The 57671-nt window shown below is 64.0% G+C and carries 50 protein-coding genes (2 of these 50 cut by a window edge); 23 read left to right on the forward strand and 27 right to left on the reverse strand.

Annotated elements, in window-relative coordinates; all coding sequences use genetic code 11:
- From AOG28_RS11805 to AOG28_RS11830, 6 genes are all read left to right on the forward strand, one after another.
- On the forward strand, positions 1-1188 hold the 3' end of the coding sequence (locus tag AOG28_RS11805) for a [protein-PII] uridylyltransferase (protein ID WP_054556565.1). 1524 nt of this gene lie to the left of the window's left edge; the window shows 1188 of its 2712 coding nt (coding positions 1525-2712); its start codon lies beyond the left edge, outside the window; its stop codon occupies positions 1186-1188.
- 175 nt (positions 1189-1363) lie between these two features.
- Positions 1364-2563, forward strand: coding sequence for a succinyldiaminopimelate transaminase (gene dapC / locus AOG28_RS11810; RefSeq protein WP_054556525.1), 1200 nt, complete (start codon positions 1364-1366; stop codon positions 2561-2563).
- Between the two features lie 18 nt (positions 2564-2581).
- Positions 2582-3004 carry an ArsC family reductase gene (locus AOG28_RS11815; RefSeq protein ID WP_326998968.1) on the forward strand — a complete coding sequence of 141 codons (423 nt, stop codon included), beginning with the start codon at positions 2582-2584 and terminating at the stop codon, positions 3002-3004.
- 40 nt (positions 3005-3044) lie between these two features.
- Entirely contained in the window at positions 3045-4070 is a 1026-nt protein-coding gene (dapD, locus tag AOG28_RS11820) for a 2,3,4,5-tetrahydropyridine-2,6-dicarboxylate N-succinyltransferase (protein WP_054556527.1), read from the forward strand.
- Positions 4071-4231: 161 nt separating this feature from the next.
- A complete protein-coding gene (gene dapE / locus AOG28_RS11825; RefSeq protein WP_054556566.1) occupies positions 4232-5428 on the forward strand; it encodes a succinyl-diaminopimelate desuccinylase in 1197 nt (398 codons plus the stop codon).
- Complete coding sequence (locus AOG28_RS11830) at positions 5425-5838, forward strand: hypothetical protein (protein ID WP_054556528.1); 414 nt, start codon at positions 5425-5427, stop codon at positions 5836-5838. The genes dapE and AOG28_RS11830 overlap by 4 nt, the downstream gene beginning before the upstream one ends.
- A gap of 96 nt (positions 5839-5934) precedes the next feature.
- On the opposite strand, the gene AOG28_RS18885 is transcribed toward AOG28_RS11830, so the two are convergent.
- Positions 5935-6399, reverse strand: a complete 465-nt coding sequence (locus tag AOG28_RS18885) for a cold-shock protein (protein ID WP_043333039.1) — start codon at positions 6397-6399, stop codon at positions 5935-5937.
- A 585-nt stretch (positions 6400-6984) separates the two neighbouring features.
- Here AOG28_RS18885 and AOG28_RS11840 point away from each other — a divergent pair.
- Entirely contained in the window at positions 6985-7236 is a 252-nt protein-coding gene (locus AOG28_RS11840) for a SlyX family protein (protein ID WP_054556529.1), read from the forward strand.
- A 175-nt stretch (positions 7237-7411) separates the two neighbouring features.
- Here AOG28_RS11840 and trxB read toward each other — a convergent pair whose 3' ends face one another.
- From trxB to AOG28_RS17805, 3 genes are all read right to left on the reverse strand, one after another.
- A complete protein-coding gene (gene trxB / locus AOG28_RS11845; protein ID WP_043333042.1) occupies positions 7412-8368 on the reverse strand; it encodes a thioredoxin-disulfide reductase in 957 nt (318 codons plus the stop codon).
- 470 nt (positions 8369-8838) lie between these two features.
- The gene (locus tag AOG28_RS11850; RefSeq protein ID WP_043333044.1) at positions 8839-9441 is read right to left on the reverse strand and encodes a peroxiredoxin; all 603 of its coding nucleotides are present in this window, start codon (positions 9439-9441) and stop codon (positions 8839-8841) included.
- Between the two features lie 285 nt (positions 9442-9726).
- Complete coding sequence (locus AOG28_RS17805) at positions 9727-10092, reverse strand: CPXCG motif-containing cysteine-rich protein (RefSeq protein WP_082388731.1); 366 nt, start codon at positions 10090-10092, stop codon at positions 9727-9729.
- 347 nt (positions 10093-10439) lie between these two features.
- Here AOG28_RS17805 and acnA point away from each other — a divergent pair, with 347 nt between their 5' ends.
- On the forward strand, positions 10440-13199 hold the full coding sequence (gene acnA / locus AOG28_RS11860; RefSeq protein WP_054556530.1) for an aconitate hydratase AcnA: 2760 nt from the start codon (positions 10440-10442) through the stop codon (positions 13197-13199).
- A 152-nt stretch (positions 13200-13351) separates the two neighbouring features.
- Here the strand turns inward: acnA and AOG28_RS11865 are convergent, their stop codons facing one another.
- The 11 genes from AOG28_RS11865 to radC form a co-directional block, all read right to left on the reverse strand.
- The gene (locus AOG28_RS11865; RefSeq protein WP_054556531.1) at positions 13352-15031 is read right to left on the reverse strand and encodes an NAD-dependent malic enzyme; all 1680 of its coding nucleotides are present in this window, start codon (positions 15029-15031) and stop codon (positions 13352-13354) included.
- 311 nt (positions 15032-15342) lie between these two features.
- The gene (locus AOG28_RS11870; RefSeq protein ID WP_235507019.1) at positions 15343-16587 is read right to left on the reverse strand and encodes a YeeE/YedE family protein; all 1245 of its coding nucleotides are present in this window, start codon (positions 16585-16587) and stop codon (positions 15343-15345) included.
- A gap of 250 nt (positions 16588-16837) precedes the next feature.
- Positions 16838-17851, reverse strand: a complete 1014-nt coding sequence (locus AOG28_RS11875; RefSeq protein ID WP_054556532.1) for a tryptophan--tRNA ligase — start codon at positions 17849-17851, stop codon at positions 16838-16840.
- Between the two features lie 217 nt (positions 17852-18068).
- Positions 18069-19190, reverse strand: a complete 1122-nt coding sequence (ald, locus tag AOG28_RS11880; RefSeq protein WP_054556533.1) for an alanine dehydrogenase — start codon at positions 19188-19190, stop codon at positions 18069-18071.
- 143 nt (positions 19191-19333) lie between these two features.
- Positions 19334-19840 carry an acyl-CoA thioesterase gene (locus AOG28_RS11885; protein ID WP_054556534.1) on the reverse strand — a complete coding sequence of 169 codons (507 nt, stop codon included), beginning with the start codon at positions 19838-19840 and terminating at the stop codon, positions 19334-19336.
- Positions 19837-20193 carry a putative signal transducing protein gene (locus AOG28_RS11890; RefSeq protein WP_054556535.1) on the reverse strand — a complete coding sequence of 119 codons (357 nt, stop codon included), beginning with the start codon at positions 20191-20193 and terminating at the stop codon, positions 19837-19839. Before AOG28_RS11890 ends, AOG28_RS11885 begins: the two co-directional genes overlap by 4 nt.
- Before the next feature lie 174 nt (positions 20194-20367).
- A complete protein-coding gene (locus AOG28_RS11895) occupies positions 20368-21558 on the reverse strand; it encodes a class I SAM-dependent rRNA methyltransferase (RefSeq protein ID WP_054556536.1) in 1191 nt (396 codons plus the stop codon).
- Positions 21559-21717: 159 nt separating this feature from the next.
- The gene (gene mutM / locus AOG28_RS11900; protein WP_054556537.1) at positions 21718-22533 is read right to left on the reverse strand and encodes a bifunctional DNA-formamidopyrimidine glycosylase/DNA-(apurinic or apyrimidinic site) lyase; all 816 of its coding nucleotides are present in this window, start codon (positions 22531-22533) and stop codon (positions 21718-21720) included.
- Positions 22534-22688: 155 nt separating this feature from the next.
- Positions 22689-22844 (reverse strand): 50S ribosomal protein L33, encoded by a 156-nt coding sequence (gene rpmG / locus AOG28_RS11905; protein WP_016417370.1) that lies wholly within the window; start codon positions 22842-22844, stop codon positions 22689-22691.
- Between the two features lie 92 nt (positions 22845-22936).
- Positions 22937-23173: a 50S ribosomal protein L28 gene (gene rpmB, locus AOG28_RS11910; RefSeq protein WP_043336270.1), complete on the reverse strand. Its 237-nt coding sequence runs from the start codon at positions 23171-23173 to the stop codon at positions 22937-22939.
- A 442-nt stretch (positions 23174-23615) separates the two neighbouring features.
- A complete protein-coding gene (gene radC / locus AOG28_RS11915) occupies positions 23616-24290 on the reverse strand; it encodes a RadC family protein (protein ID WP_043336272.1) in 675 nt (224 codons plus the stop codon).
- Between the two features lie 300 nt (positions 24291-24590).
- On the opposite strand from radC, the gene coaBC reads away from it, so the two are divergent.
- From coaBC to slmA, 5 genes are all read left to right on the forward strand, one after another.
- Positions 24591-25940 (forward strand): bifunctional phosphopantothenoylcysteine decarboxylase/phosphopantothenate--cysteine ligase CoaBC, encoded by a 1350-nt coding sequence (gene coaBC, locus AOG28_RS11920; RefSeq protein ID WP_054556538.1) that lies wholly within the window; start codon positions 24591-24593, stop codon positions 25938-25940.
- A complete protein-coding gene (gene dut, locus AOG28_RS11925) occupies positions 25941-26399 on the forward strand; it encodes a dUTP diphosphatase (protein WP_043336274.1) in 459 nt (152 codons plus the stop codon).
- A 170-nt stretch (positions 26400-26569) separates the two neighbouring features.
- On the forward strand, positions 26570-27952 hold the full coding sequence (locus AOG28_RS11930; protein WP_054556539.1) for a phosphomannomutase/phosphoglucomutase: 1383 nt from the start codon (positions 26570-26572) through the stop codon (positions 27950-27952).
- Between the two features lie 232 nt (positions 27953-28184).
- Positions 28185-29102, forward strand: a complete 918-nt coding sequence (gene argB / locus AOG28_RS11935) for an acetylglutamate kinase (RefSeq protein ID WP_043336279.1) — start codon at positions 28185-28187, stop codon at positions 29100-29102.
- A 112-nt stretch (positions 29103-29214) separates the two neighbouring features.
- The gene (gene slmA / locus AOG28_RS11940) at positions 29215-29832 is read left to right on the forward strand and encodes a nucleoid occlusion factor SlmA (RefSeq protein ID WP_043336281.1); all 618 of its coding nucleotides are present in this window, start codon (positions 29215-29217) and stop codon (positions 29830-29832) included.
- A gap of 147 nt (positions 29833-29979) precedes the next feature.
- Here slmA and AOG28_RS11945 read toward each other — a convergent pair whose 3' ends face one another.
- From AOG28_RS11945 to ftsY, 5 genes are all read right to left on the reverse strand, one after another.
- The gene (locus AOG28_RS11945) at positions 29980-32610 is read right to left on the reverse strand and encodes a putative bifunctional diguanylate cyclase/phosphodiesterase (protein ID WP_054556540.1); all 2631 of its coding nucleotides are present in this window, start codon (positions 32608-32610) and stop codon (positions 29980-29982) included.
- 195 nt (positions 32611-32805) lie between these two features.
- Positions 32806-33681: an RNA polymerase sigma factor RpoH gene (gene rpoH, locus AOG28_RS11950; protein WP_043336284.1), complete on the reverse strand. Its 876-nt coding sequence runs from the start codon at positions 33679-33681 to the stop codon at positions 32806-32808.
- 258 nt (positions 33682-33939) lie between these two features.
- Positions 33940-35022 carry a permease-like cell division protein FtsX gene (gene ftsX, locus AOG28_RS11955; RefSeq protein ID WP_054556541.1) on the reverse strand — a complete coding sequence of 361 codons (1083 nt, stop codon included), beginning with the start codon at positions 35020-35022 and terminating at the stop codon, positions 33940-33942.
- Entirely contained in the window at positions 35019-35687 is a 669-nt protein-coding gene (gene ftsE, locus AOG28_RS11960) for a cell division ATP-binding protein FtsE (RefSeq protein ID WP_043336289.1), read from the reverse strand. Before ftsE ends, ftsX begins: the two co-directional genes overlap by 4 nt.
- On the reverse strand, positions 35684-37099 hold the full coding sequence (gene ftsY / locus AOG28_RS11965; RefSeq protein WP_200906783.1) for a signal recognition particle-docking protein FtsY: 1416 nt from the start codon (positions 37097-37099) through the stop codon (positions 35684-35686). The genes ftsE and ftsY overlap by 4 nt, the downstream gene beginning before the upstream one ends.
- Before the next feature lie 451 nt (positions 37100-37550).
- Here ftsY and rsmD point away from each other — a divergent pair, with 451 nt between their 5' ends.
- Both rsmD and zapB read left to right on the forward strand, forming a co-directional pair.
- On the forward strand, positions 37551-38228 hold the full coding sequence (rsmD, locus tag AOG28_RS11970; protein ID WP_054556543.1) for a 16S rRNA (guanine(966)-N(2))-methyltransferase RsmD: 678 nt from the start codon (positions 37551-37553) through the stop codon (positions 38226-38228).
- A gap of 182 nt (positions 38229-38410) precedes the next feature.
- Positions 38411-38671 carry a cell division protein ZapB gene (gene zapB / locus AOG28_RS11975; protein WP_054556544.1) on the forward strand — a complete coding sequence of 87 codons (261 nt, stop codon included), beginning with the start codon at positions 38411-38413 and terminating at the stop codon, positions 38669-38671.
- 194 nt (positions 38672-38865) lie between these two features.
- On the opposite strand, the gene AOG28_RS11980 is transcribed toward zapB, so the two are convergent.
- The 6 genes from AOG28_RS11980 to prfB all read right to left on the reverse strand — a co-directional run bounded on the left by AOG28_RS11980 (position 38866) and on the right by prfB (position 44424).
- Entirely contained in the window at positions 38866-39384 is a 519-nt protein-coding gene (locus tag AOG28_RS11980) for a GNAT family N-acetyltransferase (RefSeq protein ID WP_054556545.1), read from the reverse strand.
- Positions 39381-40352, reverse strand: coding sequence for a hypothetical protein (locus tag AOG28_RS11985; RefSeq protein ID WP_054556546.1), 972 nt, complete (start codon positions 40350-40352; stop codon positions 39381-39383). The genes AOG28_RS11980 and AOG28_RS11985 overlap by 4 nt, the downstream gene beginning before the upstream one ends.
- A gap of 2 nt (positions 40353-40354) precedes the next feature.
- Positions 40355-40666, reverse strand: a complete 312-nt coding sequence (locus tag AOG28_RS11990; protein WP_054556547.1) for a BolA family protein — start codon at positions 40664-40666, stop codon at positions 40355-40357.
- A gap of 205 nt (positions 40667-40871) precedes the next feature.
- Positions 40872-41255, reverse strand: coding sequence for a hypothetical protein (locus tag AOG28_RS11995; RefSeq protein ID WP_043336300.1), 384 nt, complete (start codon positions 41253-41255; stop codon positions 40872-40874).
- Positions 41256-41622: 367 nt separating this feature from the next.
- Positions 41623-43161, reverse strand: a complete 1539-nt coding sequence (gene lysS, locus AOG28_RS12000) for a lysine--tRNA ligase (protein WP_054556548.1) — start codon at positions 43159-43161, stop codon at positions 41623-41625.
- 164 nt (positions 43162-43325) lie between these two features.
- Positions 43326-44424, reverse strand: a protein-coding gene (gene prfB, locus AOG28_RS12005) for a peptide chain release factor 2 (protein WP_107335890.1) whose coding sequence is annotated in 2 segments (ribosomal slippage) — positions 43326-44348 and positions 44350-44424 — 1098 coding nt in all. Because the reading frame shifts where the segments join, the coding sequence is not laid out codon by codon here.
- A gap of 417 nt (positions 44425-44841) precedes the next feature.
- On the opposite strand from prfB, the gene AOG28_RS12010 reads away from it, so the two are divergent.
- The 6 genes from AOG28_RS12010 to AOG28_RS12035 all read left to right on the forward strand — a co-directional run bounded on the left by AOG28_RS12010 (position 44842) and on the right by AOG28_RS12035 (position 53358).
- Complete coding sequence (locus tag AOG28_RS12010) at positions 44842-46467, forward strand: peptide ABC transporter substrate-binding protein (protein ID WP_054556549.1); 1626 nt, start codon at positions 44842-44844, stop codon at positions 46465-46467.
- 150 nt (positions 46468-46617) lie between these two features.
- Positions 46618-48255 (forward strand): peptide ABC transporter substrate-binding protein, encoded by a 1638-nt coding sequence (locus AOG28_RS12015; RefSeq protein WP_160317876.1) that lies wholly within the window; start codon positions 46618-46620, stop codon positions 48253-48255.
- Positions 48256-48314: 59 nt separating this feature from the next.
- Positions 48315-49241 carry an oligopeptide ABC transporter permease OppB gene (gene oppB, locus AOG28_RS12020; protein WP_043337152.1) on the forward strand — a complete coding sequence of 309 codons (927 nt, stop codon included), beginning with the start codon at positions 48315-48317 and terminating at the stop codon, positions 49239-49241.
- A 14-nt stretch (positions 49242-49255) separates the two neighbouring features.
- The gene (locus AOG28_RS12025; RefSeq protein WP_054556550.1) at positions 49256-50179 is read left to right on the forward strand and encodes an ABC transporter permease; all 924 of its coding nucleotides are present in this window, start codon (positions 49256-49258) and stop codon (positions 50177-50179) included.
- A gap of 147 nt (positions 50180-50326) precedes the next feature.
- Positions 50327-51922 (forward strand): ABC transporter ATP-binding protein, encoded by a 1596-nt coding sequence (locus tag AOG28_RS12030; protein ID WP_054556570.1) that lies wholly within the window; start codon positions 50327-50329, stop codon positions 51920-51922.
- Positions 51923-52275: 353 nt separating this feature from the next.
- Positions 52276-53358, forward strand: coding sequence for a porin (locus AOG28_RS12035; RefSeq protein ID WP_160317877.1), 1083 nt, complete (start codon positions 52276-52278; stop codon positions 53356-53358).
- A gap of 184 nt (positions 53359-53542) precedes the next feature.
- Here AOG28_RS12035 and AOG28_RS12040 read toward each other — a convergent pair whose 3' ends face one another.
- Positions 53543-54796 carry an OmpP1/FadL family transporter gene (locus AOG28_RS12040; RefSeq protein ID WP_234368086.1) on the reverse strand — a complete coding sequence of 418 codons (1254 nt, stop codon included), beginning with the start codon at positions 54794-54796 and terminating at the stop codon, positions 53543-53545.
- A 443-nt stretch (positions 54797-55239) separates the two neighbouring features.
- Between AOG28_RS12040 and AOG28_RS12045 the strand changes: the two genes are divergently transcribed.
- On the forward strand, positions 55240-55695 hold the full coding sequence (locus tag AOG28_RS12045) for a MerR family DNA-binding protein (protein ID WP_054556553.1): 456 nt from the start codon (positions 55240-55242) through the stop codon (positions 55693-55695).
- A 257-nt stretch (positions 55696-55952) separates the two neighbouring features.
- Positions 55953-57671 carry the 5' portion of a heavy metal translocating P-type ATPase gene (locus AOG28_RS12050; protein ID WP_054556571.1) on the forward strand. Its footprint extends 867 nt past the window's final position, so the window shows 1719 of its 2586 coding nt (coding positions 1-1719); the start codon lies at positions 55953-55955; its stop codon lies beyond the right edge, outside the window.

Raw genomic sequence — 57671 nt, forward strand, 5'->3', positions numbered from 1 at the left:
GGGCTCTATCACGACATCGGCAAGGGCCGTGGCGGCGACCACTCCGAGATCGGTGCCGAGGAAGTCGAGGACTTCGCGCGCCGTCATGACCTCAGTCCGCGCGACACCCGCACCCTGAGCTGGCTGGTGCGCCATCACCTGCTGATGTCGATGACCGCCCAGAAGCAGGACATCGCCGACCCCGAGATCATCACCCGCTTCGCCGAGATCGTCGGCGACGAGACGCACCTCGATTATCTCTACGTGCTGACGGTGGCCGACATCAACGCCACCAACCCGTCACTGTGGAACGGCTGGCGTGCGGCATTGCTGCGCCAGCTGCACATGGAGACGCGCCGGGCGCTGCGCCGTGGCCTCGAACATCCGCCGGAGCGCCACGAGTGGATCACCGAGACCCGTGAGGAAGCACTGTCCCTGCTGGCCGGCATGGGCACCACTCGCACTGACGCCGAGGCGCTGTGGGCCAGCCTCGGCGACGACTACTTCGTGCGCTACGCGCCCAGCGAGGTGGCCTGGCACACCCAGGGGATCCTCGCGCGCCAGGCAGCTCCGCAGCTCGACGAGCAGGGCGAGCCGCTGCCGCTGGTACTGACCAGCGCACCCACCGAGGAGATGACCGAAGGCGGCACCAAGGTCTTCATCCACACTCGCTCGGTGGACAACCTGTTCGCGGCCACTGCCGCGGCGCTGGAGCAGCTGGGGCTCTCGATCCACGATGCGCGCATCGCCACCTCCAGTCACAACTGGACGCTCAACACCTTCATCCTGCTCGACGATGACGGTGAGCCGATCCGCGACGCCGCACGTCTGGCCGATATCCGCACCCACCTGGTCGAAGAGCTGGATGACCCGGATGACTACTCGGTGATCGTCAATCGCCATACGCCGCGCCAGCTCAAGCATTTCCGCATCGCGCCGCGCATCACGCTGAGCCAGGACTACACCAACGGCCGCAGCGTACTGGAAGTGATCGCCTCGGACCGCCCGGGCCTGCTGGCGCGCATCGGCCGCGTGTTCATGGAGCACGAGATCGCCATCGATGCCGCCAAGATCGCCACCCTCGGCGAGCGCGTCGAGGATATCTTCTTCATCACCGACCGCGCCGGCGAACCCATCACCGACCCCGAGCGCCAGACACGCCTGCGTGACGCCCTCACCGAAGTCCTCGAGGTCGGCGAGCGCGGCTGAGACGCGTGACGAGAGTACAGAGGGAAAGCGCCGGCCGGCACCCCGCGATTGAGGGGACCGGCCGGCTTCCCTATAATCGCGAGTCGACCTGCATGGCAGTCCGGTGACTCGCGGACGCCTTCCTCCCTGCTCGGCCGGCAGCCTGGCTGCCACGGCCATCACCCATGGAACGTGCATGAACCCGGATCTCGACCAGCTCAAGCCCTACCCGTTTGAAACCCTGGCCAAGCTGCGCGAGGGCGTCGTGCCCAATCCCGCCCTGGACCCGATTGCACTGACCATCGGCGAACCGCGTCACGCGCCGCCCGAGTTCGTGCTCGACACCCTGCGCGAGCACATCATGGGCGTGGCCAAATACCCCGCCACCGGCGGTCTGCCGGAATTGCGCCAGGCAATCGCCGACTGGCTCGCGAAGCGCTTCTCGCTCAATGCCACGCCGGATATCGACCAGCAGGTCCTGCCGGTCACCGGCACCCGCGAGGCACTGTTCGCCTTCATCCAGGCCTCGCTGGACAGCACGCGTCCGGCGCGCGTACTGGTGCCGAACCCCTTCTATCAGATCTACGAAGGCGCGACGCTGCTGGCGGGCGGTGAGGTCACCTACCTGCCCTGCCCCGCCGAGAATGGCTTCCGCCCCGACTACGCAGCGGTGCCGGCCGAGGTGTGGCGTGACACCCAGATCGTCTTCGTCTGCTCGCCGGGCAATCCCACCGGCGCCGTAACACCGCTGGAGGACTTCCAGCAGCTGATTCGCCTCGCCGACGAGCACGATTTCCTGATCGCCTCCGATGAGTGCTACTCGGAGCTCTATCTCGATGAGTCCATGCCGCCGCCGGGCCTGCTGCAAGCTTGTGCCGCCATGGGCCGCGATGACTACGCGCGCTGTGTGGTCTTCCACTCGCTGTCCAAGCGCTCCAACCTGCCGGGCCTGCGCTCCGGCTTCGTGGCCGGCGATGGCGAGGTGATCCGTCGCTTCCGTCACTACCGCACCTATCACGGCTGCGCGATGCCGCTGCATCACCAACACGCCTCCATCGCCGCCTGGAATGATGAAGCCCACGTGCTGGCCAATCGCGATGCCTACCGCGAGAAGTTTGCCGCCGTGACCGAAATCCTCGCACCGGTGATGGACTTCCCGACTCCGGATGCCAGCTTCTACCTGTATCCCGCCGTGCCCGGCGGTGACGACGCCGCCTTCACCCGCGAACTGCTGCGCGAAGAGGCGGTCGGCGTGCTGCCGGCAAGCTACATGGCGCGCGAGGTGGACGGCGTGAATCCGGGCGCCGGACGCATTCGTCTGGCGCTGGTGGCCGAACTGGAACAGACCGTCGAAGCCGCCCAGCGCCTGCGTCGCTTCGTTGAACGCCTGCGCTGAGCGCCAGGCCTGCACGGGATGACAGCAGCCCAACACTGGATGACAGCCTCGCCCGGCGGGGCGGATTGGCTCAAGGAGACCGCCATGCACGTGCTCTACGGCATCAAGACCTGTGATACCTGCCGCAAGGCGCGCCGCGCCTTCGACGACCGGGGCGTGCCCTATCGCTGGCATGACCTGCGCGAGGATGGTCTCTCCGCCAGCCTGCTGGAATCCTGGCTGGAGCAGACCGCCTGGAGCAGCCTGCTCAACAAGCGCAGCACCAGCTGGCGCAACCTGAGCGATGAACAACGTGACAGCCTCGATGCCAATTCAGCACGCGCATTGATGCTGGAGCACCCGACCCTGATTAAGCGTCCCATTCTCGAGCGTCATCCCGCCGACAATGAGATGGATCTGGTGATCGGCTATGACAAGGCGGTCTACGAACCGCAGGACTGAGTTACCCCTTACACCACTGGACACCCCGGAGATTGACACGATGTTGAGCCTTGCCCTCGGAATCGGCACCCAGAACACCACCGGCGACTGGCTGGAAGTCTACTATCCTGCCCCGCTGTTCAAGCCGACCGCTGCCGTTGCTGACGCCGCTCGCAAGGCACTGGACGCACCGGCTGGCACCACCGCCACCAGCTTCCTGCCGGAGCACTGCGCTGCCCTGGCCAGCGCCCTGCGCGACGCCGGTGACAGCGCCCAGGCCGAACTGGCCGAGAGCCTGGCCGCCAGCCAGCGCCCGCTGGTCGCCATGTTCATCGAGGAAGACGCCGCCCCGCAGAGCGTGCCGGAGGTCTACCTCAAGCTGCACCTGCTGTCTCACCGCATGGTGCGTCCGCACGGCATCGACCTGACCGGCATGTTCGGTCTGCTCAAGAATGTCGCCTGGACCAGCGAAGGCGCCATCGACATCGAAGAGCTGCCGGCGCGTCGCCTCAAGGCCCGCCTGGAAGGTCGCACCCTGTCCGTGGACTGCGTCGACAAGTTCCCGAAGATGACCGACTACGTGGTGCCGACCGGCATTCGTATCGCCGACACCGCGCGTGTGCGTCTGGGCGCCTACCTGGGCGAAGGCACCACCGTGATGCACGAAGGCTTCTGCAACTTCAATGCCGGCACCGAAGGCCCGGGCATGATCGAAGGCCGCATCTCCGCGGGCGTCTTCGTCGGCAAGGGCTCTGATCTGGGCGGCGGTTGCTCCACCATGGGCACCCTGTCCGGTGGCGGCAACATCGTCATCAAGGTCGGCGAAGGCTGCCTGATCGGCGCCAATGCCGGTATCGGCATCCCGCTGGGCGATCGCTGCACCGTGGAAGCTGGCCTCTACATCACCGCCGGCACCAAGGTCATGGTCTTCAACAACGAAGGCCAGGAAGTCGAGACGGTCGCGGCCCGTGAGCTGGCCAGCCAGGACGACCTGCTGCTGCGTCGCAACTCCGTCACCGGCCGTGTCGAGTGCCGCACCAACAAGAGCGCCATCGCGCTCAACGATGCCCTGCACGCCCACAACTGAGGCGCGTGACGACGGCCTGTCAGGGGCTGCACCTCTGGCAGGCCGTCGTGGCATTTCCCGGCTCGGGCAGCAGTGCCCGAGCCGGCGTGAAGACACTTCGTCTCTCCCCCCGAATTTCGCGCTGTCGCTCCTCGCGATGACGCCTGCAGCGATGGCCCATGATGACTGATTCAAACGCACCGCTTCCGCCACGCCCCGCCGATCTGTCTCCGACGCTGGAGCTGGCCTTCGATCTCATCTCACGCCCCTCGGTCACGCCGGACGACCTGGACTGCCAGACCCTGATGATCGAACGCCTCGAGGCGCTGGGCTTCACCATCACGCGGCTACCCTTCGGCGATGTCGACAACTTCTGGGCGGTGCGCGGCCATCATGGTCCGGTGCTGGCCTTCGCCGGCCACACCGATGTCGTGCCGACGGGCCCGGAAGCCAACTGGCAGTATCCGCCGTTCTCGCCGTGCATCGATGATGCCGGCTTCCTGTGTGGCCGCGGCGCCGCCGACATGAAGGGTTCGCTGGCCGCGATGCTGACCGCCACCGAGCGCTTCGTGACCGCCAACCCCGACCACGAAGGCCGCATCGCCTTCTTGATCACCTCCGATGAGGAAGGCCCGGCGGTTCACGGCACCCGTGCGGTGGTCGAGTATCTGCGCGAGCATCACGAGCGCCTCGACTACTGCATCGTCGGCGAGCCGTCCTCCACCGATTACGCCGGTGACGTGATCAAGAATGGCCGTCGCGGCTCGCTGGGTGCGGTCATGCACGTCAAGGGTGTTCAAGGCCATGTGGCCTATCCGCACCTGGCGCGCAACCCGATCCACGAAGCCGCCCCGGCGCTGGCCGCCCTGGCCGCCGAGCATTGGGACAACGGCAACGACTTCTTCCCGGCGACCAGCTTCCAGATCTCCAACATCCGTGGCGGTACCGGCGCGACCAACGTCATCCCCGGCGAGCTGGAAGTGGTCTTCAACTTCCGCTATTCCACCGAGCTGACCGCCGATGACCTCAAGCGTCGCACCTATGAGATCCTCGAGAAGCACGGTCTGGACGTCGAGATCGAGTGGAACCTGAGCGGCGAGCCCTTCCTGACGCCGGAAGGCGCGCTGGTCGATGCCGCCGTCCATGGCGTGGAACGCGCGCTGGGGCGCAAGCCGGTGCTGTCCACCTCCGGCGGCACCTCCGATGGTCGCTTCATCGCCACACTCGGCACTCAGGTCGTCGAGCTGGGGCCGGTCAACGCGACCATCCACAAGATCGATGAACGTGTCATGGCCAGCGATCTGGACCGACTCTCCAGCGCCTACGAGCACATCCTGGAATACCTGTTTGTCCCCGCGACCCAAGAGACCACGGCATGAGCGACACCCCGCACAATGACGCCGATGAGCAGTACCCGGACATCGAGATCTATCTCAAGCCCTTGAGCCTGGAGGCGCTGGGTGCCTGGCTGGGCGAGCAGTTCGGTCAGGTCGTCGTCTTCCAGCCGGCCGGCAAGCTGCAGCACCGTACGCGCCTCACGCGTGATGGCGCCGAGATCTCGGTACTGGTGGTCGAGAAGGTCGCCGATGGCTTCGCCAGCCTGTGGTTCGACAGCGCCAGTACCCCCTGGGCGCGCGATGTCGACTGCGCACGCGCCGCCGCCAGGGCCCTGCAGGTCGAGACGCGCTGCTCGCTGGGCAGCTGGCAGCCCGGTGATGAGCCGGACCGCTTCTTCCGTGTCATGGCCGATGGCAGCGAGGAGGCTTTCACCTGGCCGGACAAGGGCTGAGTGACCCGCCTCTTCTGGTGCGACAGACCATGAAACGACAACGCCCCGCAGGCTAGCCTGCGGGGCGTTGTCGTCTTTCACTGAGCGAGTCAGCGATCAGGTGATGACCGTCACGTCATCCGCCTGCAGGCCACGCTCATTGCTGATGACGTGGTAACGCACTTTCTGACCTTCGGCCAAGGTACGGTGGCCCTTGCCACGAATGGCACGGAAGTGAACGAAGACATCTTCACCACTTTCACGGGTCACGAAACCGTAGCCCTTGTTGACGTTGAACCACTTGACCTCGCCGATCTCACGATCGTCGTCCTCGACTTCAGCCAGTACTGCAGAGCGCGGAGACAGCACCGGAATGGCAAGCGTCGCGATCAACAGCAGGATGAACACGGCCGCGACGGCAGCCGCGTACGCCAGCTCGAAGCCCTCGACGCTAAGCGCCTGGCTCAGGGTGTCGGCCAGCTGGCCGCCGGTCAGGGTGATGAAGACAGCAATCAGCAACGGTGCCGGCAGTGCCAGCAGCAGGCTGATGATGAAACAACGGAAGAACGTCTTGGAACTCATCAAGATAAACTCTCTAGGTAATGGGTGGAGGTGTAACGCGAGGGCAGAAATGAGTGCTTCGGATGATCCCTATCAGAATGTTCTGCCCTTGATCGCAATGGACAGCGCCTGACCGCACGACAGGGTTACAGCAGCTATCGTCAGTCGGGAAACTGCCTGAATGCAGCGCCTCACGGCGGTGCCCGTCACCATCACTGATACACGCGAAGATGCCTGTGCATCGCTCTGGTGACGTCGTGGCTCGTGATGCAGGTAACTCCACATCAGTCGATGGAACCGGCCCTGTCAATGACGCGCGAAGCGCAGGCAATCGAAGGCCGTCAATGGGTGCGATATACGAAAAATAAGTCAATCGCACTGTCAACAGTCTATCACGCCTCTTCCTGATGCGTCTGAGGCAACTCAGTGACAATCCTTCAACACTTTGCGGTAATTCGACAACGATCCAGGCAACGACCGCAGCAACGATTCGGCGTGCCATCGCTTAAGAATCGTGGCATGAGTCGTCATCCAACGGCGGCCGCCTCACCCTCTTCCCCTCACTGCACACGTGGACCATTCCCTCACCCTCTGGAGCCCAGATGCATGACAACCTCGACTGATCCCAGCCTGGAAGCCCGACTGGAAGCACTGGAATCGCGCCTCGCGCATCAGGATGACTGGCTCGAGACCCTCGATCGCACCGTCATCACCCAGCAGCGTCAGATAGAGACACTCGAGCGCCTGACCGCGCTGATGGCCAGCCAGCTACGCACCCTGCGCGACCAGCAAGGCGATGCAGACTCGACAGCACCTTTCAGTGCGCAGCCACACGACGAGCTGCCGCCCCATTACTGAGCTGTCAGCAGCACTCAGCTCTCCCGGCGCAGACCAGGCAGGGCCCTGAACGCAAACCGGCCCCGCAGCGAGGCTGCGGGGCCGGTCGGGCAGTGCTGAATCAGACTTTCTCGAATCAGACACTCTCTACACAGGTCGTGTCGACATGGATCGTGTCGAAATGGACAGGGCGATCTCAGGCGATGAGGCCGTCCAGATAACGCTCGGCATCCAGCGCCGCCATGCAGCCGGTACCGGCAGAGGTGATCGCCTGACGGTAGACGTGATCCATTACATCGCCACAGGCATAGACGCCGGGGATGCTGGTCTGGGTGGCATTGCCTTCCAGGCCCGATTGGACCTTGAGATAGCCGCCCTGCATGTCGAGCTGGCCTTCGAACAGGCTGGTATTCGGACGGTGGCCGATGGCGATGAACACGCCCATCGAGCTCAACTCCTTGGTGGCGCCGCTTTCGACATGACGCAGACGCACGCCGGTGACACCGGAGTTGTCGCCCAGCACTTCGTCGAGGGTGTGGTGCCATTCGACCGCCATGTTGCCGTTCTCGACCTTGTCGAACAGCTTGTCCTGCAGGATCTTCTCGGCACGCAGGCTGTCACGGCGATGCACCAGCGTGACCTTGGAGGCGATGTTGGACAGGTACAGCGCTTCCTCGACAGCGGTGTTGCCGCCACCGACTACCACGACTTCCTGATTGCGATAGAAGAAGCCATCGCAGGTCGCACAGGCCGAGACGCCCTGGCCCATGAACTGCTGCTCACTCGGCAGGCCCAGATACTGCGCGCTGGCGCCGGTGGCGATGATCAGGGCGTCACAGCTGTAGCTGCCGTTGTCACCCTTGAGCAGGAACGGACGCTCGCCGAGGGTCACTTCGTTGATGTGGTCGAACAGGACTTCGGTCTCGAAGCGTTCGGCGTGACGGCGCATGCGCTCCATCAGCTCCGGCCCCTGCACACCAGCATCGTCGCCGGGCCAGTTGTCGACGTCGGTGGTAGTGGTCAGCTGACCACCCATCTGCATGCCGGTGATCAGGAGCGGCTTGAGATTGGCACGTGCAGCGTAGACGGCAGCGGTGTAACCCGCCGGACCGGAACCGAGAATGATCAGACGTTCGTGACGGACATTGCTCATGGATGACCTCAGTGACAGATGAAGGCGGAGGATTTCACCAGCAGCAATGGCGGCTGCTGGCGATCAATGTACTGAACGATACCGACAGCGCTGCAGACGGCGCATGCGATCGGCATGGTTCAGGACACGGCGTGATGATCCGGGCCGGCTGGCGCCCGTGCAGGCTTCCCGCTGGAAGCACTTTTACTCGCTGTACTCGCTGGCTCGCCGCGCTGGTTGAGGCGAACAAGGACTGCGCAGAGTAGCGCAGACGCCGCCAGCTTTCAGCACCGGACTCAGACCGGCATCGCAGAAGCTTATGCACAAGCACGAGCCCGCAGGATGGCATTGCCCAGATGCGCGGAAGCCGCCGCCAGGGGCGACGGCTTCCGGTTCGCCTACCTCTCGAGACACTCATTACCGAAGGTTCGAAAGGCAGTCGCGGGATCAGTCAGCGCGAACGCGTGAGCTGATCTCGTCCAGGCAGCGACTTACAGACTGCTGGAGTGGCCTGCCAGGTACTTGGCAACACCTTCAGCGGTGTCCTTCATACCTTCCTGACCTTCTTCCCAGCCTGCCGGGCAGACTTCGCCGTTGGTCTGGTGGAACTGCAGGGCCTTGACCATGCGGACCATCTCGTCGACGTTACGGCCCAGCGGCAGGTTGTTGACGACCTGGTGCTGAACGACACCGTCTTCGTCGATCAGGAAGGAAGCGCGCAGAGCGACGCCAGCTTCCGGATGCTCGATGCCGTATGCCTGGGTGACTTCGTGCTTGACGTCAGCCACGATCGGGAAGCCGACTTCACCGATGCCGCCAGCGTCCGGAGAGGTCTTGCGCCATGCGTGGTGAGTGAACTGGGAATCGATGGACACACCGATGACTTCGACGCCGAGTTCCTTGAACTTCGCCAGACGGTTGTCGTGGGCGATGATTTCAGACGGGCAAACGAAGGTGAAGTCCAGCGGCCAGAAGAACAGCACGCGCAGCTTGCCGTTGGAATCAGACAGCTTGTAGTTGTCGACGATGGTACCGTCGCCCAGCACTGCTGCGGCTTCGAAATCCGGGGCCTGACGTCCGACCAATACGCTCATGGTGATCTCCTGAGGAATAATGATGATAAAGGCAGCGGACCGCCTTTGTGATGAATCGCCACACAGACTAATCGCCACGTGTGGCAGATGCCAAATGTTTGCTGCAATCACCACCATAGAGATTGCCTATGGCAGCTCGATGACGCCAACAACGGGTGTCGGGATCATAAGTGACCTTGGCTGCAGAATACAGCATCTGCCGCGCCCTGCCCCTGCAAGCCTGTCACTTTGCGTCACTGACGCCTGCCGGCGCCGGTGCCAGCGTGCCGCGCAGGTGAGATGCCGTCACAGCACGTCGTCATCCTGGCCGATATCCAGCCCTTCGAGCTCACCGCTGACCGGGTCGACCTGCTGGCGCACCTGGATCGGCTGACAGCAACGCTCGCAGTCGATGATGTTGGTCAGACTGCCCTCGTCCAGATCCAGGAACACCGTGAAGGGTGTGTCGCAGTAGGGGCAGTTGATTTCCGCCTCATGCAGCGCCTCATTGACCGCTCTTTCCTGCTTGTCTTCCAGCAACTCATGGCCCGGCCATTCATCGGACTGCCCCGAGGAATGCTCCGCCAGCCACTGCTCGACCGCCGCATCCAGAACCTCATCATCTTCCGGCAGCTCGCCGGATTCGCTCGGCCTGCGCCCTTGCTCATTCATGACAGCCTCCGTTGTGCCTGATGGTGAACGCGACGGACGTTGCGGGTGGCACCGTCTGGAGTGCCATTGCATTGGATACCTTAGGGGCCGCATTCACGCCGCGCGAGAGTCATGGCGGCAAACTCTATGGCAGCGAACGCGACGCAGGGTTCCTTGCTTCACACTATCCTCGATGATGGTGTGCGCTTGAATTCCTGTCACATGATGACCATAGCCTTATGTAGGCAACCATCCGCGACCTGGCAGTCGCTCTCGCGACGCGTCGCATCCGGCCGAGGCACCTGACGCGCCTGTTGAACGACACTTCAGCAGTCTGGCCGGTGAAGACAACGACAAGGAGGAGAATCATGGGTTCCCAGCGCTCTCAGTCACTGGATTCGCTTGACACCCTCTCCGAGCTGGAAGTCGGAGACAAGCGCTATCACTACTACTCGCTCAAGAAGGCGGCCGACACGCTTGGCGACCTGACGCGACTGCCCTTCACGCTCAAGGTGCTGCTGGAGAATCAGCTGCGCTTCGAGGACGGTGAAACCGCGACCAAGGAAGACATCAAGGCGCTGGCCGACTGGCAGAAGACCGCCTCCAGCACCCACGAGATCGGCTATCGTCCGGCGCGCGTGCTGATGCAGGATTTCACCGGTGTGCCCGGTGTGGTCGACCTGGCCTCCATGCGTGACGCCGTCAAGAAGCTCGGCGCCGACCCCGAGAAGGTCAATCCGCTGACTCCGGTGGACCTGGTCATCGACCACTCGGTGATGGTGGACCACTACGGCGATCCGAGCGCCTTCAAGGACAACGTGCGCATCGAGATGGAGCGTAACCGCGAACGTTACGAATTCCTGCGCTGGGGCCAGCAGGCCTTCGACAACTTCTCCGTCGTCCCGCCGGGCACCGGTATCTGCCACCAGGTGAACCTGGAATATCTCGGCCGCGCCGTCTTCACCCGCGAGGAAGATGGCAAGACCTTCGCCTACCCGGACACCCTGGTCGGCACCGACTCCCACACCACCATGATCAACGGCCTCGGCGTCCTCGGCTGGGGTGTCGGCGGTATCGAGGCGGAAGCCGCGATGCTCGGCCAGCCGGTCTCGATGCTGATTCCGGAAGTGGTCGGCTTCAAGCTGACCGGCAAGCTCAACGAAGGCATCACCGCGACTGACCTGGTGCTGACCGTCACCCAGATGCTGAGAAGCCGTGGCGTGGTCGGCAAGTTCGTCGAGTTCTACGGTGATGGCCTGGATGACCTGCCGCTGGCCGACCGCGCGACCATCGCCAACATGGCGCCGGAGTATGGCGCTACCTGCGGTTTCTTCCCGCTGGATGACGAGACGCTCAACTACATGCGTCTGTCCGGTCGCTCCGATGAGCAGGTCGCGCTGGTCGAGGCCTATGCCAAGGAGCAGGGCCTGTGGCGCGAGCCGGGCCACGAGCCGGTCTTCTCCGATACGCTCGAGCTGGACATGACCGAGGTCGTCGCCTCCCTCGCCGGCCCTAAACGCCCGCAGGACCGCGTCGCCCTCACCGACATCAAGCAGACCTTCGAGAAGATCCTCGGCGATCAGCTGGGTGAAGTGCCGGACATCGAGGACGGCAAGTGGCTGTCCGAAGGTGGCCAGACCGCCGTCGATGTCGAGCAGAGCTACGACAAGCAGAGCGAGGTGAAGAACGGCGATTACAGCGAGCTGAATGGCGAGACCTTCCGCCTCGATCACGGTGATGTCGTCATCGCCGCCATCACCTCCTGTACCAACACCTCCAACCCCAGCGTGATGCTGGCGGCTGGCCTGGTGGCGCGCAAGGCACGCGAGAAAGGCCTGAGCAGCAAGCCGTGGGTCAAGACCTCACTGGCGCCGGGCTCCAAGGTCGTCACCGACTACCTGGCGACTGCCGGCGTGCAGGATGACCTCAACGAGCTGGGCTTCAACCTGGTCGGCTATGGCTGCACCACCTGTATCGGCAACTCCGGCCCGCTGCCGGAACCGGTCGAGGACGCCATCAATACGCGCGACCTGACGGTCGCCTCGGTACTGTCGGGCAACCGCAACTTCGAGGGTCGCGTGCATCCCAACGTGCGTACCAACTGGCTGGCGTCGCCGCCCCTGGTGGTCGCCTATGCCCTCGCCGGCACCGTGCGGGTCGATCTTTCCAAGGAGCCGCTGGGCAAGGACACCGACGGCAATGATGTCTTCCTCAAGGACATCTGGCCGAGTCAGGCCGAGATCGCCGAGGCCGTCGAGCAGGTACGTACCGAGATGTATCGCAAGGAGTACGCCGAGGTCTTCGACGGTGACGAGACCTGGCAGGCCATCGACGTGCCGCAAGCCGAAGTGTATGAGTGGAAGGATTCCACCTACATCCAGCATCCGCCGTTCTTCGAAGGCATGCAGCGTGAACCGGAAGCCGTTCAGGATGTCGAGAATGCCCGCGTGCTGGCGATGCTCGGCGACTCGGTGACCACCGACCACATCTCTCCGGCCGGTGCCATCAAGCCGGACAGCCCGGCGGGTCGCTACCTCAAGGAGAACGGCGTCGAGGTCAAGGACTTCAACTCCTATGGCTCACGTCGCGGCAACCATGAGGTGATGATGCGCGGCACCTTCGCCAACGTGCGCATCCGCAACGAGATGCTCGATGGCGTCGAGGGCGGCGAGACACGCCACGTGCCCTCCGGCGAGCAGATGGCCATCTACGATGCCGCCATGAAGTATGCCGAGGAAGGCACGCCACTGGTGGTGGTCGCGGGCAAGGAGTACGGCACCGGCTCCTCACGTGACTGGGCCGCCAAGGGCACCCTGCTGCTAGGCGTACGTGCGGTGATTGCCGAGTCCTATGAGCGTATCCACCGTTCCAACCTGATCGGCATGGGCGTGGTGCCGCTGCAGTTCCCCGAAGGCGAAAGCCGCCAGTCTCTCGGCCTGACCGGTGATGAGGAAATCAGCATCAGCGGTCTGAATGACCTGACGGCCGGCGGCAAGGTCCAGGTCACCTTCAAGAGCGACAAGGGTGAGCAGAAGATCGAGGCGCTGTGCCGCATCGATACCGACAACGAGCTGGAGTACTACCGCCACGGCGGCATCCTCCACTACGTGCTGCGCGGCATGCTGTAACCCGCCAGCCGCTGACCACAGCGCTGACTGCAATACAAAAGCCCCCGCAGGCATGGCCTGCGGGGGCTTCTTCATTTGCACACTCTGTTTCAGGCAACCTGTTTCAGGCAATCTGCTTCATGCGCTCACTGACGGGTCAGACGCAGGCGCGATCAGAACGCCTTGCGACGGTAGGCGCGGTAACGCGGCTGCCAGAAGTTCTTCTCGATGTTGGCCTGGATGATCTCGTCGCTGGAGGTCAGCGCCACGCCGTCGGCCTGAGCCTGACGTGCTACATCGAAGGCGATCTGACGGCTGATGTCCTGGATGTCGCCCAGTGACGGCAGCAGCGCGCCCTCGCCCTTCAGGACGATCGGGGCGTTGTTGGCCAGCGCATTGGCCGCGGCCATCAGCATGTTGTCGGTGATGCGTGAGGCGCTGGATGCCAGCACACCCAGACCGATGCCCGGGAAGATGTAGGCATTGTTGCACTGGGCAATCGCGTGGGTGTGGCCGTTGTGCTCGACCGGCGCGAACGGGCTGCCGGTGGCGACCAGTGCCTTGCCGTCGGTCCACTCGATGACTTCCGCCGGTGTCGCTTCGACGCGTGAGGTCGGGTTGGACAGCGGCATCACCAGCGGGCTCTCGCAACCGGCCTGCACGGCACGGATCACGTCTTCGCTGAACAGGCCACGCTGGCCGGATACACCGATCAGCACGCTCGGCCTGGCGGCCTTGACCACATCCAGCAGGCCACGGTCACCGAAGTCGGCCACGCTGTCGATATCGTGGGCCAGACGGCTCTGGAAGTCGTAGAGGCCTTCCATGTCGCTGGTCAGCAGACCGAAGCGATCGACCATGAAGACGCGCTTGCGGGCCTCGGCCTCTTCCATGCCTTCCTTGACCATCGCCACCACGATCATCTCGGCGATACCGCAACCGGCGCTACCCGCACCCAGGAAGGTGACGCGCTGGTCGGAGAGCTTCTCGCCCTTGGCCTTGCAGGCCGCCATCAGGGTCGCGACCACCACGGAGGCAGTGCCCTGGATGTCGTCGTTGAAGCAGCAGACTTCATCGCGGTAACGCTCGAGCAGCGGCATGGCGTTGGCCTGCGCGAAGTCCTCGAACTGGATCATGGCCTTCGGCCAGCGACGCTTCACGGCAGTGATGAACTCGGCCACGAAGGCGTTGTAGTCATCACCGGTGACGCGCTCGTGACGCCAGCCCATGTAGCGCGGGTCGTCAAGCAGCTTCTGGTTGTTGGTGCCAAGATCCAGCGAGATCGGCAGGGTGTAGGCCGGGCTGATGCCGCCACAGGCGGTGTACAGCGACAGCTTGCCGATGGGGATGCCCATGCCACCGATGCCCTGATCGCCCAGCCCCAGGATACGCTCGCCATCGGTGACGACGATGACCTTGACGTTGTCCTTGGTCGCGGAGCGCAGGATGTCATCCATGTGCTCGCGGTCCGGGTAGGAGATGAACAGGCCGCGGTGGTTGCGGTAGATGTTGGAGAACTCCTCGCACGCCTGACCGACGGTCGGGGTGTAGATGATCGGCATCATCTCCTCGAGGTGTTCCTCGATCACGCGGAAGAACAGGGTCTCGTTGTCGTCCTGCACCGAGCGCAACAGGATGTGCTTGTCGAGGTCGGTGGCGCACTGCTGATACTGGCTGTAGACGCGCGCGACCTGCTCTTCGATGCTCTCGACATTCTGCGGCAGCAAGCCCATCAGATTGAAGCTGACACGCTCCTCGAGGCTGAAGGCGCTGCCCTTGTTGAGCAGCGGCATCTCGAGCAGGCTCGGGCCGGCGTAAGGAACGTACAGGGCGCGCTTGGAAGTATCCGTCATGGCGAGACTCTTGAATCAGTGGGGACGACCTCACGCTCGGCAAGCTTCTCGGCATGCCGGCAGACAAGCGCAGCATGCCCGCTGAAGCACCGCAGAAGACCTGCTGGCAACCGGGCGTCCGAGGGACCTTTCGACGTGCAGTTTCCACGTGCGAACAAGGCATGATGATAGCACGCGCAGTGCTATCTCCGGCAGCCTGTGCAAGGTCGGCGTGCGTTGCGCAGACAAGGGTACTGCATGACGAGAAACGCCCCGCTCATCCCCCTGACGGGGAAGGAGCGAGGCGTTCGCGGTCACGCGCGGGGAATGGCTCAGGCCAGATCGGCACGCGATGCCGGCTTGCGCGGCGCAAGGGCGAAGAAGGGACGCAGCTTCACGCCCAGCATGTTGCCGGCGAAGGCCATCACCAGCCATAGCCAGCCATGCAGGCTGCCGGAGGAGATGCCGCCGAAGTAGGCGCCGATGTTGCAGCCGAAGGCCAGGCGCGCGCCGTAACCCAACAGCATGCCACCCAGCACGGCAGCCACCAGCGAGCGCAGCGGAATGTTCCACTTCGGCGCGAACTTGCCGGCCAGCAGCGCTGCCGCCAGCGCCCCCACCACGATGCCGATGTTCATCACCGTGGTGATGTCCGTGTAGAGCGGTGCCGCCAGTGCCTTGGCATTGCCCGCCGCCTGCCAGTAACCCCAGTCACTGACATCGAAGCCCAACGTGGTGTAGACCTTGGTGCCCCACAGCGCGAAGGCCGAGGTGATGCCCCACGGACGCCCGGCCAGCGCCAGGGTGGCGAAGTTGAGCAGCGCCAGCGCCACGGCGCCCGCCAGCAGCGGCCAGGGGCCGCGCAGGAAACGTGACAGGCCGCGCGGCTGGCTGTCGGTCACGGCGGCCTTCTCGAGCTCACCATGACGACGCTTCTCCAGCGTGCGTGTCACCAGCACGATGATGGCGAACAGCGCCAGGCTGACGATGATACCGCCCAGCGCACCGAAGCTGTCCACCAGCGAGACGGCGGGCAGCGACGGCAGGCTCTGCCACCAGCTGAAGTGCGCGGTGCCGATCACCGAGCCGACGCAGAAGAAGATCAGGGTGATCACCATGCGCGCATTGCCGCCGCCGACGGTGAACAGCGTGCCCGAGGCGCAACCGCCGCCCAGCTGCATGCCGAGACCGAACAGGAAGGCGCCGACCACGACGGAGGTGCCCAGCGGCGAGACGAAGCCGGAGACGTCCTGCCCCCACAGGCTGCCCGCTGCCAATACCGGGAAGAACAGCACCACGGCAATCGCCAGCATCAGCATCTGCGCACGCAGGCCACGGCCACGACGCTCGGTGATGAACACTCGCCAGGCGGAGGTGAAGCCGAAGGCCGCGTGATAGAGCACCACGCCCAGCGCGCCGCCGATCAGCAGCAGCAGGCCCTGGCGCCAGCCGGCGACCAGGCCCAGCAGCACTGAGGCAATGACCAGCAGCCCACCCGCCCAGACGGCGCGAGGGTTGATGGTGGTAGATGGCTGGGCAGGCTCACTGGCCTTGCCCGGCATCACGTGTTGACTCATGTCGTACCCCCTTGTGTATTCAGCATGCTTGAAGCATTGATGCGGCAAGCCTAACGCGTCGCTTTATAGCTGTGAATGAATTTCCAGCACGCTTTTCATTCCCCGCGGGTATATGCCTGACATCACGCCCCGGGCGCCATCAGCATGACAGCCCCGAAGACGCCACCCTCTGAAACGACGGTGCCAGCAACAGAAACCCCCGCCATCCGGGAAGATGACGGGGGCCGATCGAGCAGCATGGACGGGCGACCTAGAGGAAGTTGCCCAGACCGACGGCGCGACGCAGACGCTCCATCATCGGTGCGGCCTCTTCGCGGGCCCGCTCGGCGCCACGCTTGAGGATCGCCTCGACATGCGCCGGGTCTTCCATCAGCTCGACGTAACGCTCGCGCGGCGCCTTGAGGTGGTCATTCAGGTATTCGAACAGCTGGTTCTTGGCGTCGCCCCAGCCGATACCGGCCGCGTACTGCTCACGCATGGCGGCGACTTCCGCCTCGGTGGCGAAGGCCGAATAGATCTGAAACAGCGAACAGGTATCCGGGTCCTTCGGCTCGCCCGGCTCCAGCGAGTTGGTCTTGATCTTGCGCACGCTCTTGAGCAACTGCTTCTCGGTGCCGAACAGCGGGATGGTGTTGTTGTAGCTCTTGGACATCTTGCGACCATCGAGACCCAGCAGCAGCTGGGATTTCTCGTCGGTCACCGCCTCGGGCATGGTGAAGTAGTTGCCCTTGAAGAGGTGGTTGAAGCGTCCGGCCATGTCGCGCGCCATCTCGATATGCTGGATCTGGTCACGCCCCACCGGCACCTTGTGCGCATTGAACATCAGGATGTCCGCCGCCATCAGCACCGGATAGCTGAACAGCCCCATGCTGATGCCACGATCCACGTCCTCGATGCCCGCTTCCTCGTTCTCGGCCACGGCGCCCTTGTAGGCATGCGCACGATTCATGAGGCCCTTGGCGCAGACACAGTTGAGCAACCACATCAGCTCCGGAATCTCAGGCACATCCGACTGGCGATAGAAGATGGCGTTGTCGGTGTCCAGCCCCAGCGCCAGCCAGGTGGCGGCGATCTCACGGCGGGATTCCTGCACGCGCTTCGGGTCCTGACACTTGATCAGAGCATGGAAATCGGCGAGGAAATAGAAGGACTGGACCGTCGGGTCCTGGCTGGCCTCGATGGCGGGCTTGATGGCGCCGACATAGTTGCCGAGGTGAGGGGTGCCGGTGGTCGTGATGCCGGTAAGAACGCGGGTCTTGGTCATGGATGCACTTCTTGGGCGTCTGAGTCGGGGAGCGTGCCACTTGGCGGGACCTGCTCACAATGAATCACGACAGGGCACGACGGCGCGCATCACGATGCGATGAACCCGCCATGTCCTGCCGCTGCATTGCACTCATCTTACCCTGAGGGGCATGGCCTTCGTAAGGGCCGGACAGACGACCAGCGCCCCATGCACGCCATGTGCCCACCGGCAGGTGTCAGCCCTTTGCCAGTGCATCTTCCAGCGAGATCACCGGCATGCCGAAGGCAGCGCCGACTTCCGCAATCGTCAGCTGGCCGGCATGCACGTTGAGGCCTGCCGCGAAGTGACGATCTTCCCGCAATACCTTGCGATAGCCGCCATTGGCGAGCTTCACCACATAAGGCAGCGTCGCGCTGGTGAGTGCCTGGGTCGAGGTACGCGCCACGGCCCCCGGCATGTTGGCCACGCAATAATGCACGACACCATCGACGAGATAGGTCGGTTCCGCATGGGTCGTGGCGCGACTGGTCTCGAAACATCCGCCCTGATCGATCGCGACATCCACCAGTACCGCACCGGGCATCATGTTGCGCAGATGCTCGCGACGGATCAGCTTGGGGGCCGCGGCACCGGGCACGAGCACGGCCCCAATGATCAATGCCGAATGGCGTACCGCCTCATCCAGTGCCTCGGATGTCGAATAGACCGTACGAATCTGCCCCTGATAGCGGTGATCCAGCGTCTCGAGGCGGTTCAATGACGTATCGAGAATCACCACCTCGGCGCCCAGCCCCAGCGCCATGCGCGCCGCATTCTCCCCCACCACGCCGCCGCCGATCACCGTGACCCGCGCCGGTGGCACGCCAGGCACACCGGGCAACAGCCCCCCCATCCCGCCTTGCGCCTTCTCCAGCGCATGCGCGCCGGCCTGGATCGCCATGCGCCCGGCAACGCGGCTCATGGGCGCCAGCAGCGGCAGACCACCGGCGGTGTCGGTGATGGTCTCGTAGGCAATCGCGGTCACCCCGCTATCCAGCAGGCTTTCGGTCAGCTCACGGGCGGCGGCCAGATGCAGGTAGGTGAACAATGTCTGGCCGCTGGTGAGACGTGCCACCTCGGCCGACTGAGGCTCCTTGACCTTGAGTATCAGCTCGGCCTCACGAAAGACCTGCTCGACATCCGATTCAAGACGAGCCCCGACCCCCTGGTACTCGGCGTCACTGAACCCACTGCCCTCACCCGCACCACGCTCGACGATGACGTCATGGCCATGGGCAATCAGCTCTCGCACCCCGGCGGGCGTCAGAGCGACACGGTATTCATGGTTCTTGATTTCCTTCGGCACGGCGATCTGCATGACGAGCTCCTTGCACTGCTGGCGGAATACGGCGATGTCATCTCGACACCTCCTACAAGCACAGCAGACTCGTCAGCGTCGCGCCAATCAGATGCCAGCAAGATTCACCAAAACACGACAGCAATGCAGTGGAATGCAGGGAATCATCGTTGGCTGGCAGCATCCTCGCTCACCAGCACAGCCGAATAGCATTCACGGTAAGCCTCGGGCATGCGTCTGGCTCGCCCACTCGAGAGTTCGATGCAGACGAAGCGCGTGCGTGCCTCCAACAGCGTCAGACCATCCGAGCAACGACGCAGCTGAAAGCGGCGCGTCAGGCTCAGGCGGCCATCGCACGCCACCAGCCAGGTGGCCAGCATCAGCGAATCGCCAAGCCGTGCGCTGGCCAGATAGTCGATCTCGTGACGATGCACCGCCATGCCGCGGTCCTGCTCACGGTAGTGCGCCAGGCCAAGCCCCAACGCTTCGGAGTGTGCCCAGCTGATGTCCTCCAGCCAGCGCACATACTCGGCATTGTTGACGTGACCATAACCATCCAGCGCCTTCTTCTTCACGCTGATCGGCAACAGGAACGGGCGTGGCAGTGCCCAGCCGGGGGAATCTTGCGTCAACGGCGGCGCGTCGCTCGCCTTCGAGGTGCCTTTGCTCATGCCACGAACTCCGGGTCCTCATCGCGCGGACGCGCCTGTGGTGCGGCCTGCTGCGGCGCGCTTGCCCCACACGCCCAGCACTCGCTGAAGCTGCCCTCGAGATGTTCGCCACAGGCACACTGCCAGTCCGGCAGGGCCGGCGCGGCCTCGATGCTCGCCAGCAGGCGGCGGGCACGTGGAAGGTCATGCTCTGCCACCCACAGCTGGGGCTCGCAGTCGAGCACGGGCAACTCGCCCGCGGCCGAACCGAGCAGGCGATTACGCAGCTCACAGGAGATACCCTCGCTTTCCAGCAGGTTGCGCCAGTGATCGAGCAGCACGAGATTGTGATGAGATGTCAGTCGTCTATACATGCCGTCAGACTATCAGAGTCCATGAGCCATGGACGATTAGCCAAAAGCGAGCTGAAGTCGATAGGCCAGCCACAGACGACTCACAAGCCACAGACGACAACGCCGCCCCGAAGGGCGGCGTTGTCGTCGATACCGGATGGCACAGCCATCAGTCCTGATATCCGTCAGGCGTCATCAGTCGCGATAGACGCGCACACCGAGGGCCTTGAGGTAGGAAGTCTCGGGGATGGACGGGTGCACCGGGTGGTCACTGGCCTGATGGCCCTGGAAGATGACCTGACCATGGCGGTCCTGGTGACGCACGGCGCCACGCACCACATCCATCAGGCGCTCCGGCGCCAGATGCATGGAGCAGGAGCCGGACATCAGCAGGCCGTCACGGCCCAACAGGCGCATGGCTTCACGGTTGAGGCGTGCATAGGCGCGCTCACCGTTGGTGATGTCCTTGCGCTTGCGGATGAAGGCGGGCGGATCCGCGATGATGACGTCGAACTGCTCGCCTTCCGCACGCAGGGCCGAGAGGGCCTCGAAGACATCCGATTCCGCGATGGAGACGCGGTCCTCGACACCGTTGAGCACGGCATTGCCCGAGACGCGCTCGAGTGCCGCGCCGGAAGCATCGACACACAGCACTTCGCTGGCGCCATGCGCCGCCGCCTGCACACCCCAGCCACCGACGTAGCTGAACAGGTCCAGCACGCGCTTGCCTGCCACCTGACGATTCAGCCAGGCACGGTTGTCGCGGTGATCATAGAACCAGCCGGTCTTCTGGCCATCCAGTACCGGCGCGCTGAACTGGACCCCATTCTCTTCCAGCAGCACGCTTTCCGGCAGCTCGCCATAGACGACTTCGACGTTGCGCTCGAGCTGTTCCTGACGGCGACCGCTGGAATCGTTCTTGAACACGATGGCGGTCGGCTTGACGACCTTCAAGAGCGCATCGACGATCACTTCCGCCAGTCGCTCCATGCCGAAGGTGTTGAGCTGGCAGACCAGCACGTCGCCGAAGCGATCGACGATCAGACCCGGCAGCAGGTCGCCCTCGCCGTGGACCAGACGGTAGAACGGCTTGTCATAGAGGCTCTCGCGCAGCGACAGTGCCTGGTTGAAGCGATGCACCAGCAGCGAGCGGTCCAGACGCTGTTCCGGGTTGCGCGAGACGATACGCGCGCAGATCAGCGAGTTCGGGTTGACGTAGGCAACGCCCATCGCGCGGCCGTTGCTGGCCTCGATGATCGCCTGGGCACCCGGCTCGAAATTCTTGAGCGGCGTCGCGACGGTATCGACTTCATTGGAGTACAGCCACAGATGGCCAGCCTTGAGGCGGCGATCAGCATTCTTCTTCAGGCGCAGACGTTCAGTCACGGGAATCATCCATAAGACAGGGAAAGGGACAGGACGACGACAGGGCGCGCCCGAATGGGGCCATTCTAGTCGTCATGGCGGCCCCGGTCACGGAGCCTCCGGTCAAGTGATCATCAAGGGCCAGCGAGACATGTCTGACCCGTGCCGGCACGAACGGCACTAGCTCTGACAATGAGGGCAGAAGCAGCTGGCACGCTGCCCGAGCACCAGGCTCATGATCTCATGGCCACACTCACGGCAGGGCTCGCCCCCTCGCCCATAGACGTTGAGGCGCTGGGCGAAGTAGCCGGGCTTGCCATCACCACCGACGAAATCACGCAAGGTGGTACCGCCTTGCTCGATGGCAGCCGCCAGCACGCTGCGCGAGGCCTCGGCGAGGCGCTCATATTCCTCCAGAGAGGTCTCCCCCGCCGGACGACGCGGGTCGATGCCAGCCATGAAGAGCGCCTCACTGGCGTAGATGTTGCCCACGCCGACCACATTGGCGTTGTCCATCAGGAAAGGCTTGATCGCCACGCGTCGCTTGCGCGAGCGCGCGAAGAGAAGCTCACCGGTGAAGGCATCCGACAAGGGCTCCGGCCCGAGCCTCGCCAGACGTGTGTCAGCGTGCGGGTCACCGCGCACGAAGTCGACGAAACCGAAGCGACGCGGGTCGTGATAGCGCAACACCTGGCCATTGCCCAGCACCACATCGACATGGTCATGCGTACGGGGCGGCGTGCCGATGGGTACCAGCCTCAGACTGCCGGACATGCCCAGATGCCAGAGCAGGTGGCCATCGGCGATCGGCAACAGCAGGTACTTGGCACGGCGCGAGAGCTCACCGAAACGCTGCCCCACCAGCCACTCCGCCAGCTCACTCGGTACTGGCGTGCGCAGCCGTGGCTGACGCACGATCACCTCGGTGACCTCCTGGCCCTCGACCAATGGTGCGATACCACGGCGAGTCGTCTCGACTTCCGGTAATTCGGGCATGCTTCCTCCTCGACTGACCGCCAGACGCACAACAGGGTGACGACAGAAGCCGCCACCCTGTTGCAGGATGCCGGAACTCCGACATCCAGATACTCGAAAACCCGGTCAGGACCGGGTTTTCGAGGGTTCCGACAGCACGCTGGCGGGAGACAAGATCACTTGATCTTGGCTTCCTTGTACATCACGTGCTTGCGAACGACCGGATCGTACTTCTTGAATTCAAGCTTGTCCGGAGTGTTACGCTTGTTCTTGTCGGTGGTGTAGAAGTGGCCAGTACCGGCACTTGACACCAACTTGATCTTGTCACGCATTTTCAGTTTCCTTCCACAGTCGCATTCACCGAACGATTGAGAGCGTTGCCCTCGGCTCGGTTGCCATTGCTACAGGGGCTGTCTTCTAGTGTTTAGAAGCGCTCGCCACGTGCAGTGAGGTCCTTGAGGACTTCGTCGATACCCTTCTTGTCGATGATGCGCATGCCCTTGGTAGAGACGCGCAGCTTGACGAAGCGCTGCTGGGATTCAACCCAGAAACGGTGGGTGTGCAGGTTCGGCAGGAACCGGCGACGAGTCTTGCGCTGGGAGTGAGAAACGTTGTTACCAGTCACCGGGCGCTTGCCGGTAACCTGACATACTTTGGACATTGGAGCCTCCAACCGCTGCGTTGGCTAAGTTGTTCAAAACCTGTCGGGCAAACCGGAAGTGGCAGGCGCCGCCTCATGCCCTGATTTCAAAGTGTGTTACGTCCATTCCGGAAGACAAGCTTCAGGGTACTGGAACGTGCAGGCGCAGCATTTTACCCGAAGAGGAACGTGAAAGCACGTCCTATACAGATTTTTTTCGCCAGCACGCCCATGCCCGACGTGTCACATCGGTACAGACGCTTCTCAGCCAAACGCTTCACTCAGCCAATGTCGGCCAGAGTGGTCGCGAATTCTGTGGTGGGTGATACGGGAGGCGCAACATTACCACAACCAGTGCCCTGGTTTGCAATCCCTGCGCATTTCTCACGCCAGCGGCGACCGCATCTGGCGGGGGCTGTACCGTCATCGAGCACTCAGCGGCTCAGCCTCCTCGACACCCCAACTAGAGCCAGCCGCGCTCGGCAAACGAAACCACTTCGCCGTCTCCGACCACGAAGTGATCCAGTACGCGAATATCGAAAAGCCCCAGCGCCTCTTCCAGGCGCTGCGTGATGCGCCGGTCGGCCTCGCTGGGCTCCGCGACGCCGGAGGGATGGTTGTGGGCCAGAATCAGGGCGCCAGCATTGAGCGCCAGCGCCCGCTTGACCACTTCGCGCGGGTAGACGGCGGCGGCATCCAGCGTGCCGGTGAAGAGTGTCTCGAAGCGGATGACGCGATGCTGGCTGTCGAGAAACAGCGCGGCGAACACCTCATGCGGCAGGTCGCGCAGATGCGAGGACAGATAGCGCCGCACCAGCAGGGGCGACGTCAGGGCGGCCCCGCGCATCAACAGGCTCTCCAGATGGCGACGCGACAGCTCAAGCGAAGCCTGCAGCTGCACGTACTTGGCGTCACCCAGTCCGCGCGCCGCGCAGAAGTCCTGCTGGGTCGCCTCCAGCAGCGGCCTGAGACCGCCGAAGGTGTTCAGCAGGTCGCGCGCCAGATCCACCGCTGAGCGTCCTTTTATGCCCACGCGCAGAAAGATGGCCAGCAGCTCGGCATCTGACAAGGCCCCTGCCCCTGACGACAACAGCTTCTCGCGCGGACGCTCCCCGACCGGCCACTCTCGAATCCCCATGCACTCTTCTCCCATCGCCTGTCGCCCCGAATGGCTGACAGTCCAAAGCATGAGAAGCGTGGTCAGATGCCGCCTCTTTCGCCATTGTGAGCATCAACGCTTGTCGCCCCGAGGGGCTGCGTCTGGCCCCTGCATCCCACTCGAGAGGAGCCCCCGCCCCATGAAGTGAGCGCTCGCATGGACCATGGCGACACTCGGCGTCGCGGGCCAGCGGCGCTACGCAAGGTTGCATCACGGTGATATGGTAGAGGGCAAACGCGCGAGCGTAGCAATCGACGCATCAGGGACGCAGGACACACCATGCATTCACTCGCCGGACGGCGCATTCTGCTGGGCATCAGTGGCGGCATCGCGGCCTACAAGGCCGCTCTGATCACCCGCCTGTTGAAAAAGGCGGGCTGTGAAGTGCGCATCGCCACGACCGAAGGGGCTCAAGCCTTCATTACACCGCTGACCTTGCAGGCGTTGTCGGGCAATCCGGTGCACACCTCCCTGCTGGACCCCGAGGCCGAGGCCGGCATGGGACATATCGAGCTGGCACGCTGGGCGGAGGTCATCCTGATCGCGCCTGCCACCGCCGATCTGATGGCCCGCCTGGTGCATGGGCATGCCGATGATCTGCTCACTACCCTGTGCCTGGCCAACAGCGCGCGCTGGGTGATGGCCCCGGCGATGAATCAGGCCATGTGGGCGCACCCCGCCACCCAGCGCAATGCCCGCCAGCTCAGTGCCGACGGCTGGACGCTGCTCGGCCCCGCCAGCGGCGAACAGGCCTGTGGCGACGTGGGCGCGGGCCGCATGCTGGAGCCGGAAGAGATCGTCGCGGCGCTGAGCGACCTCATGAGCCAGAGCGACCCCAGCCGCCAGAGCAATGAGATGTCGTTGCCGGCCGCAGGCCTGACGGTGACCATCACCGCCGGCCCGACCCGCGAGCCGCTGGACCCGGTGCGCTACCTGAGCAATCACAGCTCCGGCAAGATGGGCTATGCGCTGGCCGCCGAGGCTGCGGCGCTGGGCGCCAGCGTGCGCCTGATCAGTGGCCCGGTGGCGCTGACGACGCCGACTGGCGTCGAGCGCATCGATGTCGAATCCGCGCTGGACATGCAGGCCGCCGCCGAGGCAGCCGCCAGCGAGAGCGACCTCTTCATCGGCTGCGCGGCAGTCGCCGACTTCCGCCCGGCCACGGTCGCCGACCACAAGCTCAAGAAGCAGGCGGGCGAGGAGCAGATGCAGGTCACGCTGATCCGCAACCCGGATATCATCGCCGGTATCGCCGCCCAGACGCAGGCAAGCCGCGCCGCCGGTCAGCGGGCACCACTGGTGATCGGCTTCGCCGCCGAGACCCGCGACGTGCTGCGCTATGCACGCGACAAGCTCGCGCGTAAACAGCTCGACATGATCGTCGCCAATGATGTGAGCACGCCGGGCCTTGGCTTCGGCAGCGACAGCAATGCCGCCACCCTGCTGTGGCAGCCGCTCGATCAGAACACGAACACGCAACACGAACAGGCCATCGCGGCCTGTCCCAAGACGGAACTGGCGCGCGCGATTCTGATGCGCGCCCTGGCACTCCATCAGCACAGGGTCAGCCTCGACCCTGCCATCCAGACCGTTACACCGACTGTCACCGACGATCAGGAAGCACCTTAGATGACCCGCCCCCGGCTCGAACTCAAGATTCTCGACGAGCGCGTTCGCGATTACCCGCTGCCGCATCACGCCACTCCCGGCAGCGCCGGCATGGACCTGCGCGCACTGCTCGACGCGCCGCTGACATTGGCGCCGGGCGCCTGTGAGCTGGTGCGCACCGGGCTGGCGATCCATATCGCCGACCCCGCACTGGCCGGCATGATCCTGCCGCGCTCCGGTCTGGGGCACAAACACGGCATCGTGCTGGGCAATCTGGTCGGCCTGATCGACTCCGACTACCAGGGCGAACTGATGATCTCGGTCTGGAACCGCGGCGAGAGCGAGTTCGTGCTGGAACCCGGCGAGCGTCTGGCACAGTACGTGCTAGTGCCAGTGGTACAGGCGGAGCTGGTGGAAGTCTCTGAATTCGAGGCCAGCCAGCGCGGCGAAGGCGGCTTCGGCCACTCCGGTCGCCACTGATTGACCCGTCATGCCAGAGGGCAGCCGAGCGGCAAGCTTGCGCCGACTGCCGGGCTTCCGGCTAAAAGGGAGCCATGCAGGTTTCCACACTGATCGTCATGCAGCGATAGCGCCGAGACGCATGACGCCTCAAGCGACTTCACGATTGATTCAACCGACAGGGATGCACCATGAGTCAGGTACCCGCTTCAATTTTCCGCGCCTACGATATCCGTGGCATCGTGGATGAGACCCTCACCGAAGACGGCGTGCGCGCCATCGGCCAATCCATCGGCAGCGAAGCCGCGGCACGCGGTGAATCCACCGTCGTGGTCGCGCGTGACGGCCGTCTCTCCGGCCCGCGCCTGTCCAAGGCGCTGATCGCAGGCCTGCGCGATGCCGGCCGTGATGTCGTCGACATCGGCATGGTGCCGACGCCGGTGCTCTACTACGCCACCAATATCCTGGAAGGCACCCGCTCCGGCGTGATGCTGACCGGCAGCCACAACCCGGCCAACTACAACGGTCTGAAGATCGTGCTGGCCGGCGAGACCCTGTCCGGTGACACCATCACCGATCTCTATCGTCGCCTGCAGGAAGGCGATCTGGCGCAAGGCGAAGGCAGCCTGCGTGAAGAGGACGTGCGTGAGCGCTATCTGGAGCAGATCACCGGTGATGTGGTCGTCAAGCGTCCGCTCAAGGCCGTGGTCGATTGCGGCAACGGCGTGGCCGGCGAGCTGGGCCCGGAGCTGATCCGTCGCCTGGGCGTCGACACCGTGCCGCTGTTCGACGAGATCGACGGCAACTTCCCGAATCACCACCCGGATCCGGGCAAGCCGGAAAACCTGCAGGACCTGATCAAGACCATGCAGGAAACCGGCGCGGACATCGGTCTGGCCTTCGATGGTGACGGCGACCGCCTCGGCGTCGTGACGCCCAAGGGCGAGATCCTCTACCCGGACCGCCTGATGATGGCGCTGTCGGAAGACCTGATCGAACGCGTGCCGGGCGCGCGCATCATCTTCGACGTCAAGTGCACCGGCAACCTGGCGACCGTGATCGAGAAAGCCGGCGGCACGCCGGAAATGTGGCGCACCGGCCACTCACTGATCAAGGCACGCATGAAGGAAACCGGCGCGGCACTGGCCGGCGAGATGAGCGGCCACATCTTCTTCAAGGAGCGCTGGTTCGGCTTCGATGACGGCATCTACGGCGCCGCGCGCTTGCTGGAAATCCTCGCCAAGCAGGATGTCGATGCCGACACCTTCTTCGCCCGCTTCCCGCAGGACCTCGGCACCCCCGAGATCAATGTGGAAGTGACCGACGAGAACAAGTTCGCTATCGTCGAGCGACTGGCCAGTGAAGGCGACTTCGGCAGCGACGGCGTCAAGACCACGCTGGACGGCATTCGTGTCGACTACGCCGATGGCTGGGGCCTGTGCCGCGCCTCCAACACCACGCCGATGCTGGTGCTGCGCTTCGAAGGCAAGTCAGAAGCCGCACTGGAGCGTATCAAGGACAGCTTCCGCGCCGCGCTGAAGCAGGCCGAGCCGAGCATCCAGGCACCGTTCTGATCCCGCACTCGCTCGCCATCGACAGGATGGCATGAGCCGCAACGGGGGGCGGCGGCCTGCCGCTTGATCGCCGCCCTCGCCTTGCCAGGCACTACAGCCGCTCATCCGGGCGCATCAGGTGCCTGAAGCAACCGATTTGCATGACAGCGCGCACCGCGCGCGCTGAAAGACCGTTTCGAGTGACAGTGTCCGGACTCTCTTTCCGGACCATTTTCTGTGGAGTGATACGCTGATGAGCCACGCCAACCGCGACCCGCATCAGGTGGTCGAGGTCCTGTCCGAAGCCCTGCCCTATATCCAGCAGTTCTCGGGCAAGACCGTGGTGGTCAAGTACGGCGGCAACGCCATGACCGAAGAAGCCTTGATCGACTCCTTCGCTCGCGACATGGTGTTGATGAAGGAAGTCGGCATCAATCCGGTGGTCGTGCATGGCGGCGGCCCGCAGATCGGCGCGCTGCTCGAGAAGCTGAACATCGAATCGCGCTTCGTCGATGGCATGCGCGTCACGGATTCCGAGACCATGGACGTGGTCGAGATGGTGCTGGGCGGCCTGGTCAACAAGGGCATCGTCAACCTGATCAACCAGAGTGGCGGCAAGGCCATCGGCCTGACCGGCAAGGACAGCGGCCAGATTCGCGCCCGCCAGCTCAAGGTCAGCGGCCAGACGCCGGGCATGAATGCCTCTGAAATCATCGACATTGGTCATGTCGGTGAAGTCGAGCATGTCTCCACGGACCTGATCGAACTGCTGACACGCAACGATTTCATTCCCGTCATCGCACCCATCGGGGTCGATGCCGAGGGTCGCAGCTACAATATCAATGCCGACCTGGTCGCCGGCAAGGTCGCCGAGGCACTGGGCGCGGAGAAATTGATGCTGCTGACCAACGTGGCTGGCCTGATGAACGCACAAGGCGAAGTCATGACCGGCCTGACCACCGAGGCGGTGGATGGCCTGATCGAGGATGGCACCATCTACGGTGGCATGCTGCCCAAGATCAGCTGTGCACTGGACGCCGTGAAGCAAGGCGTGCGCAGTGCTCACATCATCGATGGCCGCGTGCCACATGCGACCCTGCTGGAAATCTTCACCAATGCCGGGGTCGGCACGTTGATCAGCAACGCGGAAGCGGACACTGACAAGGCGTAAGGTGACAAGCCGGGGCTCGGCCCCGGTGTTTCGCGCGAGGCAAGCGACATGCCTCAGGACACGGACCCGCCCGTAGCACACTGCTGCAGGCCGCGATAAACGACAAGATTCCATGACGCAGGCGAATCCAAAACAATCACGTCGCGAACAGATCCTCCAGGCACTCGCTCTGATGCTGGAAGAGGACAGCGGCAAACGCATCACGACTGCAGCACTGGCACGACAGGTCGGTGTCTCGGAGGCGGCGCTCTATCGTCACTTCCCCAGCAAGGCACGCATGTTCGAAGGACTGATCGAATTCATCGAGAGCACGCTGTTCGAGCGTATCGCGCTGATCATTCAGGACAACGACACTGCGCATGCCAGGGTGCATCACATCCTGAGCCTGCTGCTGGGCTTTGCCGAGAAGAACCCGGGCCTGTGTCGTCTCCTCAACGGTGATGCCCTCACCGGCGAGACGGCACGCCTGCGCACGCGCATGGCGCAGCTGTTCGAGCGTCTCGAGACGCAGATCAAGCAGGTGCTGCGCGAAGCCGAGCCTCGCGAAGGACTGCGACCGGCCATCACCGTCACGGCAGCGGCCAATCTGCTGCTGGCGTGTGCAGAAGGTCGTATCGGCCAGTACGTGCGCAGCGACTATCGCAAGCGCCCGACCGAGCACTGGGAAGACCAGTGGCAGCTGCTGAGCCGCGACCTGCTGCTGAGCAGTCAGGAGCGCATTGCCGTCTGAGGGCCTTGCCCCGCGCGCATGCGCCGCACCAAGACGAACGCCCCGCCTGCAGTCATTGCAGGCGGGGCGTTTTTGCTGGGTCAGGCCTTCTCATGTCGCCACCGGGTGGGGTGGGATGGAGTGGGAGCGGACTACACGGACGGCGCCTCAGGCGTTGACGCTGAAGCGCTCCAGTATGGCCTCGGCGGACATCGGCCGCGCCAGCAGGTAGCCCTGATAGGTGTCGCAACCCAACCGCTTGAGCTCCTCGAACTGCACGTCCGTCTCGACTCCCTCGGCGACGATCTCATGGCCCAGCGAGTGCCCCAGGCTGATCACGGCACCGACCAGCTGGATGGCCTGCTGATTGGGACAGCGGATACCGCCGTCAGAGCCGGCGACCGCATCCATCTTCATCACGAAACTGCGGTCGACCTTGAGCACATCCAGCGGCAGGGATGACAGATAGGACAGCGACGAATAGCCCTGCCCGAAGTCATCCAGCGCCACACGCACGCCCAGCTCGCGCAGCGCGCCGAGCACGGCAAGCCCCCCTTCCATGTCCTGGATCAGCAGCGTCTCGGTCACCTCGACTTCCAGCCGCGTCGGCGACAGCTTCTGGCTTTCCAGCACGCCGAAGACTTCGTTCTCGTAGCCCGAGGTAAGCTGGCGCGCCGACAGGTTGACCGCCATGCGCGGCATGTGAAGGCCGGCGTCCTGCCAGCGCACCATCTGGGCACAGGCCTCCTCGAGCACGAAACGCCCGAGACGGAAGATCAGGCCGGTCTCTTCGGCCAGCGGAATGAACTGGGCCGGCGAGATCATGCCCAGCTCCGGATGCTGCCAGCGCAGCAGCGCCTCGACACCCTGCAGCTCACCATGACTATCCAACTGCGGCTGGTAATGCAGATAGAGCTGCTCGCTGCCGATGGCCTGACGCAGGTCCTGCTCCAGCGTCATGCGCGAGGCGACATGCTTGTCCAGCGACGACTCCCAGCGCAGCGCATGATCGCCGCGCGACTTGGCGTGATAGAGCGCCACATCGGCATTCAGCATCAGCGCCTGGGCATCGCCATTGGTCTCGGACAGCACATAGCCTGCCGTCAGACTGATGATCAGCGGGCGCCCCAGAATCGTGAAGGGACGCTCGACTTTCTGCTGTATCTCTTCCACCACCTGCGCCGGATCATCATTGCCATGCGGCAGATAGAGGCCGAACTCATCGGCCCCTAGACGCGCTACCAGACCGCCCGGCGGCAGCAGACGACGCAGACGCTCGCCGACCGCGACCAGCAGCTGGTCACCGGCTTCATGGCCCAGGCCATCGTTGACGGTCGAGAAACGGTCGATATCGGCGTAGATCATCAAGCCACCCGCCGCGACGCGCTCGTCGGCCGCCGCCATGAAGGCCTTGCGGTTATAGAGCCCCGTCAGGGCGTCATGACGCGCCAGGAAATCGAGCTGACGCTCGGATTCCTTGTGCGCACTGATGTCGAGCAGCAGGCCTTCCCAGTAGCGCACGCCATCCTCGCCCTCGATCATCACGCTGCGGTCCAGCACCCAACGCTCATGGTCGGCGATGATGCGGAAGACCTGCTCATGACGCATCTGCGCGCACATCGCCCAGTGGCGGGCGGCACTGACGGATTGACGGTCCTCCTGATGGATCAGCTCGGTCAGGGTGATGCCGGCGCCGACCAGTGATTCGGCCGAGCGACCGAACAGCTCGGCCGAGCCGTTGCTGATGAAGGTCAGCACTCCAGTGTTGACCTCGATGCGATACACCACGCCCGGCAGGTTATCCATCAGCGTCACCAGGGTGCGAGAACGCGCCGTCATCGACTCGAGCGCGCCCTCCAGCTCATCGTGGCGCTCAGCGCGCTTGCGCTCGGCGCGCGCCACCACGACCACCAGCACGACCAGGAAGATGCCGCCGAGCAGCATGCCGAACCAGATACGATTCCACCACAGCCACCACAGGCTGGAGAGCGGCTGACTCACGACGCTGAACAGCTTGAGCGGTGCGATATAGCTGCCCGCCGCCATGCGCGGCTGGCCGTCGAAGCCCGGCACATGGTAGCGACGTACACCACGCTCGGAGATGTACTTGCCCATGTTGGCCATCGAGGACAACGGCAGCTTGCCGGTCACGCCCAGCGCATGCTCCTGGGGGCTCGAGAACAGCAGCAGACCGTTGGTGGAAAACAGGCGCAGGCGCTGCCCATCATCGGAATTCGGGTTGGCCAGCAGGCTGCGTGACTCGGAGAAGTCCAGGCAGCCGATCAGCAGCCAGGACATGCCTTCGATATCCATGTGACGGTAGAACGGCAAGCCCGGCTGACCGGATGCCAACGGCAGTGCTGAGCCGAACAGCAGACTACTGCGTCCGGGCAGCGCCTGGGCTTCCGGCTGGGTCAGCTGCCAGCTGCAACTGCGCCCCACGCCGATCTGACGCAGGCTGCTGCCGCGGTAATCGGCAAACGGCACCACCATCAGCGAGACCAGAGAGGGATGACGGCCCAGCGCGCTGTCCAGCGAGCCACGCCACAGCTCCTTGCCTTCGCTGCTCAAGACGCGCTCCAGCACCATCATCTCGCGCGAGACATTGGCGATCAGCTGCTCGGTGGAGATATGCAGCTGGGTATCCAGCAGCTCCAGGCGACGCATTTCCTGTTCACGCACATCAAACCATTGGCTGGCCAGAAACAGGCCACCCAATACCACCATCAAGGCTGCATTGAGCCCAAAGATTCGCCACAGCGAATGTGTGCCATTGACGTGCGAGGAGGTCGGGTCCACGGGGTCACCAGTAGAAATGTTTCATGTCTTAGTGTGACAGAATGAAACATTGTGTTGCAGTGTTCAACCAATAACGACGGATTCCTCGGGATCCACTCTCCCTCAACGAAAATGCCCCGCCGGGAAACCCGGCGGGGCATTTTCACGTGACAGCGAGCCTGAAAATCGCGGGCTCATGTCATGGGGTCATCCAACTCAGGCAGCGAAGCCTTCGCTCATGTCACCCATCGATTCACGCAGCTTCTTCATCGCGTTCTTCTCGAGCTGACGGATACGCTCGGCAGAGACGCCATAGATGTCAGCAAGCTCGTGCAGAGTCGACTTGTTGTCGCTCAGCCAGCGCTGCTGGAGGATGTCGCGTGAGCGCTCATCCAGTGCCGCCAGCGCCTTGAGCAGACGACCGTGGGAGTCGTCTTCCAGGTCCTGCTGTTCCACCTGGGCAGCCGGATCGAGGCTGTGATCTTCCAGATAGTTGGCCGGCGCCTGATAGGCAGAGCTCTCGTCGTCGCTGGGGCCGGCGTCGAAGCCTGCATCGTGGGCGGAGAGACGGCTTTCCATCTCACGCACCACGGCAGGTTTGACGTCCAGATCGCCCGCGATGGCATCCACTTCATCGTTGTTCAACCAGGCCAGACGCTTCTTGGCGCCACGCAGGTTGAAGAACAGCTTGCGCTGAGCCTTGGTGGTCGCGACCTTCACGATGCGCCAGTTGCGCAGCACGAACTCGTGAATCTCGGCCTTGATCCAATGCACGGCAAAGGAGACGAGGCGTACGCCCTGATGCGGGTCGAAACGCTTGACCGCCTTCATCAGGCCGACGTTACCTTCCTGGATCAGGTCCGCCTGCTGCAAGCCATAGCCGCTGTAGCTGCGTGCGATATGCACGACGAAGCGCAGGTGCGACATGACGAGTCGACGGGCCGACTCCAGATGATTCTCTTCATGCAACCGCAGGGCCAGCTCATGCTCTTCTTCGGCAGTAAGCACAGCGATACGGTTCACCGACTGAATATAGCCGTTTAGATCTTGACCCGGTGACAGGTGGCCAAGTGGCTGAAGACTGGTGCTCATAGTGCAGATGTCTCCATGGTTGCCTAACACGCATGCAAGTAGTGAGACTGTGAAGGGTGGGACAGGTTCCCGTCAATAGCTGTACATGGCGTGTACAATTGTCATGACGAGTAGCACTTCGTAACGCTGTCGGGTGTGTGGTGCGTTTAACCACCCACCAGCCCCCTTCACTGACGCCCGACATGAATGTTGTCGGAACGTAACTTTTGACCTTCCTGGGCAGAAACACTGGCTGAAAACCGCGAAAAATAATCGGAATCAGCGCGGAGAAATACTCGCCAGATGACGTCCGACCGCGATCCAGGCCCCTATCCAGCCCAATATTGTACTCGAAAACAGCAGCGTGGCACCCCCTGCAACGCCCAGCGCGGGCAACACATAGTTGCCGCCATAACTTTGTACAAGGGCCGTCACGGGTGCCGCCAGCCAGTTGCCGCCAAGTGCCAGGATTCCGCAGGCCAGCAGCCCTCCTCCCAGACCGTACCAGGCACCGCTGTAGAGAAAGGGACGCCGCACGAAGGCGTGGGTCGCTCCGATCAGGGTCACGACCTCGATCTCCTGGCGGCGACTCTCCACGGACAGGCGGATGGTATTGCCCACCACCAGCAACACGCCCAGCCCGAAGAGTAACGCGAGTCCCAGCGTCACTTTCTGACCCAGCTCACCCAATTGGCGCAGACGCTCGAGCCAGGCCAGATCCAGACGTGCACTGGCGACACCCGGCTCGCCCTCGAGGCGCGTGGCCAGGGCGCGGACGGACTCCGGCGTGGTGTCCAGCGGCGTGATGACGATGCTGGCCGGCAAGGGATTGTCATCCAGCAGACTCAGCGAGCGCTTGAGGTCCAGCGCCTGGGCGAACTCCTGCATGCCCTCGGCGGCGGTGATCAGGCGCACTCCCCCGACACCGGCAGCGTCGCGCAGAGAGTCCGACAGCGTCAGCGCCTGGCTCTCGTCGACCGAGGTCTCGAGATAGAGGGTGAGCTGGGCGCTGTCATTGAGCTCATTGTCGAGCAGGCGCGCGCTGTCCAGTGCCAGCCACAGCGCCGCCGGCAACGTCAGCGCGATGGCGATGGCCAGCATGGTCAGCAGGCTGGCGATGGGCGCAACCAGCAGGCGGCGTGCGCTGTCGCGCGCCATGGCAGCGTGATGACGCAGCCAGCTGCGGTAGCGGCTCTCGACCGAGACACGACTGGAGCGCGCACCCTTGCGCGCCGCACGCTCGGCGGCCTCCGGTGATTCAGGCGCCTGCGCGGCGGACTTGCGGGTACGCGTCTCGGCGCGGGGCTGGCCACGCTCGCGTGAAGAAGAGGGAGACTCGTTGCGGGAACGCGGGGGGCTCATCGGGCATCCTTGTCGGCGATCAGACGACCATCGGACAGCTCCAGCGTGCGATGGTGCAGGCGGGCGATCAGCGCCAGATCGTGACTGGCAATCATCACCGTGGTACCGATGCGATTGAAGTCCTCGAATAGACGCATGATGTCGGCGGACAGCGCCGGGTCCAGATTGCCGGTCGGCTCATCGGCCAGCAGCAGCGCGGGCTTGTTGACCACGGCGCGCGCGATGCCGACCCGCTGCTGCTCACCACCGGACAACTCGATCGGCAGCGCCTTCTCACGATGCAAAAGGCCGACCTTGTCGAGCGCCGCCCGCACCCGCCGCGCCTGTTCACGCGGCGGAACCCCCTGGATCATCAGCGGCAGGGCCACGTTGTGGAAGATGTTGCGGTCGGTCAGCAGCTGGTGGTCCTGGAAGACCACGCCGATCTGGCGGCGGTAATACGGCACCTGGGAGGTATGCAGCCGCCCGATATCATGCCCCGCCACCAGAATGCGCCCACGCGAGGGGCGCTCGAGGAGCATGATCAGCTTGAGCAACGAGCTCTTGCCGGCACCGGAATGGCCTGTCAGAAAGACCATCTCGCCACGCTCGACCCTGAAGTCGAGCCCGGCCAGTGCATCGAAGCGCCCTCCATAGCGCTTGCCGACATGCTCGAAGGCAATCATGCCTCGCGCGACTCGGCGCTGGCCTCTTCGCTTGCCTCATCGCCAGCACGTGCAAACAGGGCACTGACGAAGTCATCAGCCGCGAAGGGACGCAGGTCATCGACACCTTCCCCGACACCGATATAGCGGATCGGCAGATTGAGCTGCTTGGCCAGCGCGAAGATGATGCCGCCCTTGGCGGTCCCATCCAGCTTGGTCAGCGTCAGGCCCGTGATGTTGACCGCTTCATGGAAGGTGGAGGCCTGTGACAGTGCGTTCTGGCCGGTACCGGCATCCAGCACCAGCATCACCTCGTGGGGCGCGGACACATCCAGCTTGGCCATCACGCGCTGCACCTTCTTGAGCTCTTCCATCAGGTGGCTCTTGTTGTGCAGGCGGCCCGCGGTATCGGCGATCAGGATATCGACGTTACGCGCCTTGGCGGCTTCCAGGGCGTCATAGATGACCGAGGCACTGTCGGCGCCGGTATGCTGAGCGATGACCGGCACCTTGTTGCGCTCGCCCCACACCTTGAGCTGCTCCACCGCCGCGGCGCGGAAGGTATCGCCCGCCGCCAGCATCACGCTGCGGCCCTGGCTCTGATAGCGCTTGGCCAGCTTGCCGATGGTGGTGGTCTTGCCGACGCCGTTGACGCCGATCATCAGGATCACGAAGGGACCGCTACCCTTGGCCGGCAGCTCCAGGTCCTTGGCGACCGGCGCCAGCATCACGCGCAGCTCTTCCTGCAGCGCTTCGTAGAGCGCCTGCGGCTCCTTCAATTCCTTGCGCGAGATGCGCGCGGTCAGGTTGTCGATGATCTCGGTGGTCGCCTCGATGCCCACGTCTGCCATCAGCAGCTGGGTCTCGAGGTCTTCCATCAGCTCATCATCGATCTGCTTCTTGCCGAGGAACAGGCTGGCGACGCCCTCGGTCAGATTGGCGCGTGTCTTGCCAAGACCGGCCTTGATGCGCGCGAAGAAGCCACGACGCGGCTTTTCGCGTCCGTCGCGGGCCGTGTCACGCGCAGCGTCATCCTCGACCACGGCGTCTGCGCCAGCGGCGGCAGCCTCGGCGGCACGTGCTTCCTCTTCCTGGCGAGCCTGTTCCAGCGCGGCCTGCTCTTCGGCCTCGATGGCGGCCAGCTGCGCGGCGGCCTGACGCTCTTCTTCCTCGCGAGCCGCGATACGCGCCTCTTCGGCACGCGCTTCACTGGCGGCTTCTTCCGCACGGGCCTGAGCGGCCTGTTCGGCAGCGATGCGCTCGGCCTCTGCCTGGGCGGCCTGCTCGGCAGCCAGACGTTCCGCCTCTTGCTGGGCGGCCTTTTCGGCGGCGACGCGTTCTGCAGCGGCCTGCTCCTGGGCGATGCGCTCGGCTTCGTCTCGGGCGGCCTGTTCCTGAGCGGCCTGCTCCTGGGCTGCGCGTTCCTGGGCGATGCGCTCGGCTTCGGCCTTGGCGGCCTGATCGGCAGCCGCCTGCTCCGAGGCGCGGCGCTCGGCTTCAGCTTCGGCCTTCTGCTCTTCGAGCTTCTGAGCCTCGGCCTGCTGCTCTTCGGCCTTCTGAGCCTCGACCCGAGCCGCCTCTTCACCGGCAAGGCGCTCTGCCTCTACCTTCTCGGCCTCGAGACGCTTCGCCTCGAGCCGCGCTGCCTGCTCGGCATCGGCTTGCTCGTGGGGCGTGGCGTCTTGTGTCTGTTCAAGAGCCTGTTGCTCGAGGGCCTGCTGCTCGGAGGCTTTCTGCTCCTGAGCCTTGTGTTTCTTGCGCTTGAAAAAACCGAACATGGCGAGACAGTCCTGAACTCGTGAAAGTGGCGTCATCCTACCATCCCTTCGGGGCTGAAGGTACGCACCGCGCGGCATCCGGCGTCGCACATGCTAGACTCGCGGCATGAAAAAACGCGCATCCTCCCAAGGCCCCGCACGGGGCAAATCCAACGCGCCCTCGCGCGCTGACAAACAGAGCGGCAAGCGTGGCCAGGCCGCCGGCGGGCCAGGTCGCCTGCGCATCATCGGCGGGCGCTTCAAGCGCCGCCTGCTCAACGTGATCGACGCACCGGGTCTGCGCCCGACGCCCGACCGCGTGCGTGAGACGCTCTACAACTGGCTGGGCTTTCATGTCGGCGGCGCCCGCGTGCTTGATCTCTATGCCGGCAGCGGCGCGCTGGGCCTCGAGGCGCTGTCGCGTGAGGCGGCGCATGTCACCTTCGTGGAACGCGACAGCCGCGTCGCGCGTGCGCTCGAGGCCAATCTCGCGACCCTCGCCAACGGCGACAGCCTGCCAACGCAGGTGGTGACCGGCGATGTCCTGCACTGGCTCGAGACGGCCACTCCCGCTGCAGGCGGCATGGATCTGGTGCTGCTCGATCCGCCCTTCCGGCTCGAGCTGGCCGCCGCGAGCTGCGCGCTGCTCGAAGCGCATGGCTGGCTGAGCGATGACGCCATGATCTATCTGGAAGTGGAATCCGGCCTCGACCCCGTGGTGCCCGCCAACTGGCAGCTGCACCGGGAAAGCCGTGCCGGCGACAGTCATGGCCGCCTGTATCGGCGCCATCCGCCCGCCGCCTGAGCCACCTTCCCACTTGTGTCGACTCAGGCGGCGTCGTAGTCTGCCTGCAGGCGGGTATCGCTGCGCCATCCGGCAAGGATTCCCGACATGGCCGATATTCATCGCACCAGCATTTACCGCATACCTTTACCGCCCTCAACGAACCCCCTCGGGCCACGACCGTGACTCGACAAGGAGATAGCATGAGCACCGAACTCTTTACCCAACTTGAGCAGAAAGTCGGCCAGGCCATCGACAGCATCGAGATGCTGAAGATGGAAGTCGAAGAGCTGAAGGAAGAGAACCAGCGCCTGACCGAAGCCAAGACAGGTCAGGGCGAAGAGCTGGAACAGCTGCGCCAGACCAACGCTCAACTGCAGGAAGAGCGTGACCAGTGGGCACAGCGTCTGGAAGCGCTGGTCGCACGCTTCAGCGAGACCGAGAGCGAAACCCAGAGCGCCTGATGCTCCCGCGCGTCCTGCGCGCTGGGCCGCGTGAACATGCACTCTTGAACAATGACTCTTGAACAGGAGCGCTTGAACAAGAGGCCATGAGCAGGGCCTCATGAAAACGCCGCCGACAGGAGACTGTCGGCGGCGTTTTCGTATCGGCACAAGCACAAGGGAAATAGCCGGAGCCCAAGACAGAAGGGCCAGGATCACACCAGCGGCAGCGACATGAGCCAGGCATCTTCTCGCCCGCCATCCGCCAGCGGATAGTAGCCCTTGCGCACTCCATCCCGGGTGAAACCGGCCTTCGCATAGAGGGCAGCGGCGGCGGCATTGCTGGCGCGCACCTCCAGCAGCAGGCGCTCAAGCCCCGAGTCACGTTGCCAGTCATGCGCCTGCGCGATGGCGGCGGCCAAAAGGCGTGCACCGACGCCCTGCCCGCGCTGCGCGGCGTGTACGGTGATCGCCTCGATCTCGGCCTCGAAGGGCCCGCGCGCCAGCACCACGAAGCCGATCAGCTCTGCGGTCGACGCCTCACCGCCCGACGACTCACAGGCCTGCCACCAGGCGCCCAGCACGCAGCGCGCGTCATCGTTGAGCACATCGACCAGCTGTGACTGGCTCAGGCCGTGTGTCTGGCTGGCCTCGATAGCCTCAAGCGCCGTCAGGGTCACTTGCTCATCGGCCAGCTCACGCAGCTCGAGGCGCCGGGCAGCTGACTCGCTCATGAGGCGTCCGTCTGCGGCGATGCCGACTGCCACTCGCGCCCCCAGCGGATCAACAGCGGCCACAGTTTGCGCTTGGCGTCACTGGAGCGCGCCAGCGCCGACAGCGCCGGTCCCTGCCAGACCGGCAGGTTCAGCAGACTGGAGGTCGCCTCGCCGCGCTGGGAAGCGGTGATGCCAAGCACCTCGCGCAGCGTCTCGCTGGCCTCATCGCTGCCGAAGATCAACAGCCGCTCCGGCTGCCAACCATGACGCGCTGGGCCGCTCAGGAAGGCATGCAACCCTTCGCGAGCTTCTTCGAGTGGCGCACTGGCCTTGAGGTTGGGCAACAGCGGCCAGCGGAAGTGGCTGAAGGTGAGCCCTGATGCCGCCTCGATGCCGGCGGCGCGCCACAACGCCTTGAGCAAGGCTTCCCCTTCCAGATGCGGAGCCTCGTCACCGGGCAGCATGATCAACCAGCGCCCTTCCAGCGCCGCCAACTGAACGCTGAAGCGCAGTGGGGGCTTGTCTGCCGCTGGCGGCGTCACTGCCTCATCTGCTGCCGGAGCCTCGGCCGAGACCTGCGTCGGCGGCGTTCCCCACGAGGCGGTGCTGCTGGTCTCGGCAGCGCCGGGCGTCGGCGAGGCAGCCGCAGCGGGGGCTTCGACCGCCGCCGGCGCCATGCCCAGCAAGGCGCGTGCACTCGAGGCCGGAGAAGGCCCTGCCGGGCGTGGTGAAGCGCTGCAGGCCATACCGCCAGCCTGAGCAGAGGAGCCATGACTGGCATCCGCCGTCTGGTGGGCAGCAGGCGGACGCGGCGCCTCATCGATCAGCGCGTGCAGGCGCGCCTGGGGCGCGACCGCCTCCGCCGCTTGCGGCTCGGGCCAGTCACACGCCTGGGTGGGCAAGGCATTGGGTAGCTGATAGCGACCGACCCAGGCAGTCAGTCCCATCGCGTCCAGATATTGCAGGCGTTGCGGTTCAGGGGTCATGGTCAGTGCTTGCCGCCGCCCAGACAGTTGGGGGAATCCGGAATCTTGCCGCCGCGTGCCGCCCACTCCTGCGCGGTGTACAGGTGCAGTGCCAGTGCATGCACCGGGCCATCCAGCTCTTCGCTGAGCAAGGCATACAGCTGCTGGTGACGCTTGACCCGCGACAGGCCGCTGAAGCGATCGCTGACCAGCGTGACCTTGAAGTGGGTCTCGGAGTTGGCCGGCACGCTATGCATATGGCTCTCGTTGACGACTTCGACCATCAACGGGTCAAGCGTCGCGAGCTTGGTGTCTATCTGGGTCTGGATGCTCATGCGCAATCTCCTTGAAGGGGGGAAGCCGCACGACGGACATGCGGAAAATTGAGGGTGACGATGCGATCGCCACAACGCAAATGGCCTCGGGCATTTTGCCCGAGGCCATTGTAGCGTCTGTCGCCATCACTGACAGTCATTGCTGACGGCGCTGGCTGACAGCTCTTGCAGAAAGTGCGGCGACGACGGCCATCATGCCGAAGAGTCAGTCCAGATCGGCCAGCAGCTCGTCATCGACTTCGCTGACTTCCAGCGGTGCCTCGTCGTCCAGGTCGACCGCCAGATAGCTGTGCTCGACGGTCAGGAAGCGCTCGAAGAGTGCCTTGTCCATCGGCTCCGGCCAATGACGGGTATCTTCTTCCCAGGCGCGCAGCTCGCTTTCCAGCACGTCCAGCCAGCGCTCGGAGACGAAGCCATCCAGCGCCTCACGCGTGTCCATCTCGGGAATCAGGTAGACGGTGCTCTCCTGATTGACATCCTCCAGCGCCAGATCCTCGCCTCCCTCGCCTTCGGATTCCAGCGAGTTGATCCAGTCGACAAACGCCTGGGTCGGCTTGACGCTCAGGGCGGAACGGTTAAGCAGCTTCATTCTGCACTCTCCAGGACATTCAGGGACAATTCCGAGACAGGACACACCGTGGATGGCAGCGCCGCTCATCGAGCAGGCACGCGATGCGGGTGAGCCTCGAGGCGTCCAGCGCGTCACCCTGGCAGTGCCAGGGCGCCAGCAGACTGGACGCCGACCATTATGGCCGCTCGCGGGCAACAAAGCCAAGCGCCACCTTGCCTCATCGGCACCGATCATGCCCCGCGAGGCACTCCTCGTCAGTCATTCGTGTGAGGCAGAGACCACAACGCCCCCGATCAGGGATCGGAGGCGTTGTGGGTGCCATCAGCGTGGCCCGTCACGATGGCGCATCACACTGACGCATCATGAGGGGCTGGCGGCCGGCTGCTCAGCCCTGCTGCGGACGCATGGCCGGGAACAGCAGCACGTCGCGGATGGAGGCGCTGTCGGTCAGCAGCATCACCAGACGGTCGATGCCGATGCCTTCACCGGCGGTCGGCGGCATGCCGTATTCCAGCGCGCGCACGTAGTCGGCGTCGTAGAACATGGCTTCGTCATCCCCGGCGTCCTTCTCGGCAACCTGGGCCTGGAAGCGTTCGGCCTGATCTTCGGCGTCGTTGAGCTCCGAGAAGCCATTGGCGATCTCGCGGCCACCGACGAAGAACTCGAAGCGATCGGTCACGTGCGGGTTGGCATCGTTGCGACGCGCCAACGGGCTGACTTCGGCCGGATATTCGGTGATGAAGGTCGGCTGGTCGAGACGGTGCTCGGCGACTTCCTCGAAGATCTCGGTCTCGAGCTTGCCCAGACCCCAGATCGGCTTGACCTGGATACCGAGACGCTCCGCCGTGGCGCGCGCGGCGTCGTAATCGGCCAGGTCGGCTTCGGTGATGCCATCGCCGTACTTGATGATCGACTCGCGCATGGTCATCTGGATGAACGGCTGGCTCAGGTCGTACTCGCTGCCCTGACAGGTGATCTGCGTGGTGCCGAGCACTTCCTGGGCGGCAGTCCGGATCATGTCCTCGGTGAGCGCGATCAGGTCACGGTAGTCCGCGTAGGCCCAGTAGAACTCGAGCATGGTGAACTCGGGGTTGTGACGCGTCGACAGCCCTTCGTTGCGGAAGTTGCGGTTGATCTCGAACACGCGCTCGAAGCCACCCACCACCAGACGCTTGAGGTACAGCTCCGGCGCGATGCGCAGGTACATTTCCATGTCCAGCGCATTGTGGTGCGTGATGAACGGACGTGCGGTCGCGCCACCCGGAATTTGCTGCAGCATCGGCGTCTCGACTTCCATGAAGCCGCGATCGCTGAGGAAGCGACGGATGGAGGCGACGATGCCGGCACGCAGCGCGAAGGTGCGGCGTGACTGCTCGTTCATGATCAGGTCGACATAACGCTGGCGATAGCGCATTTCCTGATCGGACAGACCGTGGAACTTGTCCGGCAGCGGACGCAGGTTCTTGGTCATCAGCTGGGCGCTTTCGATCATGACGTACAGATCGCCCTTGCCGGATTTGTGCACCGGACCACTGGCACCGACGATGTCTCCGATATCCCAGCTCTTGATGTCCTCGAGCAGCGCTTCCGGCAGGCCCTTCTTGTCGACGTAGAGCTGAATCTGGCCGGAGACTTCCTGCAGCACGATGAAGGGGCCACGTTTGCGCATGATACGCCCGGCGACGGCGGCCTTGCGGTCCAGCGTCTCCAGCTCGGCCTTGTCCTTCTCGCCCAGCTCTTCCATCAGGTCAGCGGCGAGGCTGTCGCGACGGAAATCATTCGGGAAGGCACTCTTGCCTTCGGCGGCGGCCTGCTCGCGGCGGGCGTTCAGCTTGGCGCGACGTTCGGCGATCAGGCGGTTCTCTTCCTGAGCCTGTTCGGCGGCCTGCTGCTCATCAATGGCGGGGGTCTGCTCTGTCGACATGGAGGGGCCTGTCTCGTGTCAAAGGGTCATGGCCTGGGCCACGACAGATCATGATCAGCCTGACGATTGTGACCATCAGGGCTGACCGCGATACGGGGATTCGTGGCCTCCGCCGGCGAGACCGGCGGAGGCGAATAGGCGCTGGGCCGCGAGGGTACTCGCGCTCAGAGCCCCATCTTGAGGCTGGCGACGATGAAGTCATCGAGGTCGCCGTCGAGCACCTTGTCACAGTTGCTCGACTGGACGCTGGTCCGCAGGTCCTTGATGCGCTGGTCATCGAGGACGTAGGAGCGGATCTGGCTGCCCCAGCCGATATCGGACTTGGAGTCCTCGAGTTCCTGCTTGGCGGCGTTGCGCTTCTGCATCTCGGCTTCGTAGATACGCGCCTTCAGCATCTTCATGGCGCGGTCACGGTTGGAGTGCTGGCTACGCTCGGTTTGGCAGGCCGCCACGATGCCTGTCGGCACGTGGGTGATACGTACCGCGGAGTCCGTGGTGTTGACGTGCTGACCACCGGCGCCGGAGGAGCGATAGGTATCGGTGCGCAGGTCGGCCGGATTGATGTCGATCTCGATGTTGTCATCGATTTCCGGCGACACGAACACGGACGCGAACGAGGTGTGACGACGGCCGCCGGAGTCGAAGGGACTCTTGCGGACCAGACGATGCACGCCAAGCTCGGTGCGCAGCCAACCGAAGGCGTAATCGCCCTCGACGTGGATGGTCGCGGACTTGATGCCGGCGACTTCACCGGCGCTCGCCTCGACGATCTCGGTCTTGAAACCGTGATGCTCGGCCCAGCGCAGGTACATGCGCAGCAACATGTTGCCCCAATCCTGCGCTTCGGTACCGCCGGAGCCTGCCTGGATGTCGAGGTAGGCGTTGTTGGCGTCCATCTCACCCGAGAACATGCGGCGGAACTCGAGCTTCTCGAGACTGGCCTTGAGCTGGTCCAGCTCGCGGACGACTTCGTCCACGGTGCCTTCGTCCTCTTCCTCGACCGCCATTTCCAGCAGGTCGGAGCAGTCGGACAGACCGTTGCTCATGTCGTCGAGGGTCTTGACGACCAGCTCCAGCGACGCACGTTCCTTGCCGAGCTTCTGCGCGTAGTCCGGGTCATTCCAGACATCCGGATTCTCGAGCTCGCGAGTGACTTCCTCTAGCCGATCCTGCTTTTCGGCATAGTCAAAGGTACCCCCTCAGGACTTCTGCCCTTTCGGACAGGTCCTTGATGAGGTTGGTGATCGGATTGATCTCTTGCATGGTCGTCCTGTCTTGAGGCGATGATGCGTGAATGGGCGCGCGACAAACCTGTCTGTATCGACACTCCGCGAGACTTCGGCAAAAGCCGCACCTGCAGATGGGTAGCGCGCAAAGCCCAATATTGTAGCCATTTCCCTGCGTGGCGACCATGCCCGGCCCATCATCCGTGGCCAGCGGGCAAGCGACGGCTCTCGGCTGCCAGGCATGCCGCCCATCAGCGGGCAGGCGGCGAATACGACCAAAGTCATTCAAAGGGCCGTCAGCCCCGAATGGCCCGATTTTCCACGCCTTGCATGACGTTTATCGAATGCATGCATAAGCCATCCATTTTTTAACATGGACAGCGGGCAGGAAAAGATTCGATGGTAGAAGGCGACACTCGTATTACCCCTAACAACAATAGCGAGCCTCCCTATCATGGCACGACTGCACTCCCCCTCTCACACCCCGGCGCTCCCCGGACGCTTCGCGCTCAAACGCCTGGCAGGTTCTCTGCTGCTGGCCGGGGGCATCGTTGCCTCCCAGGGCATCATGGCCGACACGCTCAAGCTGGCGATCATGGGTGAACCGGCCTCGCTGGACCCGCAGCAGATCTCCGGCACCTGGGAAAATGACGTGGTGGGTGACCTCTTCGAGGGCCTGGTCACCGAAGCCGCCGATGGCGAGCGCATCCCCGGCGCGGCCGAGTCGTGGCAGATTTCCGACGATGGCAAGACCTACACCTTCACGCTACGCGAGGACGGCAAGTGGTCAGACGGTGAGCCGGTGACCGCCGAGGACTTCGTGTACGCGCTCAAGCGCATCATGACACCGGAAAATGCCTCGGATTACGCCTACATCCTGTATCCGATCAAGAACGCCAAGGCCATCAACAGCGGCGAGGCCGAGCCGGACACCCTCGGCGTGCGTGCCGTGGATGACCACACCCTCGAGATCACCCTCGAGCGCCCGACGCCCTACTTCCTGGATCAGCTGTCTCACTACACCGCCTACCCGCTGCCGAAACATGTGGTGGAGAAGTACGGCAAGGACTGGACCGACCCCGGCAAGATGGTCTCCAACGGTGCCTTCGAGCTGAGCGAGTGGCAGCCGCAGACCCGCATCGTCGCGCTCAAGAATCCTGAGTTCCACGATGCCAGGGAGGTCGCGCTGGATGAGGTGATCTACTACCCCATCGAGGAGCGCAACAGCGCCCTGAAGCGCTTCCGCGCCGGCGAGATCGACATCGCGCGCGAATTCCCGACCCAGCAATACGGCTGGCTGAAGGACAACCTGCCGGAAGCCACCCACGTCGCGCCCTACCTGGGCATCTACTACTACGTGCTCAACTCGCGCGATGGCCATGCCACGGCAGACCCGCGCGTGCGCGAGGCGCTCAACCTCTCCATCCGCCGCAACATCATTACCGACAAGATTCTCGGCACCGGCGAAGTGCCGGCCTACAGCTTCGTGCCCACCGGCGTGAACCATTACGACATCCAGGAGATGGCCTTCAAGGACATGTCGATGGATGAGCGCATGCAGAAGGCCAGGTCCCTGATGGAAGACGCCGGCTATGGCCCGGACAATCCGCTGGAGCTGACCCTGCGCTACAACACCAGCGAAGACCACAAGAAGGTGGCCATCGCCGCCGCCGCGATGTGGAAGCCGCTGGGCGTGAAGGTCAATCTGTTGAATGCCGAAGTCGCGGTGCACTACGAGGACATGCGCCAGGGCAAGTTCGATGTCGGCCGTGCCGGCTGGATCGGCGACTACAACGACGCCCAGAACTTCCTCAACCTGCTGGAAAGCGGCGTGCCCAACAACTACGGCGCCTATTCCAACAGTGCGCTGGATGACGACATGCACAAGGCCGCCAATACGCTCGACATGGAGGATCGCGAGGCACTGATGCAGGACGCCGAGCGCAAGGCGCTGGATGACTACGCCGTGCTGCCGATCTACTACTACGTGTCGCGCAATCTGGTGAACCCCAAGCTCAGCGGCTGGAAGAACAACATCGAGGATACCCACCGCTCGCGCTGGGTCTCGTTCTCCGAGTGAGGCGAGCCCTGTGAGCCTCTGAGCTGGCTCGCCGCTCTCTAGATCGTCATGGGTCCACGCTCGTGTCCGTCAGGGCAGGAGCGTGGCATCTGCCAAGGATGGCACCAGAAGATGACGTCGCGCCCCACGGGCGTGACAAGGAGTTCATGCATGTCCCCCACCTCACCGATGCAATGCGCGGCAAGCCTCAGCGCAGGCCTGCTGCTGTCCGTTCTTTCCCTCTCCCTTGGCGCTTCCGGCAGCGCCATGGCCGCAGCATCCACCAGCCAGAGCGAGCAGATCCTGCGTATCGCCAATGGCGCCGAACCCGGCTCGCTGGACCCGCAACAGACCAACGGCACCTGGGAGACACGCATCACGCGTGATCTGTTCGAACCGCTGATCGCCTACTCCGCCGATGGCGAGCTGATTCCCGGGCTGGCAGAGCGCTGGGAGTCGTCCGCCGATGGGCTGAGCTGGACCTTTCATCTGCGCGAGGGGCTCGAATGGTCAGACGGCACGCCGTTGACCGCCGAGGATGCCGTCTTCGCGCTGCGCCGCCTGCTGACACCCGCCACCGCGGCCCACAACGCCACGCTCTACTACCCGATCGTCAATGCCCGCGCGGTGAATACCGGTGCGCTGGCACCGGAGCAACTCGGCGTGGCCGCGCCCGACGCGCAGACGCTCACCATCACTCTCAGCCACCCTTCGGCGACGCTGGAGCAGACGCTGGCGATGAGCGAAGCCGCCCCGCTGCCACGCCATGTGATCGCGGCCAAGGGCACTGACTGGACGCGGCCGGCCAACATGGCTACCTCGGGTGCCTTCGTGCTCAAGACCTGGTCGCCCCAGGCCGAGATTCGCCTGACGCCCAATCCGCGCTATCACGCGGCGGACACGGTCGCGCTCGATGAGGTGGTCTACCTGCCCATCGAGGAGAGTCATGCCGCGCTCAATCGCTTCCGCGCAGGCGAGGTCGAGATCGCCTATGGTGTGCCCGCCAGCCATTACACCTGGATCCAGGACAATCTGGCCGCTGCCCTGCAGACCTACCCGATCCTCGGCGAGTACTTCTATGTCTTCAATCTGCGCGAGGGCTCGCCGGTGGCCGACCAGCGCATACGTCGCGCGCTGAATCTGGCCACGCGCCGTGAGGTGATCACCGAGCGCATTCTCGGCATGGGCCAGATTCCCTCCTGGCACTTCGTGCCGAAGGCATTGGGTGAGCATCAGGGCGCGCGCTTCGATTTCGCTGACTGGTCGATGGACCGGCGCATGGCGAAGGCGCGCGAACTGATGGCAGACGCGGGCTACGGCCCGGATACCCCGCTTGAGCTGACCCTGCGCTACAACACCCTGGAAGACCACAAGAAGATCGCCGTGGCCCTGGGGGCGATGTGGAAGCCGCTGGGCGTGAAGGTGACGCTGACCAACACCGAGGCCGCGGTGCATTACCGCGATCTGGCGCTGGGCGATTTCGAGGTCGGCCGTTACGGCATAATCGCCACCATCGCCGATGCCTACGACTTCCTGAACGCCTTCAGCAGCGACAACACCTCCAACGCGCCCGGGCTCAGCTCGCCGACCTACGATGCGCTGATCGAGGCGGCGGCGCGTGAAGGAGACGTCGGCACCCGCCAGCGCCAGCTCCACGACGCCGAGCAGTATCTGCTCGACAACGATGTGGTGCTGCCGCTCTACGACTATGTCACCTCCAGCCTGGTCGACCCCGCCATCAGCGGCTGGGCGCCCAATGCGCTGGACGTGCACCCGAGTCGCTATCTGCAGCTCGATACCTCGCACTGACAGACGACAGTCACCAATAACAACGACACACCCGGGCAGCGGCCCGGACGGAGCACTGGATGCTGAGCTACACCCTCAAACGGTTGCTGCAGGCGATTCCCACCCTGCTGATCGTGATCACCCTGTCGTTCTTCCTGATGCGGGTCGCCCCGGGCGGCCCCTTCGATGGCGAGCGCCGCCTGCCCCCGGAAATCGAGCAGAACCTGCGCGCGGCCTATCACCTGGATGAGCCATTGCCGATGCAGTATCTGCGCTATCTGGGCGATCTGGTGCAGGGCGATCTCGGCCCGTCCTTCAAGTACAAGGACTTCGATGTCAGCGAGCTGATCAGCCAGGGCTTCCCGGCCAGTCTGGAGCTGGGCATGTGGGCGATTCTGGCCGCGCTGCTGATCGGGGTGCCGCTGGGGGTGATCGCGGCCATCCGGCGCAACTCGACGGCAGATTACGTGGTGATGAGTACTGCGCTGGCGGGGATCGCGGTGCCCAACTTCGTCATCGCCCCGCTGCTGGCGCTGGTATTCGGCGTGCTGCTCGGCTGGTTGCCGGCCGGCGGTTGGAACGGTGGCGCCTGGCAGAACCTGCTGCTGCCGGTGGTGGCGCTCTCCATCCAGCAGATCGCCTACATCGCCCGCATGATGCGCGCCAGCATGATCGAGGTACTCGGCAGCCACTACATCCGCACCGCCCGCGCCAAGGGGCTGAGCGAGTGGAAGGTGATTCTGCGCCATGCATTGCGACCGGCGATGCTGCCGGTGGTCTCGTACCTCGGCCCGGCCATCGCCGGCATCATCACCGGCTCGGTGGTGATCGAGCAGATCTTCGGTATCCCCGGCATCGGCCGCTATTTCGTGCAGGGTGCGCTCAATCGTGACTACACCCTGGTGATGGGCACGGTGGTCTTCTATGGCGCCTTGATCCTGCTGCTCAACCTGATCGTCGATCTGCTTTACAGCATGCTCGACCCGCAGATCCGCTACGACGACTGACCCGAGGCCCTGACATGTCACAGACAACTCCCGCTCCCCACGGCACCGGCGGTGCCAGTGCCTTCGACGGCCAGCCTCCTGCCGCGCCGGCAGGCGACAGCCTGACCCGCGACGCCTGGCGTCGCCTCAAGCAGAACCGCGCTGCCATGTGCAGCCTGGTGGTGATGGCCGTCATCGTGCTGGCCTGCCTGATCGGCCCGTGGCTGACGCCCTTCGAACTCGATGAAGTCGACTGGAACGCCATCGGCACCGGTCCGGACCTGGCCTCCGGCCACGCCTTCGGCACCGACGTCAACGGCCGCGACCTGCTGACCCGCACCCTGCATGGCGGCCAGATCTCGCTGTCGGTGGCGCTGGTCGCCACCTTCGTCAGCCTGGTGATCGGCGTGCTCTATGGCGCCGTCTCCGGCTACTTCGGCGGACGCACCGACAACCTGATGATGCGCTTCGTCGACATCATGTATTCGCTGCCGTTCATGTTCCTGGTGATCCTGCTGATGGTGGTGTTCGGTCGCAACATCTTCCTGATCTACGCCGCAATCGGCGCGGTGGAGTGGCTGGACATGTCGCGCATCGTGCGCGGCCAGGTGCTGGCGCTCAAGAAGCGTGAATTCGTGGAGGCGGCTCATGCACTGGGCGTGCGCGACCTGCAGGTGGTCACCCGCCATCTGATCCCCAATGCGCTGGGGCCGGTGATCGTCTACGTCACGCTGACGGTACCCAAGGTCATCCTGCTGGAAAGCTTCCTCTCGTTCCTCGGTCTCGGCGTGCAGGAACCGCTGACCTCGTGGGGCGTGTTGATCTCCGAGGGCAAGGACATGATGGAGACCGCCCCCTGGATGCTGCTGGTGCCCTCGGCCTTCCTCGCCGCGACCCTGTTCTGCCTCAACTTCCTCGGCGATGGGCTGCGTGACGCCCTCGACCCCAAGACTCGCTGAACCGGAGCGCTGATCATGACTTCTTCACCCTCTACCTCCGGCACCTCCTCCAGCCTGCCGCCAGCACGCAACGCCGCCGACCAGGCACGCGCCGACACCCTGACCCGCCTGGGACTGGCCGCCGAGGCGCCGGGCACGCCGCCGCTGATGGAGATCGATGACCTCAAGGTCGACTTCCAGCTGCCGGACGGCGCGGTACCCGCCGTCAAGGGCGTCAGCTTCACCCTCAACAAGGGCGAGACGCTGGCGCTGGTCGGCGAGTCCGGCTCCGGCAAGTCGGTCACATCCACCGCCATCCTGCGCCTGCTGCCGGAACTCGCCGAGATCAAGGGCGCCATCCGCCTGCGCGGCGAAGACCTGCTGAGTGCCTCCACGCGGCGCATGCGCGAGCTGCGCGGCAATCGCATCGCCACCGTCTTCCAGGAGCCGATGACCTCGCTCAATCCGCTGCACCGCATCGGGCGCCAGATCATCGAGGTACTGGCACTGCATCGTGACCTCAAGGGCCGCGCGGCCCGCCACAAGGCGCTGGAACTGCTCGAGCAGGTCGGCATTCCGGAGCCGGCGCGACGTATCGACAGCTATCCCCACGAGCTGTCCGGTGGCCAGCGTCAGCGCGTGATGATCGCCATCGCGCTGGCCTGCGAGCCGGACCTGCTGATCGCTGATGAGCCGACCACCGCGCTGGATGTCACGGTGCAGGCGCAGATCCTGCGGCTGCTCAAGTCGCTGCAGCAGCGCTACGGCATGGCGATCCTGTTCATCACCCACGACCTGAGCATCGTGCGCCACTTCGCGGACCGCGTCTGCGTGATGCGTCACGGCGAACTGCTGGAAACCGGCGCCACCCACGACGTCTTCGAGAGCCCGCAGCATGCCTACACCCGCATGCTGATCGATGCCGAACCGGCCGGCGAGAAGGCACCGGTGGCCGCGGATGCGCCGGTGCTGCTGTCGGCGCGCGATGTGCGTGTCAGCTTCACCATCAAGCGTCCGCTGTTCGGGCCCAAGGTCGCCTTCGAAGCGGTGCGCGGCATCGATCTCGAGGTGCGACGCGGCCAGACCATCGGCATCGTCGGCGAGTCCGGCTCCGGCAAGTCGACGCTGGGGCGCGCCCTGCTGCGCCTGCTCAAGAGCCAGGGCCAGATCAGCTTCGATGGCGTCGATATCATGCCGCTGGACAAGTCAGGCATGCGCCCCTTGCGCTCGCGCATGCAGGTCGTCTTCCAGGACCCCTTCGGCTCCCTGTCGCCACGCCTGACCGTGGGCGAGATCATCAGCGAAGGTCTGCGCGTGCATCACCCCGAGCTCAAGCGCGCCCAGCGCGATGCGCGGGTCTGCGACGCCCTGAGCGAGGTCAGCCTCGACCCCGGCATGCGCAATCGCTATCCGCATGAATTCTCCGGTGGTCAGCGCCAGCGCATCGCCATCGCCCGTGCCCTGGTGCTCAAGCCGGAATTCCTGCTGCTGGACGAGCCGACCTCGGCGCTGGACCGCTCGGTACAGGTCACGGTGATCGACCTGCTGCGCGACCTGCAGGCGCGCCACGGCCTGACCTATCTGTTCATCAGCCATGACCTGGCGGTCGTACGTGCGCTGTCAGATCACCTCATCGTGATGAAGGAAGGCGAGGTGGTGGAAAGCGGCAGCACCCACGCCATCTTCGAGGCACCCCGTGAGCGTTATACGCGTGAATTGATGCAGGCCGCCTTCGCCCCGGACCTGGGCCAGACGCACCACTGACACCCTGAAAAGACGACATGCCTGATGGGCGCTGCGGCGCCCATCAAGACCCCGCTTTGCCTGAGAAAAGGCGCAGGGCCTCATCACTGCCTGTCTGAAGGGTGGCGATGAGCGCCCGGCCTCGCCCCGGGCAAGGGCAGCCGAGTCGCTCACACGAATCGGCATTGGCTGCCAACCGGGTGCTTGCACCCGACCGAGGCCGGAGCAGGACGCTCCGGCATGACCCACACCGATGGAAAGACATGCACAGGATGACGATGCAACCTACAACAACAGCCAGCATCCCCCTTCACACTCACTCACGACTGCGTCACGCGATTGGCGCAGCCCTGCTCGGCACGGGACTGCTGAGCATGAGCCCCATGGCCCAGGCCATCGAGGTCTACAAGACGGATACCGACCGCGTCGAGTTCAGTGGCCGCCTGGCGGCGTTTGCGGTGATCCAGGATGGCGCACACGATGAGATCTACAACGGCGGCTCGCGGGTGCGCCTGATCCACGAGCATCAGTTCGAGCAGGGCTGGAGCTCCATCATCCGCGCCGAATGGGGCTTCGATCCCTGGTTCAAGGACGGCACCGATGCTCACTACAAGCGCATGCTCTATGCCGGAGCGGCCCACGAGAAATGGGGCAGCTTCACGGTCGGCAAGCAGTATGGCCCCTGGTACGACATGGTGGCCGTCAACACCGACTGGTTCTGGATCAATGGTGGCGAGGCGTCCGGCACCTTCGAAGGCCGCAGCGGTGATGGCGGCCTGCATGGCACGGGGCGGCCGGACAACTCGCTCTACTGGAAGAAGGGCTTCGACGATGTCACTGTCGGCCTGCTCTACCAGCTCGGCCATGATGGCCAGCACAGCAACGAGACCTCACTCTTCGAGGATGGCGTCTTCACCACCGAGACCGAGTATTCAGGGTATGAGCGTGACTACAGCTATGAGGCCGCGCTCAACTGGCACCCGAACGAGGACTTCACGGTAGGCGGGGTCTTCCACCATACGGAGCTGAGCGACTACGAGAGCGGCAACAGCGAGAACGGCGATATCGATGCCTGGCTGCTCGGCGGTCACTGGTCACCGGGCAACTGGTACATCGCCCTCGTCGGCGGGGAATATCGCAACCACATCGCCGGCAGCACTCTGGACTCCTCGAAAGATTTCGTCGACAAGGCGCGCGGCGCGGAATTCGTGGTCAACTACAAGTTCAAGGAGGTCATCTGGGGCGATGACAGTGTCGAGCTCTACGGTGGCTTGAATCACCTGGAGGACGCCGACAGCGAAGCACGCTACGCCTATCAGATTCTGGGCGCGGCCTGGCGGGTCAAGGACCTGACGCTGGCCACCGAATATCGCTTCGACAACAGCCGCCAGTCAGACGGCAGCGAGTACAGCGCCGACCGCGACCAGTTGATGTTCCTGGCGCGTTACGACTTCTGATCGTCATGTCAGACGCTGGTGACGGTTCGCCAATGCTCGCGCTGAGGCGATAGTTCCTCCCTTGCCTGATGAACCCGGCAGGGACGACAAAAACGCCCGGTCATATGACCGGGCGTTTCTGTATCGGTTGTATCGGTTGTATCGGTTGTCCCGAGATCAGCTCAGCACTTCAGCCGCTAGGTACTCAGAAGCGATAGGTCGCGCCGAGACCGAAGCCATGCGCTTCATTCTCGTAATCGGCTTCATAGGTGCCACGGTTGGGCTCGCTCAGGCTGACGGTGGCCGTCTCTTCCCACAGGTAGGTGTAGGCCATGTCGATGGTCAGCTCCGGCATCGGCGTCCAGCCGGCCCCCAGCGAGAAGATGGTGCGATCCCCGGACGGGATACGCGCGCTGCGATGCTCATCCACGGTCGGGCTGTCATCGAAGGCCATACCGGTACGCAGCACCCACTGCGGATTGAGCTGATAGCTCAGACCGACCGCGTACTGCCAGCTATCCTCGTAGCCCTGCTCCTCGACGATGTCGCTCATGTTGTCGACTTCCACCGCGATCTCGTCGAAGCGGCTCCAGTGCACCCAGGTCACGCCCGCCATCAGCGTCCAGCGATCATCCAGCTTGTGCGTCACGGAGAAGTCGATGCTTTCCGGCAAGGTCACGTCCAGCGACGCATCCTGCTCGGTATTCGCGAAGCCCGCGCCAGTGAAGACATTGTTGTACTTGGCCTCGCCGTCCAGGCTGTAATCCACCTTGGAGCGATAGGACAGACCGAGACGGGTACTTTCCACCGGCTGGAAGATGACCCCGACGTTGTAGCCCCAGGCGGCATCGTCGCCCTTGATCTTGACCTTGCCATCGCCTGCGCCGACATCGAGAGTATTCGACGTCAACTCACCCTTGATACTGTTGTAGGTCACACCGGCGCCGATGGCCCACTTGTCATTGATACGGTAGGAGATGGTCGGCTGGGCGGTGACCACCTCGACTTCACTGTAATTGGCGAAATAACGGCCGCGGAAATCAGAACCATAATCGGTGATCACGCCAAAGGGCGCGTAGACCCCGAAGCCCAGTGCTACCCGATCATTCATCGGCTGCACGTAATAGAAGGAAGGCACTGCCGCCCCCGGCACCATGTCACCGTCATCTCCGCCAGAGACTGGCCGACCGAGTGCATCATTCGCGCTGGCGACATCAATATCGGTATTGACGTCCAGATAGGTCACACCGCCGGTGATCTGGGCACGATCCAGGAAGGACATGCCGGCCGGATTGCCGAACACGGTGGAGGCATCATTGGCATTCGAGGCGCGCCCGGCGAAGGAGGTGCCTTGGGTACTGACACTCTGCTCGTTCAGCTGGAAGGCCCCCGCGTGAACGCCACCGGCATAAGCCGTGGCTACCGTTGCCAGAGCGACCCCGAGGGTGAGTTTGTTCATCTTGTTTTTCATTATGGATGGCGTCCCATTGCAGGTGGCTGGAGAGCCGCATGTTGTTGTTATCATTCGTTGATGCATAGCTCTGTCACCTACGTTTTGGGCGAGTCGTGCGTTCAAGTCAAGGGCGAACGTTTGTTTGAATAGGGAGATTTCTAGTATTCAGGGAACTTTCATTCATGTCTGCACTGTCACGTGCTGCTAAACCCATGACCTGACGACGATTTAGTGCCTTGTCGCCAGCGTTTAAAACACGACAGCCCCCTCTACTCCCCCCTCTAGCCTATTGGTCGAACATCAGCTTTTTCGTATGTATCGGCTCGCTTGACCTATGTGCAACACATAAGTCTTACACTGATGATCAGTCACGGAACATTGGCTGCCGACAGACCTTCAGGGCAGCCGAATGCTCTCTCCGCCACTCTTGATCACCAGGAGATGATGCAATGAAAGTCGCCGAACTGGCCCGCGCAGGGGGCGTCACCGCCGAAACCGTTCGCCATTACACGCGCCAGGGGCTGATCACGGCCCGACGTGATCCCGTCAACAACTACCAGCGCTTCGATGAGCAGGCGCTGGTACGCCTCAAATTCATCAGTCAGGCACGCCAGCTGGGCTTCAGTCTTGCCGACATCAAACAGATTCTCGAGCAGGCGGACCAGCACGACTCGCCGTGCCCGCTGGTACGTGACCTGCTGCGACAGCACCTGCCGAGAGTGCGCGAGCGCATTCGTGAGCTGGAATCCCTCGCAGAGCGCATGGAGCATGCGCTGGATTGCTGGCAGGACCTGCCGGATGGCGTGCCGGACGGCAACAGCGTGTGCTGTCTGATCGAAGGCTTTCCGCAGGACGTGCCCGACACCGCTTCCACTTCCAAACGCCGCGGCGGGGGGCAATCATGATGGCCACATCACTTCCCGAGACACGCCTTCTGCAGGCGCCAGGCATCCATTGTCAGGGCTGTGTCAGTAGGATTCGTCGTGCCCTGCAGGCGCAGGACCCGCAGGCCGAGTTGCTCGGCGCACCTGACGTAGAGCTGTTGCTGATGCACAGCCAGCTGTCATCCACGGCACTGCAGGAAGTCGCGGACGACTGCGGCTACCCCCTCAAGGAGGAAGCCCTGCCGGAACGCGCCCATCACGATCTGTCGGTGTACGGCATGCACTGCCAGAAGTGCGTCGCCAGATTGCGCGAGGCCATCCAGCACTGGGATGACACCGCGCAAGTCAGTGGCACGCCGAAAGAAGACACTCTCGACGTGGACACCTGTCTGCCGCGCGGGCTGCTCGAGAGAATCATCCTCGAGACGGACTATTCGCTTGAGGCCCCCGCCGAGGAGGATGAAGCTCAAGTCGCGCCGGCTGCTGATACGCCGGCCGTTGCGAGCAAGTCAGGCGCTGCGAACGCGTCAGGTAATGCAAACAAGGCAGCGACTGCGAGCCAGCCAGCCGATAGCACAAGCACCGAGTTCTCACTGTCCGGCGTCACCTGCGCCAGCTGCGTGGCGACGATCCAGAAGGCACTGGATGGCCTGGATGGAGTGGAGCAGGCGCAGGTCAACTTCGCCTCGCGCACCGCCCAGGTCACGAGCCGCCTCGCTCCCGACGAGATCGTCTCTGCCATCGAGGGTGTCGGCTACGGGGCAAGCCTGGTGGAAGACGCGCAGGCCGGTGAGCAGCAACAGCAAGAGGACGCCGAACAGGAATATCGCTCTCGTGTCCGTGACAGCGTGCTGTCACTGGGCATCGGCATCCCCCTGATGATCAGCATGTTCTTCCATCACCCCGGCTTCGAGGGGCTCGAACGCGGGGTGTGGCTGGCGATCGGTGTCGCCGTGCTGGGCGTGCTCGCCACGGCAGGGCGCAGCTTCTTCACCAGCGCCTGGAAGGCCTTCACGCACCATCAGGCCAACATGGATACGCTGGTGGCGCTCGGCACCGGGGCGGCATGGATCTACTCCATGGGCGTGCTGCTGTTTCCCGACAGTGTGCCCCCGGCGGCGCGCGGGCTCTACTTTGAAGCCTCGACCATGATCATCGGCTTGATCAGCCTGGGGCAGGCGCTGGAAGTCCGCGCCCGGGGCCGTACTCAGCAGGCGCTGCGCGCGCTGCTGGATCTGCAGACTCGCACGGCCCGCGTGATCCGCGACGGGGAAGAGCGCGAGATCGATATCAACGAGGTCCGCAGCGGGGACCAGGTGCGCATTCGCCCCGGTGAGCGCATCCCGGTGGATGGCCGGGTCATCGAGGGCCAGAGCCATATTGATGAATCGATGCTCAGCGGTGAGCCGCTGCCCGTGTCACGCGGTATCGGCGACGAGGTAGCCGCCGGCACGCTCAATACGCGTGGCAGTCTGGTCTTCGAGGTCGAGCGAGTCGGTAGCGAGACGCGCCTAGGGCGCATCATCAGCCAGGTGCGTCAGGCGCAGAATTCGCGCCCGCCGATCGGCCGGCTGGCTGACACCATCTCCGGCGTGTTCGTGCCCAGCGTGATGATCATCGCCATCGTCGCGGCGCTGGTGTGGTTCAACTTCGGGCCTGCGCCGACCGGCGTGCATATGCTGGTGGTCGCGACGGCGGTACTCGTCATCGCCTGCCCGTGTGCGCTGGGCCTGGCGACGCCGATCTCGACCATGATCGGGGTCGGCAAGGCGGCGGAACATGGCGTACTGGTACGCAGCGGTGAGGCACTGCAGACCGCCAGTCGCTTGACCGCACTGGTGGTCGACAAGACCGGCACCCTGACGCGCGGCAAGCCGGAAGTCACCGAGGTCTCGCTCCTCGAAGGGGAAGGCGAGGAAACCGTACTGGATGCAGGATATGCACTGGAGCGGGGCTCCGAGCACCCGCTGGCCGCGGCGGTGCTGGCACATATCGAA

Source organism: Cobetia sp. UCD-24C, from assembly GCF_001306765.1.
GTDB classification, from domain to species: domain Bacteria; phylum Pseudomonadota; class Gammaproteobacteria; order Pseudomonadales; family Halomonadaceae; genus Cobetia; species Cobetia amphilecti.

Excerpts from the sequence above, each read along its gene's own strand:
- dapC (WP_054556525.1), top strand. The coding sequence starts at position 1,364 with ATGAACCCGGATCTCGACCAGCTCAAGCCCTACCCGTTTGAAACCCTG.
- AOG28_RS11815 (WP_326998968.1), top strand. The coding sequence starts at position 2,582 with ATGACAGCAGCCCAACACTGGATGACAGCCTCGCCCGGCGGGGCGGAT.
- dapD (WP_054556527.1), top strand. The coding sequence starts at position 3,045 with ATGTTGAGCCTTGCCCTCGGAATCGGCACCCAGAACACCACCGGCGAC.
- dapE (WP_054556566.1), top strand. The coding sequence starts at position 4,232 with ATGACTGATTCAAACGCACCGCTTCCGCCACGCCCCGCCGATCTGTCT.
- AOG28_RS11830 (WP_054556528.1), top strand. The coding sequence starts at position 5,425 with ATGAGCGACACCCCGCACAATGACGCCGATGAGCAGTACCCGGACATC.
- AOG28_RS18885 (WP_043333039.1), bottom strand. The coding sequence starts at position 6,399 with ATGAGTTCCAAGACGTTCTTCCGTTGTTTCATCATCAGCCTGCTGCTG.
- AOG28_RS11840 (WP_054556529.1), top strand. The coding sequence starts at position 6,985 with ATGACAACCTCGACTGATCCCAGCCTGGAAGCCCGACTGGAAGCACTG.
- trxB (WP_043333042.1), bottom strand. The coding sequence starts at position 8,368 with ATGAGCAATGTCCGTCACGAACGTCTGATCATTCTCGGTTCCGGTCCG.
- AOG28_RS11850 (WP_043333044.1), bottom strand. The coding sequence starts at position 9,441 with ATGAGCGTATTGGTCGGACGTCAGGCCCCGGATTTCGAAGCCGCAGCA.
- AOG28_RS17805 (WP_082388731.1), bottom strand. The coding sequence starts at position 10,092 with ATGAATGAGCAAGGGCGCAGGCCGAGCGAATCCGGCGAGCTGCCGGAA.
- acnA (WP_054556530.1), top strand. The coding sequence starts at position 10,440 with ATGGGTTCCCAGCGCTCTCAGTCACTGGATTCGCTTGACACCCTCTCC.
- AOG28_RS11865 (WP_054556531.1), bottom strand. The coding sequence starts at position 15,031 with ATGACGGATACTTCCAAGCGCGCCCTGTACGTTCCTTACGCCGGCCCG.
- AOG28_RS11870 (WP_235507019.1), bottom strand. The coding sequence starts at position 16,587 with ATGAGTCAACACGTGATGCCGGGCAAGGCCAGTGAGCCTGCCCAGCCA.
- AOG28_RS11875 (WP_054556532.1), bottom strand. The coding sequence starts at position 17,851 with ATGACCAAGACCCGCGTTCTTACCGGCATCACGACCACCGGCACCCCT.
- ald (WP_054556533.1), bottom strand. The coding sequence starts at position 19,190 with ATGCAGATCGCCGTGCCGAAGGAAATCAAGAACCATGAATACCGTGTC.
- AOG28_RS11885 (WP_054556534.1), bottom strand. The coding sequence starts at position 19,840 with ATGAGCAAAGGCACCTCGAAGGCGAGCGACGCGCCGCCGTTGACGCAA.
- AOG28_RS11890 (WP_054556535.1), bottom strand. The coding sequence starts at position 20,193 with ATGTATAGACGACTGACATCTCATCACAATCTCGTGCTGCTCGATCAC.
- mutM (WP_054556537.1), bottom strand. The coding sequence starts at position 22,533 with ATGCCCGAATTACCGGAAGTCGAGACGACTCGCCGTGGTATCGCACCA.
- rpmG (WP_016417370.1), bottom strand. The coding sequence starts at position 22,844 with ATGCGTGACAAGATCAAGTTGGTGTCAAGTGCCGGTACTGGCCACTTC.
- rpmB (WP_043336270.1), bottom strand. The coding sequence starts at position 23,173 with ATGTCCAAAGTATGTCAGGTTACCGGCAAGCGCCCGGTGACTGGTAAC.
- radC (WP_043336272.1), bottom strand. The coding sequence starts at position 24,290 with ATGGGGATTCGAGAGTGGCCGGTCGGGGAGCGTCCGCGCGAGAAGCTG.
- coaBC (WP_054556538.1), top strand. The coding sequence starts at position 24,591 with ATGCATTCACTCGCCGGACGGCGCATTCTGCTGGGCATCAGTGGCGGC.
- dut (WP_043336274.1), top strand. The coding sequence starts at position 25,941 with ATGACCCGCCCCCGGCTCGAACTCAAGATTCTCGACGAGCGCGTTCGC.
- AOG28_RS11930 (WP_054556539.1), top strand. The coding sequence starts at position 26,570 with ATGAGTCAGGTACCCGCTTCAATTTTCCGCGCCTACGATATCCGTGGC.
- argB (WP_043336279.1), top strand. The coding sequence starts at position 28,185 with ATGAGCCACGCCAACCGCGACCCGCATCAGGTGGTCGAGGTCCTGTCC.
- slmA (WP_043336281.1), top strand. The coding sequence starts at position 29,215 with ATGACGCAGGCGAATCCAAAACAATCACGTCGCGAACAGATCCTCCAG.
- rpoH (WP_043336284.1), bottom strand. The coding sequence starts at position 33,681 with ATGAGCACCAGTCTTCAGCCACTTGGCCACCTGTCACCGGGTCAAGAT.
- ftsX (WP_054556541.1), bottom strand. The coding sequence starts at position 35,022 with ATGAGCCCCCCGCGTTCCCGCAACGAGTCTCCCTCTTCTTCACGCGAG.
- ftsE (WP_043336289.1), bottom strand. The coding sequence starts at position 35,687 with ATGATTGCCTTCGAGCATGTCGGCAAGCGCTATGGAGGGCGCTTCGAT.
- rsmD (WP_054556543.1), top strand. The coding sequence starts at position 37,551 with ATGAAAAAACGCGCATCCTCCCAAGGCCCCGCACGGGGCAAATCCAAC.
- zapB (WP_054556544.1), top strand. The coding sequence starts at position 38,411 with ATGAGCACCGAACTCTTTACCCAACTTGAGCAGAAAGTCGGCCAGGCC.
- AOG28_RS11980 (WP_054556545.1), bottom strand. The coding sequence starts at position 39,384 with ATGAGCGAGTCAGCTGCCCGGCGCCTCGAGCTGCGTGAGCTGGCCGAT.
- AOG28_RS11985 (WP_054556546.1), bottom strand. The coding sequence starts at position 40,352 with ATGACCCCTGAACCGCAACGCCTGCAATATCTGGACGCGATGGGACTG.
- AOG28_RS11990 (WP_054556547.1), bottom strand. The coding sequence starts at position 40,666 with ATGAGCATCCAGACCCAGATAGACACCAAGCTCGCGACGCTTGACCCG.
- AOG28_RS11995 (WP_043336300.1), bottom strand. The coding sequence starts at position 41,255 with ATGAAGCTGCTTAACCGTTCCGCCCTGAGCGTCAAGCCGACCCAGGCG.
- lysS (WP_054556548.1), bottom strand. The coding sequence starts at position 43,161 with ATGTCGACAGAGCAGACCCCCGCCATTGATGAGCAGCAGGCCGCCGAA.
- AOG28_RS12010 (WP_054556549.1), top strand. The coding sequence starts at position 44,842 with ATGGCACGACTGCACTCCCCCTCTCACACCCCGGCGCTCCCCGGACGC.
- AOG28_RS12015 (WP_160317876.1), top strand. The coding sequence starts at position 46,618 with ATGTCCCCCACCTCACCGATGCAATGCGCGGCAAGCCTCAGCGCAGGC.
- oppB (WP_043337152.1), top strand. The coding sequence starts at position 48,315 with ATGCTGAGCTACACCCTCAAACGGTTGCTGCAGGCGATTCCCACCCTG.
- AOG28_RS12025 (WP_054556550.1), top strand. The coding sequence starts at position 49,256 with ATGTCACAGACAACTCCCGCTCCCCACGGCACCGGCGGTGCCAGTGCC.
- AOG28_RS12030 (WP_054556570.1), top strand. The coding sequence starts at position 50,327 with ATGGAGATCGATGACCTCAAGGTCGACTTCCAGCTGCCGGACGGCGCG.
- AOG28_RS12035 (WP_160317877.1), top strand. The coding sequence starts at position 52,276 with ATGAGCCCCATGGCCCAGGCCATCGAGGTCTACAAGACGGATACCGAC.
- AOG28_RS12040 (WP_234368086.1), bottom strand. The coding sequence starts at position 54,796 with ATGAACAAACTCACCCTCGGGGTCGCTCTGGCAACGGTAGCCACGGCT.
- AOG28_RS12045 (WP_054556553.1), top strand. The coding sequence starts at position 55,240 with ATGAAAGTCGCCGAACTGGCCCGCGCAGGGGGCGTCACCGCCGAAACC.